The following is a 56,357-nucleotide window of genomic DNA, read 5'->3' on the forward strand; positions in this document are numbered from 1 at the left end:
CCATAGCGTAAGCTAGTAAGATCCCTGAAAGATGATCAGGTTGATAGGTTCGAGGTGGAAGCGTGGTGACACGTGGAGCTGACGAATACTAATAGATCGAGGACTTAACCAATAAAAAAAGCGGAAACGGCTTGTTCAGAGCCGTAGGGCATTGGAACCCCCGACCAAGAAGCGCTTTTTGCTTCGACCGAGGGTGGTGAAATGACCGGAGGATCTAGCCGTTGGAGCTAGATTACGCTAAGAACTACATGAATGTTATCTAGTTTTGAAGGAATATATTTTTAAAATTCCTGTTGACATTCTGGAAAGAATGTGTATAATAATAAAAGTCTGGTAATGATGGCAGAGAGGTCACACCCGTTCCCATACCGAACACGGAAGTTAAGCTCTCTAGCGCCGATGGTAGTTGGGACCTTGTCCCCGTGAGAGTAGGACGTTGCCAGGCAAATGGAGGATTAGCTCAGCTGGGAGAGCACCTGCCTTACAAGCAGGGGGTCGGCGGTTCGATCCCGTCATCCTCCACCATAATATGTCGGAGGGGTAGCGAAGTGGCTAAACGCGGCGGACTGTAAATCCGCTCCTTCGGGTTCGGCAGTTCGAATCTGCCCCCCTCCACCATTCTTAATTATTGGGCTATAGCCAAGCGGTAAGGCAACGGACTTTGACTCCGTCATGCGCTGGTTCGAATCCAGCTAGCCCAGCCATTTAAGAGCCATTAGCTCAGTTGGTAGAGCATCTGACTTTTAATCAGAGGGTCGAAGGTTCGAGTCCTTCATGGCTCACCATTTAAAAGAATATGCGGGTGTGGCGGAATTGGCAGACGCACCAGACTTAGGATCTGGCGCCTTTGGCGTGGGGGTTCGACTCCCTTCACCCGCACTTTTAATAAAATATTTATAACATGTCTTGCGGAAGTAGTTCAGTGGTAGAATACAACCTTGCCAAGGTTGGGGTCGCGGGTTCGAATCCCGTCTTCCGCTCCAAACATGACATGCCGGGGTGGCGGAACAGGCAGACGCACAGGACTTAAAATCCTGCGGTGGGTGACCACCGTGCGGGTTCGACTCCCGCCCTCGGCACCATGTGCGCCCGTAGCTCAATTGGATAGAGCGTTTGACTACGGATCAAGAGGTTAGGGGTTCGACTCCTCTCGGGCGCGTTTTCTTTCGGGAAGTGGCTCAGCTTGGTAGAGCACCTGGTTTGGGACCAGGGGGTCGCAGGTTCAAATCCTGTCTTCCCGATATTTTAAAATATTATGGGGCCTTAGCTCAGCTGGGAGAGCGCCTGCCTTGCACGCAGGAGGTCAGCGGTTCGATCCCGCTAGGCTCCACTTTTCTTATTATTGGAGGTATACCCAAGTCTGGCTGAAGGGATCGGTCTTGAAAACCGACAGGCGGTGAGAGCCGTGCGGGGGTTCGAATCCCTCTACCTCCTCCATTTTATTGTTATTGAAATGGAATCATTAATAGTTTATAAAGATTATTATATAATGTATATTACCTTCATGGAGGTATACCCAAGTCTGGCTGAAGGGATCGGTCTTGAAAACCGACAGGCGGCGAGAGTCGCGCGGGGGTTCGAATCCCTCTACCTCCTTATTTTTAAAATTTATATTGTCGCGGGGTGGAGCAGTCTGGTAGCTCGTCGGGCTCATAACCCGAAGGTCGCAGGTTCAAATCCTGTCCCCGCAACCAAATGGTCCCGTGGTGTAGTGGTTAACATGCCTGCCTGTCACGCAGGAGATCGCCGGTTCGACCCCGGTCGGGACCGCCATTACATAAGGCTCGGTAGCTCAGTCGGTAGAGCAGAGGACTGAAAATCCTCGTGTCGGCGGTTCGATTCCGTCCCGAGCCATTATTTTGAATTAGCGAGCCGGCTTAGCTCAATTGGTAGAGCAACTGACTTGTAATCAGTAGGTTGGGGGTTCAAGTCCTCTAGCCGGCATCGTTTAGGGGCATAGTTTAACGGTAGAACAGAGGTCTCCAAAACCTCCGGTGTGGGTTCGATTCCTACTGCCCCTGTTTAGAAATATGGGCCTATAGCTCAGCTGGTTAGAGCGCACGCCTGATAAGCGTGAGGTCGATGGTTCGAGTCCATTTAGGCCCATCATCATATTCCGCAGTAGCTCAGTGGTAGAGCTATCGGCTGTTAACCGATCGGTCGTAGGTTCGAGTCCTACCTGCGGAGCCATGGCCCGTTGGTCAAGTGGTTAAGACACCGCCCTTTCACGGCGGTAACACGGGTTCGAATCCCGTACGGGTCATAAAAAGAGTCAGCATAATTGCTGACTCTTTTTTCTTATGTTACGTATACTTTCTCCTTTTACATACGATGTTGTAAATCTAAACAAATATGAAGTGAAGTATTTGAAATAAATAAAGGGATTTTGGGAAAACTATGGTATGTATTAAAAGGAGGGAACAAATAATATGCCATTTGTAAGAGATCTGATGAGTACAAATATTGTACAATGTACGCCTTTAGATAATGTGTATGAAGCGGCTGTTAAAATGAAAGAAGAAGAAATTGGTATGATTCCGGTCGTCGATAACAATCAAGTTGTTGGTCTTGTTACAGATCGCGATTTAGTTGTTCGTGGAATTGCCGAGAAGCATCCAGGGTCTAATAAAATTACAAATGTGATGACCACAAATATTGTTTCAGTAGCACCTAACGACCCGGTTGAGAAGGCAACAGAGTTAATGGCAAGATATCAAGTGAGAAGATTGCCAGTAGTAGAGAACGGGGTACTTGTTGGAATGTTAGCGTTAGGAGATTTAGCAACAGTAGAAGCAGCTGATGATCAAGCTGGTTTTGCCTTAGGTGAAATATCAGAGCATACAAAAGGATCACACGAACTTTAAGACGATTATGGATGAAAAATGAGAATCAGATACATTATTCTTGCAATTAGAATGAAAAGGAATTGTGAGTGTAATGTATCTGAAATAAAATTCAAAGATCATTGCTATATTTGAAAAGTTTTTTAAAATTTTTATTCTTAATTTTTATCACGATAAAAAATGATATACTAATAGATATAAGGGTTATGAGCGATTTTGAATATAGCAATATTTGTTGAGTTTTTATTATTAACAAACTTTAGCGTGTTTATATAGAAAGGAAAATTGGAAGGGGAGTTATATGAAAGCTGTGCAGGGCAATCCGAATTGGAATTTGGTGATTGATACATATGTGGAACCAAAAGATTTTGCTGATTTATTTTCTTTACTTGTACCTTGTCGTCCGAAAGGTGAGGAGAAAGAGAGAACACTTCTAGTATGGAAAGAAAAAGAGTTTTACAAAGAAGAAAATTTAATTCCATTCATTTTATATGGAATGAACAAAGTAAAAGAATTACCTCAATTTCATAAAGATGAGATTCCTACATTGGTGCGTATCGTTCGTTTATGCCAAGAGATTGGTTGGTATCAAGAAGCATATACATTTATGGTAAATCAAAGGTTAGATGAATTTGTACATACTTCAATGGAGTATGAAACGTGGGATTCCATAACACAAATTGTTGCTTTAAACTATTTAATTATTAAGTACCGTGTTGGAGAATTAAAAAATGAAGATGCAGTGATTTGGAAAAGAGTAAAATTTAATGAAAAATGTATAGAAGAATATCGAGAATTAGTATCTCATAAAGAAGTTTTAGAGTTCACATTCTTTTACCTATGTAAACAAGCAAAATCTCTTTCTAAAAAAGAACTAAATGATGATATGATGAATCTAGCAATATATTGCAATGCATATTTAGGTGATTTATATACATTTGATTTATTAAGAAAATATCGTAAATGCACAGATTTTCTTTCGTACTATGGTCCTAATCATGCTGTTATTGCATGTCAAAGAGCTGTCATTTCACAAATATCAGATCGGCTTGACCCATTAAAAACAACACATGTCGATGATTATTTATATGTTATGAAAGAAATGATGGAACATATGACAATAGAGATTATGAACCGCTATGGACACTTTATTGGTAAGCTATTATCTTACATACCATTCTTTGAAATGATTCAAGTTCCTCAGCATGCATATTATTATGAAGAACTCTTGCATGTATGTAAAGGGATTGAATATAAGGAAGAAATCTTACGGAATTATATTTTTATACAGTTACATGATTGTTTACCATCATTCTTTAAGGTGTTTTTAAAGAACAAACGTTATGCAACGATCCATGATATTTTATTTTACTGGTGTGACGATGAACAGAGAATGAGTCTAGAGAAAAAGTATAACTTAAGCTTCATTTATGAGAAATATGCGTGTGGCTAAAATAAATATATAAGCAAAAAGGATCTCCATTTACATGAGATCCTTTTTGCTTAGTAGTATGAACTAGCAGCCTGTATTTTCTTATACATCAAAGAAAGTGAGTTGTCTCCTCTTTCTAGATTCCTTGCTGCTTTTGTTTTTCTTGTTTCTTTTGTTTATCAGGAACATTAATATATTGGGACACAACCAGTAAGACTCCTAAGAAGAACACAGGGAATATGGAAGATAGATAAAAGCCACCACTTACTACGTTTGTTATAAAAGCACTTAAAAGAAAAAGTATAACGTAAATATGAGCAATTTTTTGTTTCAGACGAATTTGAAATGCTTCCATCATAATTTCTAAAATAACAAAAGTAATAATAATAGATAAAAATACAATGCTTGTATTATAAATAATTAAACAACAAATTAAGCCAAAGAAGGCTATAGATTCAATCATGAATGGGATATTGCGTGGCATAGTATTTACCTAACTAAATATGGCAGTGGATCAACTGCATTCGTTTTTTCAAAATTCCATTCTCCATTATGTAATTCAAAATGAAGATGTTGTCCAAAGGAATGTCCTGTATTTCCCATATGACCTAATAGTTGTCCAACTTGTACTGTGTCTCCGATCTTTACAGCGCGATCTTTCATATGAGCATAAACGGTTGTATACAATTTTCCATTGATCCGATGAGCAACGAAAACAACATTACCATAACTCGCTGAATAATAAGACTTCACAACTTTTCCTGAAGCAGCTGCATGAATAGAAACATTCCCTTGTGCAGCAATATCTACTCCATAGTGCATTTGTTCCCAGCGCATATCAAACGTTGAACTAATTTTTCCTTGTGTCGGAAATTTAAAAACAGCTGGGATAGAAGGATTTGTCTTTTTGCTTTGCGCTTGATTTTGGATGATATAATGTTTGGCTACATAGCCATACGCTGTGCCGAAGCGAATTTTATACCAAGTTCCGACTGTTTCTACAACCTGAACTTGTGTACCGTTTTGTAAAGAGCCGATGATCGTACTATTCGTTCCTGCATTACTACGTACGTTCAGTTTTGGAGTAGCAACGGTATAGGTAGGTGTGTTTTGTACGGTAATTCCTTTTACTAAAGGTTTTGAACCGCTAGATACAAAATCTTTTTGTACATATCCAATTTGGCCGTTGTGAAAAATTTTATACCAATTTCCTTCTGTTCCTTGAACTGCAACGAACTTACCATTCGGTAATACGTCAAGAATAGAAGATTCTGTATTCGGTTCAGAACGAACATTTAACGCATTTGCATGTACAATATATTGCTCGTTTCGCTTACTAGATTTTGTAAATGTAATAGCATCTTTTTTTATGTAACCGATCTGATTATGAATATTTACTTTATACCAGTCGTGAACTGTTTCAAGAATGGTAACAGGGGTGTTATAGGGGATGCTACCGATTGAATCATTGTTAACATTTGTAGTTGGATATAAGTCTGCTTTTTCTACTTTCACATAGCCAGTCTTTGCTTTTGATGTTTGCTGTGCAGCAGCTGTCTGCGTATCTACTTCTGTTACAGAAGGAAGTAAGGAAGCAATTGCGACAGTAGTTGCTGTTAAAGCTGTAGCTCTCAAGTTCATATAATCAAGGCCTCCTCTAGATGTAATACTGTACCTTTTATTATAGTATAAAGATAGAATCGAGTGGGGCTTATTCACATAAATGTAATATGAAATCAATAGAAAAATAATGTTAAGTGTATGGAAGTTTGCTTTTTAATGAGAAAATTGTGCGATGCCATGTGAAATCAAAAAAGAGGAGAATAATAACAGGGATGGAGAACCTCAACTGATTTATGTTTCTAGCAACAGTATATGAAGTAGATCATTAAGAAAATTAAAATAGTTGCTGAAGCTTGATGACGGTGTTATACTGACAATGGTAATTTTATATTGTGCTAGGAGAGTTGGTGTTGCCAACTGAGAGTAAGGCCGTAAGTCTTTGATCCTTTTATTACCTGATCTAGGTTATGCTAGCGTAGGGAAGCAATTTGGACGAAAGTATAAGTCCCCGTTTCTTTGCGCATGGAAACGGGGCTTTTTTATTTTATAATTTCATAACAGATACCACTAGGGGTGCTTGATAGGCTGAGAGAGGAATGAACCTTAACCCTTATGGACCTGATCTAGGTAATACTAGCGAAGGGAAGTGGAGCAATGCATATGTATATTTTTATTTGCTGTAGCCACTTCTTATATAGGAGTGGTTTTTTATTTGGATAAAAAGATATAAAGGAAGGGGAAATATATATGAAATTTTGTGACAGATTATTTGAAGCAGTGCAGCCTGTTTGGGAAAAAAGTCATAATCATCCTTTTGTAACGGGGATGGGAGATGGCACGTTAGAAAAGGATAAGTTCCAATATTACATCATACAAGATTATTTATATTTGCTAGATTATGCAAAAATTTATGCAATTGGTGTTGTAAAAGCAACGAATCCACAAGTGATGGCAAAATTTGCGGAACAAATCGATGGCATTTTAAATGGAGAAATGACAATTCATAAACAGTATGCAAAGCGTCTTGGAATTTCTATAGAAGAGATAGAAGCAGCGAAGCCATCAGCTAAAAACTTAGCGTACACAAACTATATGATGTCAGTATCGCAAAATGGTACATTGGCTGAGCTTATTGCAGCGCTGCTTCCGTGTATGTGGAGTTATTGGGAAATTGGAAAACGTTTAAATGATATTCCAGGAGCAAGAGATCATGAGTTCTTTGGGGAATGGATTCAAGGGTATAGCTCAGAAGAGTATGGGAATCTTTGCATTTGGTTAATCGATTTATTAAACGAACTAGCTGAAGGAAAAACAGAACAAGAATTATCCCGCTTAGAAGAGATTTTCCTATATTCCAGCCGCTTTGAATATTTATTCTGGGATATGGCATATCGCAAGGAGATGTGGGGTTTTGAAGACAAAGAGCATACTACAGTTTCATAATGTTTCCTTTCATTATGATGAAAAGCCTATTATAAAGGACTTAGATGCTTCCATAAAGGAAAAAGAATTTGTTAGCATCATCGGGCCGAGTGGCTGTGGCAAAAGTACATTATTTCGCTTAATTACAGGATTAGAAGATGCAGCGGCTGGAACAATTCAACTGATGGAAACAAAGAGTCATCCTGTAGGATATATGCCACAAAAAGATATGCTCTTGCCATGGAGAACGATTATTGAAAATGCAGCCCTTCCTTTAGAATGTCAAGGAATTAAGAAAACAGAAGCTGAAAGAAGAGCGAAAGAACTTTTAGAGCAATTTGGATTACAAGGATACGAGCAAAAGTACCCGAAAGACTTGTCGGGAGGAATGCGGCAACGAGTATCGTTTATTCGAACATTACTAACAGGTGGAGATATTTTATTGTTAGATGAACCGTTTAGTGCGCTGGATGCATTAACAAAGGCAACATTGCAAGAATGGTTGTTTGAACAATGGAAACAGTGGAAAAAAACAATTTTATTTATTACACATGATGTAGAGGAGGCGCTGTTTCTTTCGAATCGAATCCTCATTGTGACAACGCAGCCGATTACAACGTTAACAGAGCGTGTTGTCCCACTTGGGAAAGAACGGACAAGAAAAGACCTACACAGACCAGAGGTACTAGCGTTAAAGGATGAACTACTTAGTATGTTAAAAGGGCAGGTGCTTATATGAAGAAAATGAGAGAGCTACTGCCTGCATGTATATTAAGTGGCATATTGCTTGTAAGCTGGGAAGTGGGAGCTAGAATTGTAGATGAAATGTATATTTTACCAGCACCGACTGCAATTATAGCGAAAATGTGGGCGCTGCGTGACATACTCTTTACGGTTCATTTACCAGCAACGTTGTATGTCGTTTTTATCGGTGTTGCAATTTCTATTGTCCTTGGTGTTGGGCTTGCAATGGCAATGAATGCGAGTAAATGGATGGAAAGAGCTTTTTATCCGTTACTCGTTGCCTCACAAACAATACCGATTACCGCTTTGGCCCCATTATTTGTTTTATGGTTTGGATATTCTATTTGGAGCAAAGTTGTTGTGACGGTTTTAATTACCTTTTTCCCAATTGCGGTCAATATGTACGATGGATTGCGCAGTACGAAAAAGGATTGGGAAGAGCTGTTAGTTACATACGGCGCAACGAAAAAAGATATTTTTTTAAAATTAAAGTTGCCATCTGCACTTCCTTATTTTTTCTCAGCGCTTAAGATTGCTGTTCCGCTTAGCGTTATCGGTGCAGCAATTGGTGAGTGGCTTGGAGCGCAAGCTGGCTTAGGCTACTTTAGTAAGCGAATGATGACGCAGTTAGATGGGGCGGGAGTCTTTGCGCCAATTGTCCTTTTATCATTACTTGCTATTTTGTTTGTCCTACTTGTTTCTATATTCGAAAAGAAATTTATTAGTTGGAGGAAACATTCATGAAATTATTCAAATACATCTTTGTGTTTACTTTATTCATTGCAATGATTGCAGGATGTTCTACTGATTCAGCGTCAGATAAGCAAAAAAAGGAGAAAGAAGTTACGGTGATGCTCGATTGGTATCCAAATGCGGTGCATAGTTTTATCTATGCAGCAATCGATAAGGGGTATTTTAAAGAAGAAGGTGTAAAAGTAAATATAAAATTCCCTTCTAATCCAACTGATCCTTTAACATTACCAGCAACAGGAAAAGTGACAGTGGGCTTATACTATCAACCAGATGTAATTATTGCAAAGGCAAATGAACAAATTCCTGTGAAATCAATTGGGGCGGTTGTTCGCTCACCGTTAAACCATATTGTTTCATTAAAGTCAGCAGGTATTCAATCACCAAAAGATTTAGTGGGAAAAACAGTTGGTTATTCTGGAACACCTTTAAGTGAAGCGTATTTAAAAGCAATGGTAAAAGAAGATGGTGGGAATCTGAGCGATGTAAAAGTAGTCGATGTAGGATTTGATTTAGTACCAGCATTAATTACGAAAAAAGTAGATGCTGTCACAGGGGCATACATTAACCATGAAGTTCCTGTCATGCGTCATCAAGGTCACGAGCCAGCGTACTTTAATCCAGCTGACTACGGCGTGCCAAATTATCATGAACTTGTGTTTGTCACAGGAGAGAAAACGTTGAAAAAGGATAAAGAAGCTCTACAGGCTTTCTTACGCGGTACGAAAAAGGGATATGAATTTATGAAAAAAAATCCAGATGAGGCTCTTAACATTTTATTAGATCATCAAGAAAAAGAAAACTTCCCACTCGTCCCTGAAGTTGAGAAGGAGAGCATGAAAATTTTATTAGAAAAAATGGAAACAAAAGATGAGCCATTTTTATCAGATTCAAAAGAGTCATGGGAAAAACAAAATAAGTGGTTGAAAGAAAAAGGAATGACAAAAGAGCTTGTTCCTGCTAATGAATTATTTGAAAACATTTTAAAGTAGGCGAATGTGTATGGAAAATGAACTTCATGTCATTTCAAATGGTCAAATGACATTTGAAGAGCTAACGAATGTAGCGATGCAAATGGAGAGTGAGATTGATTATTTGCATATTCGTGAACGTGAGAAAAGTACGAAAGAGTTGTATGAAGGTGTGGAAGGTCTCTTAAAAAGAGGCTTTCCCGCATCTAAACTTGTAATCAATGACCGAATTGATATTGCAATTTTATTAAATATTCCGCGCGTACAATTAGGATACCGCAGCGCAGATGTGAAATCTGTGAAAGAGAAATTTTCTTATTTGCATGTTGGTTATTCTGTGCATTCTTTAGAAGAAGCAATCGTAGCGTTCAAACATGGAGCGGATTCGCTTGTTTATGGTCATGTATTCCCAACGAGCTGTAAGAAAGGTGTCCCTGCAAGAGGACTAGAAGAAATTTCAGATATGGCAAGGCGGTTAACAATACCGATTACAGCTATTGGAGGAATAACACTTGAAAATACAACAGAAGTTCTTAAATCTGGTGTGAGTGGTATTGCAGTTATGTCTGGAATTGTAAGCGATCGTAATCCATACGAGAAAGCAAGATTGTATAAGGAAATCATAAGAAAGTGGGCGGGAAATCATGAGTAAGAAGTATGATGTAGCCATTATTGGCGGTGGTGTAATTGGTAGTTCAGTTGCACATTTTCTAGCAGAAAGAGGTTGCGAAGTTGCAATTGTTGAGAAGCAAAGAGTTGCTTCGGAAGCATCAAAAGCAGCGGCGGGACTCCTTGGAGTACAGGCGGAATGGGATGCATACGATCCGCTTTTTGAACTTGCTAGAGAGAGCCGTGCAATATTTCCGCAACTTGCAAAGGCTTTACGAGAAAAAACGGGAATTGATATTGGATATGAAGAGAAAGGGATATATCGGATTGCTCAAAATGAAGAGGAGAAAACGAGAATACGAAATATCATGCACTGGCAACAAGAAACAGGTGAGGAATCTTATTATATAACAGGAGATGAGCTTCGCCAAAAGGAACCGTTTCTTTCTTCTTCTATTATCGGTGCTGTCTATTATCCAAAAGATGGTCATGTTATTGCGCCAGAACTAACGAAAGCGCTCGCACAATCTGCGGCCATTTCTGGTGCTGATATATATGAACAGACAGAAGTATTTGATATTCAAATTGAAAAAAATAGAGTATCCGGAATTGTTACGAGCGAAGGCTTTATTTCATGTGAAAAAGTAGTTATTGCAGGTGGTTCATGGAGTACAAAACTACTTCAATATTTTCATAGAGATTGGGGTACTTATCCTGTAAAAGGGGAAGTAGTCGCAGTAAAAAGCTATAAGCCATTAATAAGGGCTCCGATTTTTCAAGAAAGATTTTACATCGCGCCAAAACGCGGAGGTCGCTATGTAATGGGAGCAACAATGGAACCTCATACATGTAACAAATCTGTACAACCAAAAAGTATCACTTCGATATTAGAACGTGCTTATTCCATTTTACCAGCTTTAAAAGATGCGGAGTGGGAAACCGCATGGGCAGGGCTGCGGCCGCAATCAAATCATGACGTTCCTTATATGGGAGAGCATGAGGAAATAAAAGGGTTATGTGCTTGTGCAGGTCATTACCGAAACGGTATTTTATTGAGTCCTATTTCTGGTCAATATATGGCCGATATCATAGAAGGAAAACAAAATAATCATTTGTTAGATTCATTGCTTTCAAAGTCAGTTTAGAAGGGGGATGGAAGTTTGTATTTGAAAATTAATGGTAGGCAAGTAGAGGTGCCAGAACATATTAAAACGGTAGCGGAATTGCTTACTCACTTAGAGTTGGATACAAAGATTGTTGTGGTGGAACGCAATAAGGATATTTTGCAAAAAGAAGACCATCAAGACACTTCCGTTTTTGATGGTGATCAAATTGAGATTGTAACTTTCGTAGGAGGCGGTTGATTATGTTAAAAATTGGACCATTCACATTCAAATCTAGACTTTTATTAGGAACAGGAAAATTTTCTGATTATGATGTGCAAAGAAAAGCAATCGAAGTATCAGAAGCGGAAATTTTAACATTTGCAGTGCGCCGAATGGATATATTTGATGCACTGCAACCGAACTTATTAGAAAAAATTGATGTAAAAAACTACACATTACTTCCAAATACAGCAGGGGCAAAAACAGCTGAAGAAGCGGTTCGTATTGCAAAACTAGCAAAAGCATCAGGTCTATGTGACATGGTAAAAGTAGAAGTGATTGGTGATGATAAAACGTTATTGCCAGATCCAGTAGAGACGTTAAAAGCATCTGAAATGCTTCTTGAAGAAGGGTTTATTGTTCTTCCTTATACATCAGATGATGTTGTATTAGCTCGCAAACTACAAGAACTTGGTGTGCATGCGATTATGCCTGGTGCGTCACCAATTGGTTCAGGACTTGGTATTGTAAATCCGTTAAATATAAGCTTTATTATTGAACAAGCAACGGTACCAGTTATTGTAGATGCAGGTGTTGGGAGCCCAGCTGACGCAGCATTTGCGATGGAATTAGGGGCAGACGGTGTGTTATTAAATACAGCTGTATCTGGTGCGAAAGATCCTATTAAAATGGCGGAAGCAATGAAACTAGGTATTCATGCAGGACGTTTAGGATTTGAAGCAGGACGTATTGCACGGAAACGCTTTGCAACAGCAAGCAGTCCTTTAGAAGGAATGAGCGTAGTTGAATAATCGATATTCTCGTCAAGAGCTATTTTCTTCAATAGGAGAAAAAGGGCAACAAAAGATAGGAGAAAAGCATGTATTCATTATCGGTGCAGGAGCACTTGGTAGCGCTAATGCAGAAATGCTTGTAAGAGCGGGTGTGGGAAAAGTAACGATTGTAGACCGCGATTATATTGATTGGAGTAATTTGCAAAGGCAGCAACTATATGCTGAAGAAGATGTGAAGAACCATCTTCCGAAAGCTGTCGCGGCAAAACAGCGTTTGAAAGCGATTAATAGTAGTGTAGTAGTAGAGGCTTTTGTGAAAGATATAACCGCAGAAGAGCTAGAAGAACTTATTCCCAATGTCGATGTCATAATTGATGCGACTGATAATTTTGAAACACGTTTTATAGTAAATGATATATCACAAAAATATTCAATTCCATGGATTTACGGAGCTTGTGTAGGGAGTTACGGTCTTTCTTATACTATTTTGCCAGGAAAGACACCGTGTTTATCTTGCTTACTACAATCCATTCCACTTGGCGGAGCAACATGTGATACAGCAGGTATTATTTCACCTGCTGTATCGATCGTTGTTTCGCATCAAGTAACAGAAACGCTTAAACTTTTAGTAGAAGATTATAAAGCGCTTCGGGATGGTCTCGTGTCATTTGATGTATGGAAAAATGAATATTCCTGTATGAATGTACAGAAGTTGAAAAAGGAACATTGTCCATCTTGTGGTGAGAAAGCAATCTATCCATATTTAAATAAAGAGAATACGTCAAAAACGGCTGTTTTATGCGGTAGAAATACAGTTCAAATTCGTCCTCCTCATAAAGAACAGCTTGATTTTCATAGATATAAAGAACTGTTACATGACCGCGTAGCTGATTTAACAGTGAACCCATATTTATTGTCATTTCGTGCTGAAGGAAAGCGGCTTGTTGCTTTTCAAGACGGGCGCGTTCTTGTGCACGGAACGAAAGAGATAGCAGAAGCGAAAACAATATATCATCGTTATTTTGGATAAAAGGAGTGAATGAGATGAAAGTAAATAAAGCATTAACAATTGCTGGATCTGATAGCGGTGGCGGTGCTGGAATTCAAGCTGATTTGAAAACGTTCCAAGAGCTTGGTGTGTACGGAATGACGGCGATTACCACCATTACTGCTCAAAATACACTTGGCGTTCAAGGGGTATATCCTGTTTCGCTTGAAGGAATTGTAGAGCAGTTGAATTCAATTGGTGCTGATTTAACACCAGATGCAGTGAAACTTGGAATGTTATTTAGTGGTGAAATTATTCAAGTTGTTGCAGAACATATTAAAAAATTCGGCTGGAATAATATTGTTCTAGATCCTGTTATGATTGCAAAAGGCGGGGCGTCACTATTGCAGCAAGAAGCTGTTCATGCATTGAAAGAACATTTACTACCGATCGCCACTGTTATAACGCCAAATGTACCAGAAGCAGAAGTATTAACAGGTATTCAGATTCATAATATAGAAGATAGCAAAGAAGCTGCAAAAGCATTGCATACATTAGGTGCTCAGTATGTTCTGATGAAAGGTGGACATGCAGAGTATCAAGGAAGTGAAGTGATTGATTTCTTGTTCGATGGCGAGCAATTCATTGAATTTAAAAGCGAAAGAATTGCTTCAAAACAAACGCATGGTAGCGGTTGCACATTTGCCTCTGCTGTAACGGCGGGACTTGCCAAAGGATACGATATGAAAGATGCCGTTCAAGAAGCGAAACAATTTATTAGTAGTGCAATTGCAGAGCCATTAAATATTGGCAACGGCCATGGACCAACGAACCATTTTGCATATAAACGTAAAGAAGTACGTATGTAAATATTTCAGATGAGAGTGCTAGAAAACAGGAGCTAACTGGTTCCTGTTTTTTTATGATGATGAATAACTTTCGTTGAATAATATATTAAAAAATTGTTTTTTTCGAGGATATTCAGAAAATCGTTCATTATTTTTAATTGTTTACAATTTCCATATTTAGGAGTATGATATCAGCCAAAATCTGTTTTTTGTAACGCTGAGTCCAATGATTTGGAGCGGAGGAACCAAATTGTGCCTGGTCACTAGGGGTGAATCTTTCATGATGAAAGTAGGGCTACTCTCAAAGTCCGAATCCGACAGCTAACTTCGTAAGCGTTTTGGGAGAGGGTGGTGCAATGATGGATGTATCTCTTCAGCGATCTGGTTAGTATAGGAGAATATCAACTGATTCTTTTATGCTAGGGAGGATGAAATACATGGGTGAGAAACAAGGACTAACACTCATTTGTGTAGGAGAAAAGGATAAGTTAAACAGTTTAAGAGAATTAGTATCTTTTCAAAGTGAATTGATTATTTTGGCTGCTAATGAACAAATAGCAGCAGAAGTAAGAAAGTTTGGTTTTCAAACAACTTATTGCTTTAATAAGGAACTGAATATAACAAGTATTTGTACAGGCATAAAAAAGGTTATCTTGCTCGGTGATGACTTGCCAACCGTTAGTTTTTTTACGGAGTGGATTCGGTTTTCGTTTCAAGTACCTATTACAGTTGTGACAAGAAATAAAAAATATCCAGTCAGGCTTTATCAAACAATTGGAGCTACATTTGTCGTGTTTACAAACTGTGATAACATTTCTTTTTTATTTCTTGAATAGAGCGGAGGAAGCGGAAATGAAAGTATTATTACTTGCCGATATAGCAAATCGCTGGGCGGTATCATTAGAGAGAATTCAAGAATTAGCTGCGCTAGATCCTCTTTTTCCAAGGCCGTATATGATATTGCTATCAAAAGATAATTTGTATTTAGAGAAGGATATTATCGAATATGAGCAGTTACATGCAGAATTGTCACAAGTTTATATTCGAGGGAGAAGTTTACGGGCATTTTTATGGAGTAAATAAAGGGTTGAGCGACTATAAAGTGTAGTAAGAGAGACACTTCATAGTCGCTCTTTTCTTTTTTATGTAACAAGCCATTTTCACGAAAAAGAAAGAAAAGATAAGAAAATAGATGATAAAATAATTATATTCAGTAATGTAAGCGGTTATATGGCAAGAAATCTTATTATTTTCAGTAATTTTATTCTTTACAAGTCAAAAATAGAGGAGTATATTTACTCTCATAAATTATTTATAAAAATTTCCAAAAACAACCTTATATCGCTGAGTCCAATGATTTGGAGCGGGGGAACCAATTTTGTGCATTGTCACTTGGGGTGAATCTTTCTTTATGAAAGTAGGGCTACTCTTTAGGCCCGAATCCGACAGCTAACTTCGTAAGCGTTTGGAGAGGAGGTTTACTTTTGTGTTGTTCATTTTTGAACACTGAGTAGAGCCTCAGTGTTCTTTTTTGATGATTTAATGGTAAAAAAATACATTTTGTGAGGGATAAACATGTTAGATATTCTGATAATTGGATTTTGTATTCTACTCGTATTCTCCATGATTGGTCTAGCAAAATGGTCGGATAAAGTTGTGAAAGAAGGGAAATCGAAATGACGATTATACTTTCGGCCGTAGTACTTTTTATTACAGGTTACTTAGTTTATGCGTTATTAAATCCAGAAAAGTTCTAAGCTAGGAGGAAGAAGTAATGGTAACATGGGTTGCAGCTATCGTAACGATAGTATTGTTTATACTACTTGCAAAGCCAATGGGAACATATGTAGAAAAGGCGTTTCAAGGGAATAGAACGTTAGAGAAAGTGTTTGGTCCGATAGAGGGTATCATCTTTAAAGTAGGTGGCATTCAGAAAAAGAATCAAACTTGGATCCAATACGTATTTGCGATGTTATTTACGAATGCTTGTATGATTTTGTTTGTATATCTTGTTTTTAGGTTGCAAGGCATTCTTCCATTAAACCCAAGTAAAGTAGAGGGAATGGAACCGACACTTGCATTTCATACAGCGATTAGCTTTATGACGAATACGAATTTACAGCATTATAGCGGTGAAAGTGGATTATCATACTTAGCGCAGATGATTGGGATTACGTTCATGATGTTTACAGCGCCAGCGACAACATTGGCATTTGCAATTGCATTTATTCGAGGGTTAGCTGGAAAAGAAGTAGGAAACTTCTTTGTTGATTTTGTTCGAGCGATTATAAGGGTGTTAATGCCACTTGCATTTATTATGGCACTTATATTCGTCGCGCAAGGAATGCCGCAAACATTGAGCGGCAGCGCAGTTGCTCAAACGATTGAAGGAGCAAAGCAAGTGATTCCGAGAGGACCAATTGCTTCATTAGAATCTATAAAAATGCTAGGAAATAATGGTGGTGGATTTTTTGGAGTAAACTCTGCACATCCTTTTGAAAATCCAACAGCAATTACGAATGTGTTACAGATGATGCTTATGATGCTTATTACAACATCACTGCCATTCACATATGGAAGAATGATTGGTAGTAAGAAGCAAGGAAGAATTTTATTTGTATCAATGCTCATGATGTTTGTCATTGGATTTGGTATGGTTGTTACAACTGAATTACAAGGAAACCCCGTTTTAAATCAAGTTGGCATGAATCATGAACAAGGCAATATGGAAGGAAAAGAAGTTCGATTCGGTACAATCATGACAGCACTCTTTGCAACGGTTACGACAGCATCGGAAACAGGTGGTGTGAACGCGATGCATGATACGTTTACCCCGCTTGGAGGGATGCTTACACTTGTGAACATGCTTTTAAATACGGTGTTTGGCGGCGTTGGAGCAGGATTTATTAACGTGATGATGTATGCGATGATTGCTGTCTTTATTTCAGGGTTGATGGTTGGACGTACGCCAGAGTTTCTTGGGAAAAAGCTAGAGGGAAAAGAGATGAAACTTATTGCTGTTACATTATTATTTCAACCGTTATTAATTCTTGGGGCATCGGCAGTTGCGTTTTCTACCCATTTTGGTACAGAAGCGATTACAAATTCAGGATTTCATGGTATTACACAAGTAATCTATGAATTTACTTCATCAGCAGCAAATAATGGTTCTGGTTTTGAAGGGTTGGCAGATAATACACCATTTTGGAATATTTCAACTGGACTTGTGATGTATGGAGCACGTTTCTTCAGCTTAATAACAATGCTCGCTGTTTCGGTATCTTTAAAAGAAAAAACAGTTGTACCAGAAACAGTCGGAACATTCAGAACGGATAATGGGTTATTTGGAGGGATTTTTGTTGGCACAATCTTTATCGTCGGTGCGTTAACGTTCTTTCCAATATTCGTTTTAGGACCAATTGCAGAGTTTCTGACTCTATAAGAACGAAGCGAGGGGAATCAATATGAGGCCAGTGATAGCAAAAGGGAAGCATGTACAGGTTATGCCATCTTCAAAAAGAGAAGATGGTGAAGTAAGGAGTGCGAAAACAATGGATCGTGATATTGTATTAAATGCTTTCAAACAAGCAGTTTTGAAATTAAATCCAAAGCAAATGATAAAGAATCCAATTATGTTTGTTGTCGAAATCGGATTTTTTATTACACTTCTTTTATCGGTTGTACCGAGTTTATCAACAAATGTTCCGTTATGGTTCAATATAACAGTTACATTTGTCCTTTTATTCACAGTTCTTTTTGCAAATTTTGCAGAAGCATTGGCAGAAGGACGCGGGAAAGCGCAAGCGGATTCATTAAAGCAATCGAAAAAGGATGTTTATGCGAATGTCGTAAAGGAAAATGGGGAAATTACTCGGGTTTCAGCATCTCGTTTAAAAAAAGGTGATATCGTTCTTGTAAAACAAGGAGAAATGATTCCAGGTGATGGGGAAGTTATTCGTGGTTTAGCATCTGTAGATGAATCGGCAATTACAGGTGAATCAGCACCAGTAATGAAGGAAGCGGGCGGTGATTTTTGCTCTGTGACAGGCGGTACGATGGTTGTGAGTGATGAAATTACGATTCAAATTACAAGTAATCCTGGCGAATCTTTCTTAGATAAAATGATTTCATTAGTAGAAGGGGCAACGCGTCAAAAAGCGCCGAATGAAATAGCATTAAATACAGTATTAATAAGTTTAACATTCATCTTTCTCATTGTAGTTGTAACGCTTCCATTATTTACAAATTATTTAGGATTTCAAATTGATACTTCCATTCTTGTTGCGTTACTCGTTTGTTTAATTCCAACAACAATAGGCGGACTATTATCCGCAATTGGGATTGCTGGCATGGATCGTGTAACAAAGTTTAATGTACTCGCAATGAGCGGAAAAGCAGTGGAAGCAGCAGGGGATATTAATACAATCATTTTAGATAAGACAGGTACGATTACATTTGGGAACCGGATGGCACATGCTTTACTGCCTGTCGGAAATGAGACAATGGAACAATTAGCGAAATGGGCGGCACTTAGCTCGGTGTTAGATGAAACACCGGAAGGACGTTCCGTTATGGATTACGTACAATCAAAAGGAATTTCTTACAATGCATCTGAGGCAGAGACAGGAGAATTTGTTCCTTTTAAAGCTGAAACGAGGATGAGCGGCATGGATCTAAATAGCGGGGAAAAAGTAAGAAAAGGGGCAGTTGGGGCCGTTATTGAGTGGGTGCAGTCTCAAGGAGGAAAGGTTCCAAACGATTTACATCAAAAAGCAGATGTAATCGCCAAAGAGGGTGGTACACCACTTGTAGTTGCAGTGGGAAATCGAATTTTCGGTTTAATCTATTTAAAAGATACTGTGAAACCTGGTATGCGTGAACGTTTTGAACAGCTTCGACAAATGGGGATAAAAACGGTGATGTGTACGGGGGATAATCCGTTAACAGCGGCAACGATTGCAAAAGAAGCAGGGGTAGATGAATTTGTGGCTGAATGTAAACCGGAGGATAAAATAGCTGTTATTAAAGCAGAGCAAAAATTAGGTAAATTAGTTGCGATGACAGGTGATGGGACAAATGATGCACCAGCGCTCGCACAAGCGGATGTTGGTCTTGCAATGAATAGCGGTACCGCAGCAGCAAAAGAAGCGGCAAATATGATTGATTTAGATTCTAATCCAACAAAAATTATTGAAGTGGTTGCGATTGGAAAACAGTTATTAATGACGCGCGGTGCATTAACGACATTTAGTATTGCAAATGATGTAGCAAAATACTTTGCGATTATTCCAGCGATGTTTACAGTTGCGATTCCGCAAATGGAGGCACTTAATATAATGGGACTGCACTCACCGCTTTCTGCCATTCTGTCAGCGCTCATTTTTAACGCAATCATCATTCCGATGTTGATTCCACTCGCAATGAAAGGAATTGCATATAAACCGATGAGCTCCAATACGCTACTTTTTCGTAATTTATTTATGTATGGTTTTGGTGGTGTGCTTGTACCATTTATCGGGATTAAATTGATTGATTTAGTCGTCGGACGATTCATTTCATAGAGAAGGGGGTATACACATGACTGAGAAACAAAATGTATTTGGTCCTGTTGTTCGCTTAACTGGAGTGCTTGTTGTTCTATGTGGTTTGATTTATCCAGCTATGGTAACTGGAATTGCACAAGGGGTAATGAAGGATAACGCAGATGGAAGTTTAATATATGAGAAAGGGGAAATCATTGGCTCTAAACTAATCGGACAGGAGTTTACCTCCGCAAAATATTTTCATGGACGTATATCAAGTATTGCCTATAAAGCGGAAGGGTCTGGGTCAAATAACTATGCGCCTTCTAATCCAGAGTTACGACAACGTACAGAAGAAAGTATTGAGAAATGGAAGAAAGATAATCCTTCTGTCCCAGTAAGAGAAGTACCAATAGATTTCGTAACAAATTCAGGTTCAGGGCTGGATCCGGATATTAGTCCTAAAGCGGCATACGCACAAGTAGACCGCGTTGCAAAAGAAACGAAAATTTCGAAAGAGGAGTTAAAGGCTATCATTGCTTCGCATATAGAAGGTCGTGCATTTGGATTATATGGAGAAGAACGTGTGAATGTTTTACAGTTAAATATGGAAGTCAAAAAACGAATACAATAAAAAATAGACTACCTCAATCCTATTTTGATTGAGGTAGCTTCCTTTTGTAAAGGAGTGAGATTATGTACGCTGAAGAATATGAGCCGAAATTTCAAAGAAGGTCACCGGAGGATTATTTAGAAGAAATACAGAGAATGAATAGAGGAAAACTAAAATTATACGTCGGGGCAGCACCTGGTGTTGGGAAAACGTATAAAATGCTACTTGATGCACATGAAATGAAGAAAGAAGGGCTAGATGTTGTTATTGGGCTGGTTGAAACACATGGGAGAAAAGAAACGGAAGCGGCTATTTTGGATTTAGAAATAATTCCTTTACAAGAAATAGAGTATAAAAGAAAGCGATTTTATGAGCTGAATGTAGAGAAAATTATAAAGCGAGCACCGCAAGTAGTCGTGGTAGATGAACTTGCTCATAGCAATATTCCAGGAGCGAAACATAAAAAAAGGTATATGGATGTAGAAGAACTATTAGAGGCGGGAATATCAGTATTATCTGCATTTAATATTCAACATTTAGAAAGTGTTCATGATATCGTAGAACAGATTACAAATATAAAAGTAAGAGAGCGTATTCCTGATTGTATTTTACAAAAAGCAAATGAGATTCAACTTGTTGATGTTACGCCAGAAGTGTTACGGAAAAGGTTAAGAGATGGAAAGATATATAAGGAAGAAAAGATTAAGCAAAGCTTGGAACACTTTTTTACTATTAATAATTTGGGGGCTTTACGAGAGTTATCGCTGAGAGAAGTTGCTGATGATATGGATGAGAAAATGAGTCAATCACTCATGGAACCGATTGGTGTAAAAGAAAAGATTCTCGTTTGTGTGCAATATAGTTTGGCGGCAGAAAAATTAATTCGGCGTGGATGGCGGATGGCGAATCGATTAAATGCTGAATTATTTGTATTAAATGTAGAAAGAGGCAACGTAGAATCTATTTCAGCAGGAAGAAGACAAATCATTGCTGAATGGAAAGCATTGACGAAACAGTTTGAGGCAACATTTCTATTAGAAGAGGCAAAGGGGAGAAAGCCAGCAGCTGTTATGATTGAAGTTGCAAAACGATTACAAGTTACACAAATTTTGCTTGGACAATCTGCAAGAACGAGGTGGGAAGAAATTTGCAAAGGTTCGATTGTGAATGAAATCATGAGAGAAACGAAGTATATAGATATTCATATTGTTGCTGATCAAAGGAAGTAAAAAAGAGAATGTTCAGAAGTAGTGAGACACTTTATCTGAACATTCCTTTTATATTATATTTCGCTATTTTTCGGTAGCTGTTTCCTTACATATAAGACGATGATGAGAAATAGCATTGCTCCTGTGAAGAAAATCCAAAAGTAATTTTGCGGAAAAAATAAAAACCCACCAATCATGGGACCTGTGCTCATTCCGATATACCGAATGAAATTGTACATCCCAATTGCAGTTGCTCGCTCCTTAATAAATTCTTCTGTTAACAAAGTTGTGTGAGTGGGCAGCGATATTCCCATGCTAAAACCGTATAGGGATATCGCAATAAGAAGAATGAGGATGTTTATATCATATGTGAAGGAGAATAAGAGAACACATAGGATATTGAAAAAGCTAGTAATCAGTAAAGCTTGTTTTGGCGAGAGCCATCTTTGGAAAAACTTATAGTAATAACTTCCTAGCATCATACATAAGGCCAGCGGTACAAACGTCATTCCAATTTCATGCACATTTAGATGGAATACGTTTGTAAGTATGCTAGGTAAAAAAACGAGGAAACAAAAATACATACAAAATTGCATAAAGCCAATGAGGGCAATAGAGAGACCAATTTTATGTTTGAAAAGATTCCAATAAAGACTGTGTTTTTTAGTTGTGGTAAGGATAGATGGCTTTGTTTCAGGAAGTAATATGATATTAACAATGGATAAAAATATTCCAGTTATAGATAAAAATAGAAAAACAGTTACATGCCCATTTATGTCCCCAAGATAGCCACCAATTAGTGGACCGATAGTAGGAGCGAGGGCAAGTATCGTTTGATAAATGCTCATTGCTTTTCCACGTTCTGTCCCTTCAAATAAGTCCCCAATAATGGTGGCCGCTACAATCGGAATGGCAGCAATTCCGGACGCTTGAATCGTTCTAAATATAAGGAATACATAAATATTTGTTGCAAAAGAACAGCCGATTGCGCCAATGGTTCCGATGCATAGACTAGGAATTAGGATATATTTTCTGCCTTTCATATCAATGAGTGGACCATAAACGAGCTGCATCACTGCGAGAATAAAAGTGAAAAGTGAAACGGTTAAATGAACAAGGGAGAGCGAAGTGTGAAAAGTAGTTTGAATCATTGGTAAAATAGGTGTATAAATATTTTGAGCCAAAGATCCTAATAGAGCACTCAAACAAACAGTGTATAAAATAGATTGTAATTGTATTGAAGATAATGCCTGTTTCATAGTAGAACCTCCTTTTGTTTCCTGGGAAACTAAATATATTGTATCATGATTTTATTCCTTGTAAAGATGAAAAAATAAATTTAAAATGATATAGAGTTAAATTGTTTCTATGGAAACATATATAATATAACGGAGGCGAATCGATTGGATCGTGCAGAGAAGCAAAGAGAAATACTTTCGGACATTCGGACACTTTTTCATAAAAAAGAAGAATATATGAAGGATAATCATGCCCGTTTTCTTCAGGAGGCAGGTGTGGGGGAGATGTCGTTATCAGAACTACATGTCATTGAATGTATTGGAAACAAAGGTTTAATAAATGTAACAGCGATTACGGAAGAAATGGGAATGACAAAAGGAGCTATTTCTAAAATTTGTACGAAGCTGTTTAACAAAAAGTATGTTGAAAAGATGAAAATGTTGGATAATCAAAAAGAAATATTCTTTTGTTTGACAGAGAGTGGAAATGAAATCTATAGAGCTCATGAGAAGTTGCATCAACAAGTTGAGGAGAAATGGCTTTTTCTTTTGAATCAGTATACAGAGGAAGAATTGTTGTTCATCCAAAGATTTGTAAGAGATGTAGGAGCACATTTAGAGACGAGTACAAAATAAAGAATGCTGCTATTTGAACTGTCATGTGAAGAGTAAAAGAGGCTAAGTCTTTTGAATATGTTTTTTTACACCTACTCATATATAATAGAAAGAGATACTTAACAATATGAATAATTAAATAGTCTAGGTATATAAAGAGGAGAGGAAGAAATGCTTGAAAATACGGGGTTAGTATTAGAAGGCGGCGGTATGCGCGGCGTATATACTGGTGGGATACTTGAATACTTTATGGAACAAGATTTATATTTTCCGTATGTCATTGGTGTTTCCGCTGGTGCTTGTCATGCAGCGTCGTATCTTTCTAGACAAAGAAATCGAAATAAGGTAGTAAATATTGATTACGCACAACATCCAAGATATTTATCATATAAGAACTTTTTAAAAAAGCGTCAACTATTTGATATGGATTTCATTTTTCATGAAATTCCGGAGAAGCACGTTCCTTTTGATTTTGAAACATATTTTAATAGTCCAGAACGTTTCGTTGTTGGAACGACCGATTGTGAAACAGGACAGCCTGTTTATTTTGAAAAAGAAGGAACGAACGAAGATGCATTAAACTTATTGCAAGCGTCTAGTTCTTTGCCATTTATTGCACGGATTGTAAACTATCGTGGCAAGCAATTATTAGATGGAGGAATCTCTGATCCAATTCCAGTTCGTAAGGCGCAGACAGATGGATATAAAAAGTCAGTTGTGATTTTAACAAGAAATCATGGATATACAAAGAAAAAAACAAAGTTTGGATGGGTTGTAGCTAGGGCCTATAAAAAATATCCGCATCTTGTTCGTGCTATGCTTACTCGTTATGAATTATATAACGAAACACTTCATTATATTGAAAAAGAAGAGGCAGCAGGTAATTTATTTGTCATTCGCCCTGAAAGGCCATTGCAAGTAGATCGTATGGAAAAAGATGTGACAAAACTACAAGGCTTATATGAGCAAGGATATGAAGACGCAAAAAGAAAATTTGCAGATTTACAAGCATTCTTGCAAAACTAAATGTAGTTGTAATGATTGTTTCGCACCGGTGAGATGACGAAATTTGTTGGCTGATGGCTAAGTCATTAAACTTGATAAGGAAATGAAGAATAATAAAAAATAATAAAAAATAATAAAAACCCTTAGCTCACAATTTTGTGTGCTAAGGGTTTTTATTAATGTGGTAAGAAAATTAATTGATAAGCAAATAAAATTCCAAATATATATACAAGCGGGTGAACAGCATTGAATTTACCTTTTGCCATTTTCATAAGTGGGTATGAAATAAATCCAAGGGCAATCCCTGTTGAGATACTGGATGTAAGTGGCATGCTTAAAATCACTAAAAATGCTGGGAATGCTTCATCAAATACATCCCAATCAATGTTACGTACAGCACCCATCATTAAGCTACCAACGATAATTAATGATGGTGATGTGATTGCTGAAACGCCAGATACAGCACTTACTAAAGGACCGAAGAATGCTGCAGCTACAAACAATACAGCAACTGTAATTGTTGTTAAACCAGTGCGACCACCAGCTGCCACGCCCGCAGAGGATTCAATGTAAGCTGTTGATGGTGTTGTTCCAAACATAGAACCAATTGTTGCTGAGAAAGAATCTGATAGAAGAGCTCGTCCTGATTTTGGAAGTTTGCCATCTTTCATAAATCCACCTTGCTGAGCTACTCCAAGTAATGTACCCGTTGTATCGAACAATGTAACAAGGAAGAATGAAAAGACAACGCCGTACAATCCGTATTGGATAACATCAGAAACAGCAGTAATTGGATTAGAAACAATAATTCCTTCAGGTAATCCAGGCATGGATGTAATGCCGTTTGAGAATGTTAATTGTCCCGTGAAGTAAGCAATGATTCCCGTTAATAACATTCCGATAAAAATAGCACCATTTATATTTAAGGACATAAGAATAAGCGTAATTCCAAGACCTGCGAACGCTAGTAACACAGGAGCAGAGTGAAGGTCACCAAGTCCTACTAAGTTAGAGTCATGTTTTGTTACGATTCCTGTCATGCGTAAGCCGATAAAAGCAATAAATAAGCCAATGCCAGCAGTGATTGCATGTTTTAAGTTATTCGGAATGACTTCCATTAATTTTGTACGGAAAGATGTGAATGATAATAAAATTAAAATCATACCTGCCACAAATACAGCAGAGAATGCAATTGTAAATGTCATGCCTTCGTGTGCTTTTACTACCGAGTATGAGAAGTAAGCATTCAGTCCCATACCTGGAGCAATTGCAATTGGTAAGTTTGTAAAGATGGCCATAAATAATGTTCCGACAATAGCAGCAATAATTGTTGCTGTAAATGCTTGCTCAAAAGGAACACCCGCATCTCCAAGGATAACAGGGTTTACGACAATAATATATGCCATTGTTAAAAAGGTGATTATACCTGCCATAATTTCAGTTTTAATAGAAGTTTTATGTTTTGAAAGGTTAAACATATAAACATCCTTTCTGTTTACGAATGATTCTAGCAACAGTTATATATAATATTCGTTTTTTGTTTTTTTTGCAAGAGTTTTGTACAAAAAAAGTTTATACCATTTTGTATTTTATGTTTTGATGTCGAATATTAGTCATAAAACGATGTATACAATTCGTGTTTTTTCCGCTATTGATGGATAGTAAGACTCCTCTTTAAAATGCAGTGAAAGTACTTGATACATAATTACTTTTAGTAGATATGTACATGATAAGAAGAAAAGAGTAAGAAGGAGTTGAAAGAACGGATGACACAGCAGAAAACATTTTTAACATTGCCACCGCAACATCAAAATAAACAACCGGGAGTAGAGTCTCTTATGAATCCACTTCCTCAATATGATAATCCGTACTATAAAGGAAGCGGGAAATTAAAAGGAAAATATATGCTTATTACAGGGGGAGATAGTGGCATTGGAAGAGCGGTATCAGTTGCTTTTGCAAAAGAAGGGGCAAATATCGCAATTGCTTATTTAGACGAACATGAAGATGCAAATGAAACAAAAAAGTTAGTAGAGAAACATGGTGCAAAGTGTATATTGCTTCCAGGAGATGTAAGTGATGAACAACATTGTGAGCAAATTGTGCAAGAAACTGTTTCTCAATTAGGTGATCTCAATATTCTTGTCAACAATGTCGCGCAGCAATATCCGCAGCAAAGTTTAGAATATATTACTGCGCAGCAGCTTGAAAAAACATTTCGTATTAATATCTTTTCTTATTTTCATGTTACAAAAGCGGCGTTAGTACATTTAAAACAGGGCGATGCTATTATTAATACAGCATCTATTGTTGCATATGAAGGAAACGAGCAACTTATTGATTATTCGGCGACAAAGGGAGCGATTGTTGCTTTTACAAGGTCGCTTGCAAAGTCATTAATGCAAAAAGGAATTCGGGTAAATGGTGTCGCACCAGGTCCTATTTGGACACCGCTTATTCCATCAAGTTTTGATAAAAAGAAAGTAGCTGAATTTGGAAGCGATGTCCCCATGAAAAGACCTGGACAGCCGTATGAATTGGCACCAGCTTACGTATATTTAGCTTCAGAAGATTCAACTTATGTTTCAGGACAAATGATTCATGTCAATGGTGGAGCGATTGTAAGTGGATAAAGTGAAACTATTGCTCTAACATAGCGGATAAAGAAAGATGAAAGAAGAGTATGCATGTTTTATTCATAAGAATCGGCAGTATAGCAAAAGCTAATGGTACCATTGTATATGGTGGTACTGGGGGGATATAGATGAAAAAATTATGGCTAGCAGTCATCCTCTTTTTCGGCCTGCCGATTCATACGTTTGCTGAGACAGATTATCTCATATTGATTAATTTGACGACCAATCAATTATCTTTTTTTGAAAATGGGAATTACGTAAGAACATTTCCGGTAACAACAGGAAGTCCTCGTACACCAACTCCTGAAGGAAGCTTTTGCATCATTAATAAATATAAAAATAAAGAGTATCATCGAAAAAAAATTCCAGGCGGTGCCCCTAATAATCCACTTGGAACAAGATGGCTCGGTTTAAATGAAAAGGAATATGCGATTCATGGAACAAATCGTGAAGGCACGATTGGAAGGCGAGAATCCAATGGATGCATTCGCATGCATGACCGCGATATACAATGGTTATATGATCGCGTATCTGTACAGACAAAGGTCATTATCTCAAGCTTTCATGCATCTCCAGAACATGTAGCTCATACGCATGGGTACCGCGTTGTAAGTTGGAATGGTCGCAAAGTAGAAGAAGATCAAATTGGAATGTTGACGCTTGTAGATCGCATGAATCTATATTGGCAAGAACCAAATGGGCAATTGACAAAAGTGAAGATGGTGTTGCCGAATGAGCGATATCCGGTCTATTCTCAACGAAAAAAAGGGTACTATTATATAGGGAATAATTTTTATATGATAGATGAATCAGGAGAGAAGGCTCGCTATGAACAATTACCTCATTCCGTTTTAAGCAATATATATAAACGAAAATATAATGTTCCATAATAGCTACCGTAAATTTTCGGTAGCTTATTTAGAATGTTTTCCCAATCTGTCATATGTTGAATATAATACAGTACAGATTGGGGGGAGCGGATGTATGAAAAAAGGAAATAGTGAATTTGCTTTTAAAATTTTTTTAATTACAACTGGTTTATTTGTTGTGTATTTATATGTATTGTTGTTCTTTTTCCTGTATGTACCATATATTGATTTCATTTTAATGATAGGTTTTATTTGGGTTTTTATTGAAGCACGAGATGGCGAGGAAGGAAAATATCGAGAAATTACTTTGTGGGGAACAGTTGTGATTGTAATCTTATACATGGTACTCATGCATGATGCTTGGAAATATGGGATAATTATGATATGAAATCGTGCAGAAGAAAACCCCTCATCTTTCATACGATGAAGGGTTTTGATTTAATATTTTGGTTTAAAGGTTTGGCAACATGTTTCCACACTTGCCATTACTTCACTTTCAAATGTTTCACCTGTTAAAGCTGCATTTGTATAGGAATGATCTCCTGGTTGATTTGCATTTTGGTCATCAGGCTGAACAAAGATTGCAGTTGCTTGACAAAAGTTGCCTTGTCCCCAAAAGGAACAATTGGAAACAGAGCAGCGTACTTCTGGCATAAAACCCCCTCCTTATATAGTAGTGTGGGATTTTATATCCATTTCATGTATAGCGTAAGTTTCCTTTTCTTGTTACTTTTTCGTTTCTTTCAACCATTTATGAAAAGTTTCTTTGTCTTTTTCGCCACTGATGCGACTTACTTCTTTACCTTCTTTATAATGAATGATTGTTGGAGTTCCTTTAATGTTGAACTCGTCCCAAACAGCATCAGGTTCTTTTTCAATATCGATTACTTTCATATCAACATTCAAATCTTTCGCAAGGGGGACAACGACAGGAGACACCTTTTGACAATGTACACAGTTTGTTTGATAAAAGTAAATGGTCTGGTCTTTTTTGTCTGTAATATTTTTACGAAGATCTTCAAGCGTAATCTTATTTGCATAGTAATCTTTTTTACTATTATCTTCCATAAATCTTACACCTAAAAGGGCCGCAAATAAAACGATAATAATACCGCCAAATATAAGCAGTTTTTTCATGATTTCATCTCCTTATTTATTTTTTATGATGATAAAGCTACAAATAATAATTGTCATAAATCCAATTAAAGCTAGAAATGGAATCGTGATGAAACCAAACCAGTTTATATATTCTCCCGTACAAGGAACACGCCCGCAAACTGCTCCAGCTTCGGAAAGAGCTGAGATTTTTTGGATTCCATAGTGATATAAAGAAATGCAAGCACCAATACTTGCGATTGGCAAGGAATAGGAAGCGATGCGATAGTCTTTTTTCGCTATAGCTATACCAAGCCATAAAACAAATGGATACATAAAAATACGTTGATACCAGCAAAGCACACAAGGTTCGAACTTCATAATTTCAGAAAAATATAAGCTTCCAAGTGTAGCGATAAAAGAAGCTCCCCAAGCAGTCAATAAAGCGTATTCTTGTTTTTTTTCACGGTCCATGTTTTTACCTCTCTTATAATAGTTACATACTAAATTATAGTATGAAGAGGGCATGAAAATAAAGAAAAAATATTTTTATCAAGAAAATTTATAGGAGTAAAATCAAAAAACAAGGTATATAACCTTGTTTTTATGAGTTATTGACAGCTTTTGTGACGTTGAAAAAACGTTGAAGAGCTTCTTTATTTTTTTCGGGATGAATTTGTAATATGGAGCCTGCATGCTCAATAAAAGCATGATTATACTCATTCTCAAGAGGAATGCGCATTGTTTCTATTTTGGGTGCTGATAATAGACTATTGCGGAGTGCAAATAGCGTTTGTACATCTAAATTTGTTTGGATGTCTGGTGCGATTTTTTGTGTCATTACTGGTACATCAAGCATTCCATCTAGAGAATGCATCTTATGAGTCAATGTTTGTTTAACTGCTTGCAGTACTTCTTGTTGTCGTCTTACACGGCCAAAATCACTCTCTTTATCGTGACGAAAACGAGCATATTTTAATAATTCTTTTCCATGAAGGGGCTGCATCCCTGACTTTACAGGTAATTTCATGTCATCAATCATGGATTGTGTGACATGTACTTCAATTCCCTCTGGTGCGATTGTATCTACAATGTTAACAAACGCTTGAAAATCGATTGTTACGTAATGGGAAGTATCAATTCCGAAATTGTGATGAATTGTTTTACGTAACAATTCTGGACCACCATAGTAGTAGGAAGCGTTAATTTTATTATATTTTTTTTCATGGGTAGGAATTTCTACATAGCTATCGCGCATAATAGAAGCGAGTTTGGCCGTATGCTCTTTTTTATTATATTGAGCAATCATAATTGTATCCGCACGCGCATGTTGCTCGCCGCGTGAATCACTGCCGATAATGAGAATATTGTATGTATCTTTATCTTGTTTCCTTCCATGAAATGAATCCATGTCTTTCTTTGTTTGGCAACCGGTTAAGACTGTAATGATACAAAGGAATATGTATAATAGTTTCCGCAAAGTTATCACGTCCAATTCACAATCATATATGTATTATGAACATAAATGTGGAAAAATATTCAAAAAGGTGGTGGTTTCGACATGAGATAGCAACTAGCCGACAAATCTCGCTACTTCACTGTTAGTAAAATCAATACTTGTAAAAAGAGCCCATCCAAAAATAATCCTTTTTGGACAGGCACTTTCGTTACATTTGTAACTGCTCAATTTCTTCTATATAGGACTTTTGTGAGGCGTGGTCAATATATTGGAATAACAGTTGTAGTTGTTTATCTACTTCAGATAATTGTTTTCCATATTGATACGCATGTAAAAAGCGTTCAATTCGTTTTGAAAATAATTGATCTTTTGTTTGTACCATTAAAACAAGCAACTTATCCCAATTACAACAATATGTGTAATAGAGCGCTTTGTCGTAGTCGTTGTAGGTGTTCATTGTGTACCTCCTTACCGAGGAGTTACATATAGTGTGTGAAAGATAAGTGGAAATACACGTGAAAGAATTTGCTAATAAAAAACGAGGAGATTCCTCGTTTTTAAGCTTTTGGCATTGGTGTAGGCGTCGGTTTTGCATAGCCTTCTTTATATGTATTGTCGATGTAATTTCTAATTTCAAGTGGCGACTTTCCGTTTTGTTGCATAGATGCAGATTTGACTGCAATTTCTAAACAGTTTACACATGTTGTTGCGTGAGAATCCCAAACAACTTCTCCATTTTGTTTTATTTCTTTAATAAAACAGTTTTTATTGCTTTTATGTCCCACATTTTCGCCACATCCACAGTAACAAGGAATCCAGCTTAATAATTCGGCATTGTTTCCTGCGACTGTATAGATATCTTTTAGTTGTGGATCTAGCTTGTCTAGAAAGGTTGGGAGTGTTTCTATTCCTTTTGTTTTTTCTTGCACGTCACCTTGTGCCGTGTGAGAAGCATGATCTTCTTTTGATCCTGAAACGTTTTTGTTATTTGCACTACTACATCCAGCGAGGAGTAGACTTATGATGACAAGTAGAGAGAAAATATATTTTTTTATATGCTTATCCCCCTTTAGCTACGTATTAATTGAATTGTATCAAACTCTTCACTATTATGGAGAAGTTTTTTTCTTTTGCCATCGCCAGCGAATGGAGTGCCATATAGAAAGTAACGGAATATATGTATATACGATATACATACCAGTTTCAGATAGAATATTGTTTAATGTGTTGATACTTTCCCGGTTTGTAAAAAATAAAGAGGCGATGAATATAATTATAATAAAAAAAGGGAGTGTAATATTAAATGAGATATGGAAAGAACGCTTTACAGAACGACAAGCTGACCAAATCGTTAAGCATAGGTTTGGTAAAATAATCAGTAACCAAATAAAAATAATAATGTATTCAAATCGTTGAATAAAGGGAACTTTAATAATTTTTAACATTGTTAATGTTGGCCAAATCGTATGGTTTAGTAAGCCTTCACTAAAATACATAATAGAAACGACTGCTAACACTACATATACAATGGTCGTAAATAAAATACCACCATGAGCCCATTTTTTTAATGATTTTCCTTTTTCAATAAATGGATAAAAAATAAGTACGGCTTCAAATCCTAAAAATTCTAATGAAGAATCTTTAACTGATTTTAGAATCTCAATAGGTGAGTGTATGAAAATGGGTAATATGTTACGAACATGAGCATATTGTAGTGGGAAAACTAAAAAAAGAACAACGAAAATGGGTAATATGATTCCCCAAAAGCATATTCCGGTTACAGAACGGAATCCTCCTTTTAATGCATAGTAAGTAACAAGTAAAAAAAGTAAAGTCAACGTCCATCCTTTTATAGTAGGGAAGACCCAAACTTGAATCACTTCAATATATGTCCGCAGAACAGTAAGACAAAATAATAGAAAATAAAAAGTGAAACATAAAGTTAAGAAAGATCCAATCCATTTTCCAAAGCATGTTGTATGGATTTGAACTAAATCACCATCTTTCTCTAACATTTTTAACATACAAAATAATACAATATGAGTTGCAACGCCAGCTATAATGATAGCAATCCATGCGTCATGACCAGAGTGCTTTATAATAATTCGTTGATAGCCGAGAATACCTACTCCAATTTGTAAGGAATGTAGTAAAAAAAATATGAAATAAGGAGAAACGGTCTTTGTTTTTTCTGTGTTTTTCGTATTCATCTTATCACCTCACTACTCTCCAATGCCAGATTGTACAATATTCACATTTACATCAACAGGAATATCTATGGAAGGGTATATCTCTCTAATTTCTTTTATGCTCCATTTCCTTGTCCGACTTCTCATTTCATCACATATACCTAATGGATCTATGTTTTTTTGTTGGAATTCTTGAATGAGTTGTTCTATATGTTTTTTTAGTGTATTTTCTACCTGTTTTCGAATGTATGAAATATTCTCTTCATGTGTTAAGTTCAGCCAATTAGGAGAGCTTTTAATTAATCCATTTAACTTTAAACGAATGCGTGCTTTCGCTGTATGATCAATATCGTTAACTTGGTAGGTGCTTTTGCCGGATAAATTTTGAATCACGACGAGCCCTTTATGTTTTCCTTTTCGAATAGGTACTTCATAGCGTCCATTTTTTGTTGGATTAATAAGAAGTTTGACTAAAAAGGACCCTTGGTTATCCGTATACATAACGACTTTATCTTGTTTTAAAAAGGCAAGTCCTTTCACAGAAACTGCTTGATCTTTATCGATTGAAATATACGGTAAAAAGGGGTCGCGTACTTTTGAGTAATAGTCATATAAAAATAAATTTAAAGCTGTACGAGGAATCGTTTCATTTCGTACATTTTGTTCCAGTAATTCAGCAAGATATAAGGAACTGTGTGTTTTTACGTACTGCAAAAGCTTTTTAGATGAACCATCAACAAGAGCGAGTTGTACATCGCGACTAACGTTCGGATCGCGCTGTAAATTATTCACCATTTCGCCAATTCCATATGTGCCAAAAGACTTTCCAAATAAGACGACACGCATTTGTCCAACTACAATATTATGCGGAGACTTTGCGTTCAAACGAGATGCAATCGTTTCAAGTGAATTTGCTGTCGTTGTTTGCGTTTTCGGTTTCGTATTTACACCATGGGTATATTCGGGATATAAAATAGTTCCTTGAAACTTCTGTTTTTTTGGCATATCAAATCCAACTGCATGAATCATTCTTTGTGTGTCTACTGTATACATTTGTGCACATCCGAATTGGGAACATAGCAAAATAATGACTAAAAAAGATAAAATATTTCTCATGTTTTTTCACCATCATGTTTTTGTTTTGCTTTTTTAGCGTCATAACGCCACTGCGATCTTGGACGTAAAAAAGAAGGTCGATTGGCCGTTTGACTAAATGGAAAGCGAAGAAATCCTTCCGCTGTGCTTAAACCACGAAATGGATATAATGGCAATAAATAAGGCGACCCAAGTGATTTTAAATGAAGTAAATGAGTTAAAATGAATACAAATCCGATAATGAGACCGAGCCCTCCTAGTGCACCAGCTAAAAGAATAAGTGGGAATCGGAGCAATCGAATTGTAGATGACATTTTGACAGTTGGCGTTGTGAAAGAGGCAAGAGCTGACAAAGCGACTGCAATTAATAAGATGGTACTTGTTAAAGCTGCTTCAACAGAAGCTTGCCCAATGACAATCCCGCCAACAATTCCAATGGTTTGTCCGACTTTTGTTGGTAAACGCGCACCTGCTTCACGTAATAACTCAATTGTAATTTCTAAAAAAAGTGCTTCTAAAATTGGTGGGAAAGGTACATTTGCTCGAGAAAAAATAATCGGACCTAATAAATCTGTCGGAATCATTTGATAATGATACGTTAATACTGCTGTATAAATCGCAGAAGAAAATAAAGAGAAAATCGCGCCAAAAAAACGTATCATCCGAAAAAAAGAGCCGATAAGCCACGGTAAATAATAGTCTTCCGGTGAAATAAAGAAGTCTAATAAAGTTGTTGGACCAGCTAATGCATAAGGCGATCCATTTGTTAAAATAAGCACTTGTCCATTGATTAAAGCAAATACAGATCGATCAAGTCGCTCTGTCGGTAGTAGAACGGGAAATGGCGAATTACTATTATCACTAATAAATTGCTCAATCATTGTTGCGTCGAAAGGAACATCAAAATCAATGTCCTCTAAGCGCTGAATAGCAGTATGAATATGTTGTTTATTTGTAATGCCTTCTATATAAGCGACGGCAACTTTTGTTTTAGACAGAGATCCGACAGTAATTTCTTTGAAAATTAATTGTTCTGTTACAATGTTTTGGCGTAGTAAGTGAATATTGATATCAATATTTTCAACAAGTCCGATTTTAGGTCCAATGACGCTGTACTCATTTTCTGTATCGTTATATGTACGGGCCCCTATCGATGTATTCTCTACGCGTATAAGGGCATATTGCTTTGAATGATTTTGCATTTGAATAAGAACATATCCGGCTAATAATTTTTCACGAATATCATCAATAGAAGGAGAGACGACAATGTCTTCAAGTGAGATGCTATTTGCTACATCCGTTATATTTTCCAGCTTATTTAACTGCTTTTTGAGCGGTGTTAAAATAAACTGCTCAATGAGGAGTGCATCAACTACTGTTTTGTAATAAAAGAGACAGAGTGTTCCGTCCTGTATAATAGGGTAGGAAACAAAATCAAGAGATTCTTTCATCGTATGAATAAATTCAGGAATAGAACAAGGCGTCTTTTTCTTTGCCGATTCTTGCTTTTTTGATGAAAATTTGAACATCATATCCACCTCTTTTCCTTTATAAGTTGCTTTCGTTAGTTTTTGGGGATAGCGAAATATTATACGGTAGAACAGAGAGAATTTTTATTCATAATAACTCTCGCTATTTTAGGGTAGGGTTTTGACAGTTTTCCAACATAAAACATTGATTAATGATAGAAAACTAAGTTATAATCGAAATTGAAAATCACTATCAATAATAAACTTATACATATAGAGTAAAATGAGGGAGAGAACGATATGACTACATATACTTCCATTGCAAATGTTATGAAAGAAAGGCGATCGATTCGTACATTTACAGATAAAACTGTCGAGAAAGAGCTATTAATTGAATTATTAAATGATGCAACATGGGCACCAAACCATAAATATCGTGAGCCATGGAATTGTAAATTATTTATCGGAGAAGGGCGCAAAAAGCTAGTAGAGGCCGTATTAAATTCTTTCACAGAAGAAGAAAGAGCAAAGCGCGGTAAAATTTTATCCGATCGTTTCTTAAGCACACCAGCTCAAATCGTTGTTTATATGGATGAAGATCCACGTCAAATTCAGCGCGACGAAGATTACGCAGCAACATGTGCATTTATACAAAACTTTCAATTGCTTGCGTGGGAACGCGGTTTAGGCTCTGTTTGGAAAACAGGTGGATTAATTTATAATCCATTATTTATAGAAGGAATTGGACTAACAAAGGGGCAACGCATCGTTGGTATTCTTCATGTCGGTTATTTCGATAAAACGCCAGAAGGAAAAGCACGCACACCAATTACGGAGAAACTTGATATTATTGAAGAGTAATAAGGATAGAAAAAGCGACACTTCACATTGATAGTGTCGCTTTTTCTATCTTATTTTGAAATCGAATTGTTTTGTAATTTGGGGCACTTTTTTTGCAATTGGGCAATAAAGGCTTCTTCATTTTGCGGTGAAAGTTTCACACTGCAAAAAAACTTCCTTTTAGAATCATAGTGAATCTCAATTCCTTCTAGCGCTGCAGCTAACCGAAAACCGATCATCATGTCATTTGTTTTATTGGCCTTTGTAATATGGGTATACGGAATGTTGCATCGGAATGGCCCACAGCGTGCGTAAAGAGTTTCTTCTCTAAATTCATATTGAATATCAAACATAATCCAGAGCAAAAAGAAATTAACTAGTAAAATTAATGAGAACAAAATAATAAAGTCAACGGAAGTTAGTGTAGAATCTAGGAATAGTGGAAGTACTAGCAATAAATTAGGTAGTAGTAGTCCAAGTCCCAAAGCAATATAGAAAAAGCTTCGTTCTCGGCGCACAGCCCACTTCATATCATCAACTCCTTTATGCATACAGATGGAATGGGATTCTGTATATTTTAATATTCTATATTCTAGTGGGAATTCCCTCTTAAAGTTAGGAAACGAAATGATTCCGATTCGCATGAGAATTTTGTTTAGTTTTCATGAAAGCTTGTTTTCCTTCATACACTTTCTTAAGGGAGAGTGTAAGGAGGGAAAAGAATGAGAGCGAGTGATGATAAAGCACTGCAATATGCGATTGCTGAAATTACAGAGATTGCGACTGGGTTTGGACTAGATTTTTATCCGATGCGTTATGAAGTATGCCCAGCGGAAATTATTTATACATTTGGTGCGTATGGCATGCCAACACGTTTTTCACATTGGAGCTTTGGAAAACAGTTCTTCAAAATGAAGCTGCATTATGATTTGGGGCTTAGTAAAATATATGAACTTGTGATTAACTCGAATCCATGTTATGCATTTTTATTAGATACGAATTCTTTAATTCAAAATAAATTAATTGTAGCGCACGTATTAGCGCATTGTGATTTCTTTAAAAATAACATTCGCTTTTCGAATACGAAGCGCGATATGGTGGAAAGTATGGCTGCGACTGCTGATCGTGTGAAAGCGTATGAGCATAAATATGGAAAAGAAGAGGTCGAAAAATTTTTAGATGCTGTACTTGCAATTCAAGAGCATATTGATCCATCGCTCATGCGTCCAAAATTAGCATGGAGCATCGAGGATGTGGAAGAAGCAGAAAAGAAACGAGTTTCAGAATACGATGATTTATGGAGATTAGATGAACAAAATGAAAAGAAAGAACCAGCGCGAATAAGAAAAAAGAAAAAAATTCCACCAAGACCTGAAAAAGATTTGCTTTTATTTATCGAAGAGTATAGCCGAGAACTAGAGGAATGGCAGCGCGATATTTTAACGATGATGAGGGAAGAAATGCTTTATTTTTGGCCACAGCTTGAAACGAAAATCATGAATGAAGGTTGGGCTTCGTTTTGGCATCAACGCATACTCCGTGAAATGGATTTAACATCCGATGAATCGATTGAATTTGCGAAATTAAATGCAGGCGTTGTGCAACCTTCTAAAACGAACATTAATCCGTATTACCTCGGTATTAAAGTGTTTGAAGATATTGAAGAACGCTATAATAACCCGACCGAAGAGATGAAGCGCCGCGGGGTGAAGCCTGGGTCAGGTCGTGAAAAAATCTTTGAAGTACGGGAAATTGAATGGGATGTATCATTTTTAAGAAACTATTTAAATAAGGACTTAGTGATGAGAGAAGATATGTACTTATTCCAACGCCAAGGGAAAGAGTATAAAGTAGTGGATAAAGAGTGGGAACATGTTCGCGATCAGCTTGTAAATATGCGGACAAATGGCGGATTCCCATATCTAGTTGTAGAAAATGGAGATTATTTAAAGAATGGCGAGCTATATATTAAGCATTGTTATGAAGGAATTGAGCTCGATTTAAAATATTTAGAGAAAGTACTGCCATATATTTATCAACTATGGGGAAGAACGGTGCATTTAGAGTCGATTGTAGAGAGTAAAGGCGTTGTCTTTTCATATGATGGGAAGATGGTGCATCGGAAGTATGTGTGAAGAATAGTTATGTAATGAAAAGGATGGATAAACAATTGTATTTACATTTTTTGTCCATTCTTTTTCATTTATATGGATCATAAGCAATATTAGTGATTTGACATGAAATATGAACGAGCTGGTCCATCTTGCTGTTTTAAAAAGAGAAATAGAGACTGTCCACAGGTTATAGTTTTGGACGGCCCCTACATAAGTTTGTTTAGTTCCAAATTACTTTCATAATCTTTTCATACTCATCATTCGCTAATTGATATAGCATTCTCGCATGTTCGAAGACAAGCGCTGGGTTAAAATGTGGCTCTGAAAAGGCAAGGGAAGTGGAGATATCGATAATATTTCTATTGTTCAGTGTAAACTTTGCAAATCTATATGATGTGTTCAGCTCGTTTAACATATATAAAATGTCACTTTTGGATGTTGAATCAGCTAATTGTGCAACATTGAAGCAATATATATCTACAGTTGGATGGTCATTATGGAAGGCTGCGATTAGGTGTATTTTTGCGCCACTTTCTGTAGTTAAATTTACTGTGAAATGTACGGAACCATCATTTTCATCAACGATTTCTTCCATATATATATCATTGGACTTTAAATAGTCTTTAAAGTCGGAAATATTATGTTTTACGGCTGCTTTCATTTGTATGTGCCTCCTGTTAATTAAAATATTCTGCTATCTTTTATTATAATTTAAAGATATAAAAATTGATAGTTTAAAAAGTTTTAATTTTAGGAATTCTTAAGTTGATAGATACATAAAGCCCCAGCTTTATTTCTATAGAGCTGGGGCTTTGATTAATTGTTATGAGACTCTGTTTCTGTATCTTCTTCATTTTCATTATGATTTGAATCCTGATTTTCTTCTGCTTCAGGGTTAGATTGCTTTTTCTTATCTGACTCTTTCTTTGTATATGCAGGTAATCCAAGATGTTCACGAAGTTCATTTGTTAAGCTTTTTAAATTCTTTTCATCTGGTTTATAGTAATATATTCTACCACCACCAGCAGATTTGCTGCATGTGTCATCACCTTTAGCCATGTAGCAGTCTGTTCCTTCAATTTGCAATTTTTCAAGTGTAGAATCAGAACCGTATTTATAAAATGATAACATATCATCAAATGTTAAGTTTGTAACGAATTGTCCGTTAATATCATCAATAATATTTCCTACTTTTGTAACTGAACCAACGCTTGTTAGTTTCTTTAAAATTGCTTCAATCACAAGTTGTTGACGTTGTCCGCGCATTGCGTCGCTATCGATATGACGCGTTCTAGCAAGTGCAAGTGCTTCCTCACTATTTAATTTTTGAACCCCTTTTTTCAAGTGAATTGCATCTGGATTATCGTTACTATCTTGTTCTGTGAATTCAACAGGAACATCCACTTTAATGCCACCTAAATCATCAACAATTTTCATAAAGGATTTGAAATTGAATTTGACAAAGTAATCGACAGGAACATGTAGTAATTTTTCTACGGCATCGATACTTGCTTGTGGTCCGCCATTTTTCCCGTTTTTCGCTGAACCGTATGCATGTGCATGTGTAATTTTATCTTTTTTCTTTTCTACGGGAATATATGTGTATGTGTCGCGCGGGATGCTCAATAGCTTGACCGTTTTACTATCTTTATTAAAAGTTGCTAGTAATAGGGCATCAGTACGGATTGCGTTACCGTATTCTTTTCCGCGGACATCGCTTTCATCAACACCCATTATTAATACAGATACATTATTTGTAATAGGTTTTACAGCTTTATCACGCAAATCTGATTTATTACCGCGCGCTAAATCGTGAGCGGCATTTCGAACAGCAGAAGATGCTTTATTGACTAAAAACCAAGTATAACCTCCTCCTATTATTAAAAATAATAAAAGGGCGCTTATAATAATTTTTGTTTTTTTCTTTCCTTTTTTCTTTGTATTACTACGTGTATTCTCTTGTAAAGATGGGTTTTGATCCATTTCATGTACTCCTTCATTTGGATTGAAATACGAAACTCATATCAACTAATTATAATGAAATTTAGTGCAAAAGAACATTACAAATTATTTACATTTCGCAAAAATTCAATTTATTTTATGGGAAGTCAGATTTATATAGCATGTCATTATTATGTTTTATGAATATATGACAAGTATAATAGGTTTTATGTGAAATGAAAATATGTAATGTGAGAAAAGCATAGGAATGTCAAATTTGTTGGAATATGTCCAAGAAGAGAAGGAACGGGGCTATTTTATATAATTCAGCAGAAAAGCGACTTTGGTAAAAACAAAAAAGACGCCTGATTCAAGCGTCTCTTTTGTCTTTATAATGTTTGTCTTAATGAGAATTTTCCTTGTTCCCCTAACACACCATCTGCAATGTTGACAGCATGGTCACCGATACGTTCTAAATTACTTACCATATCGACAAAGATAATGCTCGCATCACCGGAGCAACTGCGCTCATTTAGGCGCATCACATGGCGTTTACGCAATACGCGTTCCATTTGATCAATTTTACGTTCTTTCGTAATGACTGTTTGAGCAAGTTCGGTGTCAAAGTTTGTTAAAGCATGGATCGCATCTTGTAATGTAGAAACTGTTAACTCTAGCATTTCATTTAGTTCTTCCATGGCTTCAGTAGATAGTGTAATTCGATTGGAAATTTGAGAGTCTACAAGCTCGATTAAATTTTCAACGTGATCTCCAATGCGTTCGATATCTCCGACAACAGATGATAATGCGGAATGTTTTTCAGAATCTATTGGCGAAAGAGGCTTTTCAGACAGCAATACTAAATAGTCGGTAATTTTTCGATCTAAATTATTAATCGCCCCTTCTAGTTGAGCTGCCATATCCGCGTGCTTCTTTTCTTTCGTATTTAAAAAGCAGCGCGCTTCTTTTAGTCCGTGTAATGCAAACTCTGCCATGCGAATCGTTTCTTTTTGTGCTTCTGTTAAAGCGATAGCAGGAGATTGTTCAATGAAAATAGGATTTAAGTGCTGCGGCTTACAGTCGATAGCAGCATCATCTCCACGAATGATTTTTGTTACAATCCAAGCTAAGACAGCGATGAATGGAAACTGAATTATTGTATTTGTCACGTTAAATGTTCCGTGTGCAAAGGCAATTGTCATTTCAGGATTTAAGTTTAATGATGTTTGGAAATATTGAATTAAACTTGTAAAAGGTATTAATAAGATTGTAAAGATAATGGTTCCAACGATATTAAAGATAACATGTACGAATGCCGCACGTCTCGCCGCGATAGAAGTACCAATTGCTGCTAAAACAGCGGTAATCGTCGTTCCGATATTATCACCAAATAATACAGGAAGTGCAGCTTTTAAATCAATTGCTCCTTGCCCGAATAACTCTTGCAAGATTCCAATTGTTGCACTTGAACTTTGTACAATTAAAGTAAATACAGTACCAACAATCACACCTAAAATAGGATTATTACTCATACTTACTGTTAGCTCCTGGAATGATTCTAAAGAACGGAGTGGTTTCATACCTGTACTCATTAATTCTAAACCGAAGAATAACATCCCAAATCCGAATACGACTTGTCCAAGAGATTGTACTTTTTTATTTTTAAAGAAGAATAGGAAGATTGCTCCGATTGCCATAATAGGAAGAGCATATTCTCCAATTTTAATTCCAATAATAAATGCTGTAACAGTTGTTCCAATATTTGCCCCCATAATGACGCCGATGGCTTGTCGTAACGTCATAAAGCCAGCACTTACAAGTCCAACTGTTAAAGCGGTTGTACCAGAACTAGATTGAATAAGCACAGTAACTAACATACCAGCTAGTACACCCATCAGTGGATTTGTTGTGAAGCGATCGAGAATATCACGGAGACGATCTCCAGCTGCTTGTTGCAGTCCATCTCCCATGTATTTAATTCCGAATAAGAAAATACCTAACCCCCCAATAAATTGGAAGAGCATATCTTGAATATTAAATTCCACGAATTCCACTCCTTATATTTCATGTACGGTGTAATTATTAACTAAACCTTGATTGACTGTAAACGGATTATCGTTAAAATTTACACTAAATTTACAAAGGAATAAAAAGTTTACATTTACTTAAAGAATCTTCTGGATTTAATTGGTTTTAAAAGTAAGTTTGTAAAAAACAATGATGAAGAAGCGTTATACATATTGTGAGGTCAATATACGAAAAATATGCAGATTATGAAGAGGATATGAATTAATAAGTAATATATAAATATATTGTTACAAAATGGTATAATATGAAAAGATAAGAGGGTAATAAACTTTTTGTCATCCTATTAAAAACGAGTTAAATGGGGGAAAGTGTATGAAGCATGTAAGTCAGCTCTTCATGCTAGTATTTATGTTGTGTGGAGTGCTTTTGGCAGGGTGTGCAGACAAAGATCAGCCAGTTGATACAAAAGTAAAAAAGGAAGAGAATAAGACAACGGAAGAAAAGTTTGAGGAAGTTCCAGTACAAGCATCGATTACTGCTGATGATCCAATGGAAATTGATTTAAAGAAAAACATTGATCCAGGGACAGTGACGCCTGAATCTGTTTATGTCATGGACGAGGAGAATGCTAAAGTAGATACAAAATTGAAAATTGATGGGACGAAACTGGTTGTTGAATCGAAAGATAAAGAAAAGAAACAAGGGACATATACTGTATTTGTAACGAAAAAAGTAAAAGCAACAGATGGATCAGATATAGGAAAGTCGCTGAAAGTTGTCTTCAAATTAAAAGAAAAACAACAGGAAAGTGTAGCCGAGAAGCCTAAAGAACAATCTGAGCCAAAGAAACCTGAGCCAGTACAAGTAAAGGACTTCACATCTTATAGTGGAACATGGACAGACTCAGATGATTATTGTGGGAATGGAATTTTTGCAACTCTTCAATTTAGCGAGAAAAATGTAGCGAGAATTCAATTAGGTGCACAAATGCATGGGCAAAAATCGAGAGATTGTGAAAATGCAAAGCCTGATGGATCTCAAGATGAGACAATGATAACGTTTGATAATAACGGGATTGGGACATTTTCATTTAAAAATATTAGAAGTAATGTACTGCAAAAGGGCACAATTCAATTGGCTGGAGATAAAGTAATATTAACAACGAAGGTTGTTGCGACAGGTGCGTATGGAATAGAGACCTATTTCGGCGATAACGTAACAACAAAATTAAAATATCGTCGTAATTAATAAGAAAAGCTGCTGGAATCGTCATCCAGCAGCTTTTTCGTGTCTTTTCCCTAATCGTTTTTCTTTTCTTACATTTGTTATGTAAATAAAAAGGAATACGATAAGCAAGACGGATGAGTAACGATATACAGTTGCATAATCTGTAAAATGGGCAATAAATCCGAACAGAATTGCCCCAGCGCCGATGCCAAGGTCAAAGGCAGAGAAGAATGTTGCAGTAGCGACACCTCGTCTGTGCGGAGAAACCCGGTCAATCATCCATGCCTGCAAGGCCGGTTGAATGGCCCCAAATCCACTACCATAACAACTAGCAGCAATAATTAAACTTGGTATCGTTGTTGTATATGATAGAAGAATAATCCCTGCAAGCGTTAGTAGAACACCAGGAATAATTACAAATATATGCCCTTTCGCATCATATAACTTTCCAGAAAATGGACGAGTTACAGCGATTGCGAGTGCGTTAAATAAGAAGAAAAGGCTAATATCAGTAATTCCGACTTGTGCAGCAAATAATGTAATAAAGCTACCAATTCCTCCATACATAAGGGTAATACATAAAATTAACAATGAAGGAAGTAAAGCTTTTTTCTCAATAAAACCATCTAAAAATGTCTCAGGTTTTTGGAGAGGTGGCTTTGCCATTGCTTTCATTTTTAATAGTTTTGTTAAAATTAAAGAAACGACAGTGCAAGATAGTGCACATAAAAAAAGAATAGTAAAGTTATAGTTTTGCATAACCCATAATCCAATGAGAGGACCAAGTGCCATTGCCATCGTTCCAGACAGACCAAAATATCCCATTCCTTCACCGCGGCGAGCAGGTGGAATTAAGTCAGAGACAATCGTCCCATATGTAGTGGTTGTCATACCGAAACCAGTGCCGTGTAAAATACGGACAGCTAGCAGAAGAAATACTGTTGAAGCAAACAAATAACTGCCCATAGCTAGCAAACAAATGGCAGTTCCAGTCATTAAAATAATTTTTTTATCAAACTTCTGCAATGCATTCCCTGTTAAGGGGCGAATAAAAAGTGCTGCAACAGTAAATATGCCGACAACAAAACCAATATTAGAACTTGAGCCACCAATTTCTTTTACGTAAACAGGAAGCGTTGGAATTAACATTTGAAAACCTAAGAACATACATAAATTAGCGAAAATTAGCGCGATAAATTCTTTTGTCCATAAGGGTTCTCGCTCTATAAGTACAGCTTCTCCCATACATTCATCTCCTATATTATAATTTTTCTCTGTTCCTTCGAGTATATGTATTGGCCAATGTAACAGTCAAGAAAGTTGAACTGAAGTGGGGGGAATAATTTTTTAGATGAAAAAGATTTACAAATTTGTGTAAAGACTACACAATTCTTTAAAAAAGAGTTAAAGTATAGATGTATAGTCTGCTAGTTGTTATGATTGATAGAAGTTTTTCAAAAAGAAAGCGGATTCAAAAATGTAGGAAATGGTTAGGGGATATAGGTTATTCATCTACATTTATTTGTAAAGGTTTACAATTATGATGAAGAAAGAGGCGTATACTTTATGAGACAATTAGGTATTTCTATTTATCCAGAACATTCTACAGTAGAGAAAGATAAGGAATATTTAACATTAGCACATCAGTATGGATTTACACGAGTGTTTACATGTTTATTATCCGTTGATGGAGACAAAGAAACAATTATTAAAGAATTCAAGGAAACGATTTCTCATGCAAATGAATTAGGTTTTCAAGTGCTCGTTGATATAAATCCAGCCGTGTTTGAGCAGCTTGGTATTTCTTATAATGATTTGTCGTTTTTCCATAAATTAGGTGCGTATGGTATTCGTCTAGATGTTGGTTTTTCAGGATTAGAAGAATCTATTATGACATATAATCCATATGGGCTAAAAATCGAGATTAATATGAGCAATGGTACAAAATATGTTGATAATATTATGAGTCATCGTCCGAACAAAGAAAATTTAATTGGTTGTCATAATTTCTATCCACATCGCTATTCGGGTCTTTCTTATGAGCACTTTATGAAATGCTCGAAACAATTTAAAGAGTATGGAATGAGAACGGCAGCGTTTGTGACATCTTTTGATGCAACATATGGTCCGTGGCCGGTAACGGAAGGGTTATGTACAATCGAACAACATCGTGAATTACCAATTATAACACAAGCGAAGCATTTATTTGCAACAGGGGTCATTGATGATGTCATTATTGCAAATGCATACGCATCAGAAGCTGAGCTAAAAGCACTTGGGGCAATCAATAAAGAAAAGCAAATATTTGATGTGGAAATTTATGATACAACAACAGAGTTAGAGAGAAAGATTATATTGGAAGAACCGCATTTCTATCGTGGGGACGTATCAGAATATATGATTCGCTCAACACAAAGTCGCGTGAAATATAAAAAAGAAGAATTTAAACCGCATCATACAAGAGCGATTAAACGAGGGGATATTTTAATCGATAATGAAGAGTACGGTCAGTATAAAGGTGAATTACAAATTGCTTTAAAAGATATGGTGAATACAGGAAAGACAAACGTAGTGGGTCATATCGTGGAAGAAGAAATCTTCTTACTAGATTACTTACAAGCATGGGATAAATTTGGATTTACATGGAAGAAATGATCATGCAAAAAAACGGTAGAGAACATCTTCTCTACCGTTTTTTATTCATAACGTAAACACTCGATTGGATCAAGCTTTGCCGCTTTATTAGCTGGTAGTAAACCAAATAGAATCCCAATGAGCATAGAAAGTGCGACAGAAATAATTCCTAATTTTACGGAAACGACAAGTGGCCATCCAGCAAACATAGCAACAATCCAAGCGAAGAAAATACCGAGTAGAAATCCAATGAATCCGCCTAATGCTGTTAGAATGCAAGATTCGATAAGGAATTGCAGTAATATTTTTCCACGCGTCGCCCCAATTGCTTTTCGGATTCCAATTTCACGCGTTCGCTCTGTTACAGATACGAGCATAATATTCATAACACCGATACCGCCAACAAGTAATGAAATGGCTGCAATACCACCGAATACACTTTTTAATATACCTGTAAAGGTATCAATTTCTTTTAAAGCTTCTTGTGGATCTTGTACTTTAAATTTCCCTGTATACTCAGGCTTTTTGGCATCATTTAATGATTTTACAACCGCATCTTGCACAGTTTGTTTATCTTGAGATGGATCAATTTTTACTGTAATGCCATCATAATTATTTTTTCCAAATAGGACAGGCCAATTTTCAACAGAAATGATACCTTCTTTGAATTTTATGCCGCCCATCATGGATTCTTTAGAAAATACACCAACTACTTTGTAAGGTGTACCTTTTATGTCTATATATAAGTTTGGTTTCCATGAGGAAAATAATTTATGAAATGCTTCTTTATTTAACACAATGGAATGTTCTGGTCGATCTAAATCAGCAGCTGTTAAAAACCTTCCGTGCTCGAGATGGAATTTAGAGGAATCTTCAAAATAGTCACCTTTTGCCCCGATGATATCAAGATTTAATTCTTCTTTTCCTGCATATACTTTTTCTTTTCCACTTACATCAGGGTATACATCTTGAACGCCGCTAATTTTTAATACATTGTCATACATGCTTGCTGATATTTTTCCATCCATATCCGAGTAATCTTCCGTTATATAGTTTACGGAGAATTGGTCTTTCTTTTCTTTTCCAATTTGCTCACGGAACTTTTCATTTGTTCCGTCCCCGATTGAGATGATTGTAATGATGGCACTAACCCCAATAATAATCCCAAGCATCGTTAAAATGGATCGCATTTTATGAGCGAAGATAGAGGAAAGGGCCATACGTATATTTTCATTTGTGTTCAACGTTAACCTCTCCAATCTTGAACGATATTTCCGTCACGAATTACAATTTGGCGCGCAGCTGCTTCTCCAATCTCTCTATCATGAGTAATCATAATGATGGTTGAACCTTGTTTGTTTAATTCGTAAAAGAGATCCATAATTTGTTTGCTCGTTTTTGTATCAAGCGCACCGGTTGGTTCATCGGCTAGAATGAACTTCGGATTATTTACAATAGCACGGGCAACGGCTACACGTTGTTTTTGCCCACCAGATAATTCATTTGGTAAATGTGTGGCACGTTCTGCTAAACCAACTTTTGTGAGAGCTGCCAATGCACGTTCTCGGCGTTCTTTTTTATCTACTCCCGCGTAAATGAGAGGCAGTTCTACATTTTGTAGAGCACTGAGACGTGGGAGTAACATGAAGTTTTGAAATACAAATCCAATCTCTTTATTGCGAACGTGGGCAAGCTCTGTTTCAGACATATTTGAGATGTTGTGACCGGCTAATAAATACGTACCTGTTGTTGGTTTATCTAAGCAGCCGATTACATTCATTAACGTTGACTTACCAGAACCGGACGGTCCCATAATAGAAGTAAACTCACCTTGGTTAAGCGTGATATCAATACCGTGCAAAACTTGAACGGATTCTGCGCCGTTTTGAAAAGATTTCGTGATGTCTTTTAATTCAATCATTGGGCATTGACCTCCATGCCATCTTTTAAGTCTTTATCAGGTTTAGAAACGATTTGTTCTCCTTTTTTTACACCAGAAACTTTTGCTTCGCTATCTGTTTCGAATTCAACAGTGATTGGTTGTTCTTTTACCTTTCCATCTTTCATAACAAAGACAACGTTTTTGTCCCCTTTCTTCACAATGCTACTTTTTGGGATAACAGTGCCAGTTGCTGCACCGGATGTATTTGTTACATATACATGGAATCCATTTTGTAAGTCTTCGCTATTATTTAATGTAACAATAAATTGGTAATTAGAAACAGTTTTGTTTTCATCCATGCTTTTGATCGGTGTTGAAGTGATTTCTGTTACTTTTCCAGTCCATTTTTTTCCTGGTACTGTTTTGGAAGTAATAGTCACTTCTTGCCCGACTTTTACATGAGCTAATTCGAACTCTGACAGTTGTCCTTTTACTTTTAATGGACCAGTGTGACGAATTGTAATCCCATTTAGACCTGTTTTTTCATCCGTATTTTTCGTAATTTCATCAATGAAACCATCTACAGGGCTTGTTACCGAAAGGGTAGTTAATTTTTCTTTGTTTGTTTTTATCATTTGTTCCGCTTTTTCCACTTCAAATTTTTTCATTTCCAGTTGTGACTCAAGCTGTTGTACTTCTGTTTCTGACGCTTTTAGCATTTCTTGAGGTGCTCCAGCATTTTTGTTTTTTTGTAATGTTTGTTTTGCTGTATCAATTTGTTTCTTTAATAATGTTACTTCTTTTTCTGCTAATTTCTTTTGCATTTCTGCCTCTGTAACACCTAATTTCATAGTAGGGTCATTGTACGTGAAAAGAAGTTGCCCTTTTTTCACTTCATCGCCTTTTTGGACAGCTAGTTCGTAAGTTCCTTTTGATGGATCGAATGCAATTGTCTCCATCCCATTTGGAATGACTTCACCGCCGAATTTTTGTGTGTTTTCAATTTGCTTTTCTGTTACTTTGTAACCGCTATAGGCGATTGCTACATCAGAAGAGCCTCCACCAAAAGCAAAATAGGAGCCTGCTACAATTCCAATTACTACTACACTCGTAATGAACACCTTATTTTTCTTTTTCATTTATTTATCACCTTTTTGTTCGTTTTTGTATCTGTTTTCAGTATAGGAGAAAGGGAAAATATGACAAATCGTTTTAGCTTACAATATCATTACAATTTTGTAAGGTTTATGGATGGCTGTGAATTGGGCTGAGAAATAAGACTAAAGAAGGGGGAAGACAAATTGATTGACGGTGTTTTTCTTTCTTACAATAATATTAGGTGGAAGAGAATATCATAAGTAGCGGTCGGCGTCTTTTTTGCTTTCATAAATTAGAGTGTATATGTCTAGGGAAGAATCGATATATATGAATGAAAGGAAGGAGAGGGATATGGAAACTTATTTTCGAGGAGCGCCACTCGCTCCGTTTGTTCCTTATTCAAAACAACATGTAGTTGTCCTTGTTTTGATCTGTGTGGGGATCTATTTTCTCTATCAATATCAAGATTTACTTCGTCAAAAGAAATGGAATAGGATTGTTCGATATACGATTGCTTTTTTATTGATTGGGAGTGAAATTGGATTAGATATATGGCAAGTAAAGGCGGGGATCTTTAATTTGCGCACGTCTTTACCTTTTGAGTTATGTACGATCAGTTTACTACTAGCAACGGTTATGGTCATTACAAAAAGTTATAAGTTATATGAAATTCTCTTTTTCACAGGGATTATCGGAGCATCACAAGCCATTTTAACTCCAAATTTGCAGTATGCTTTTCCGCATTTTCGCTTTATTGAATATTTTCTAGCGCACGTTTTACTCATCTGGGCACCGCTCTTTATGACCTGGGTGGAAGGGTATAGACCAACATTTCGCTCTATTAAACGCACAATGGTCTTTTTAAATGCATGCATTCCAATCATTTCATTTGTGAATTATAAAACAGGTGGAAATTATATGTTTTTAGCACATAAACCAGAAACAGCTTCCTTACTTGATATGTTAGGACCGCATCCATATTATATTCTTTCATTAGAAGTTGTAGCGTTTATTGGGTGTTTCATTTTGTATATGCCATTTGTGAAACAAGACGATAGAATACGAAAAGAATCACTAGGTTCATAATCTAGTGATTTTTTTCGTAGCGGCAAGATGAAGAAATGGGTCTAATTTACTCATTTCTTGTATGTTTGTACTTATGTTGCGCGAGGTAAAAATAAAAACCTGTCACCAAATGATCGATTTTTATGACCGTTTGGTACAGGTTTTTTATTTCGTAGAAACTTCACCTTCCGTTTGCGTTTGCGGAATGAAATAACCAACAATTCCACCGAGGATTGCTGGGATGATCCAACCAACTCCTAATTTATAAAAAGGAATTGTGCTGACAATCGATGTAATAGCCGTTGGGATCATTCCAATATTATCAAGGGCGTTCATACAGCTAATGAGAAATGCTGCAATCATTGCTCCGATATAAACAGATGGCTTTCGTTTTGTATATTTATCAATAAATGATACGAAAATTAAAATGATTGTAATTGGATATAAAATAATTAATACAGGTAATGTAATTTTAATAAGTAAACTTAAGCCTAGATTTGAAACAACAAAGCTAAAGATGCAAACAGATAGAACGAGTTTTTTGTAAGAAACGTTCGTTAATACGTTTGTAAAATAGTTAGCAAATGCACTTACGACACCGATTGCTGTTGTTAAACAAGCGAATATAATAGCGATGCTTAGTAAAATATTACCGCTTGTCCCAAATAAGTGATACATCACAGTAGCTAACAATTGACCGCCATTTTCAAACTGGCCAAGATTCCCGTGTGATGCTCCGATATAGCCAAGTAAGAAATAAACAATTGTTAAAAAGAATGCTGCAATGCTTCCGCAAATAATAGTGTACTTCGCAATCGATGTTTTTTCGTTAACGCCATTTTGGCGAATGGCATTTACAACAATTGTTGATAAAACAAGAGCTCCGATTGCATCGAGTGTTAAAAATCCTTCCAGAAATCCTTTGAAAAATGGCATTTCCTTATAGTCGCCGATAGGTGCCACGAAAGAGCCGGGTGTAAGAATGGCTTTTATTGCCATAACCGCAATGATTCCAAGTAAAACAGGCGTTAATATTTTTCCGATATGATCAACTAGCTTGGATGGATTTAATGATAAAAAGTAGACGATCGTAAAGAAAATAAAACTAAAAACAAGCATAGAATACCAATGATCTTGAAAAATTGGTGCGATCCCAATTTCATAAGAAACAGAACTTGTTCGTGGAATCACAAATAGTGGGCCGATTGAAAGATAAATAATAATAGCTAATATTGCTGCGAATTTTGGATGAACACGGCTCGCTAAATTTTTAAAACTGCCGCCTGCAAGAGCAACAGCGACAATTGCTAATAATGATAAACCTACATCTGTAATGATAAACCCTGAAATAGACACCCACATATTTTTTCCAGAAGAAAGACCGAGCAGAGGTGGGAAAATCATATTGCCAGCGCCAAAGAAAACTGCAAATAGCAATAAGCTAATGGAGAGAATTTGCGATGGCTTTAACGTATTACGCATATATAGAAAATCCTCCTAAGATTTTTTGTCGAAAATTCAAATAATTTGTCGAGCAACTGTTATTATTTTAAAGGTCTGATGACTAGAAAGCAATAGGAAATTTTTAAAAAATAAAAATTAATACGTTAAACTGAATAATTATACTGTTTCTTTTCAGTAAATAAAAAATACACATACCAGTAGAGTATGTGTATGGAGTAAGTTAAAAATAAATTTTTCGATCACGTTCTTCTTTTAGAATTTCTACAGCTTCACGGAAGCGTTGTGAATGGACGATTTCACGTTCTCGTAAAAAGCGTAAGCTATCATTTATATCCGGGTCATCTGATAAGTTAATGAGCCATTGATATGTCGCTCTTGCTTTTTCTTCGGCTGCAATGTCTTCATATAAATCTGCAATTGGATCGCCTTTTGCTTGAATATAAGTTGCTGTAAAAGGCACACCAGCTGCATTATGATAATGTAAAGCACTATCATGATCTGCATAATGTGGATCAAGGCCAGCAGCTTTCATTTGTTCAGGCGATGCGTCTTTTGTGAGTTTATAAACCATTGTAGCAATCATCTCGAGATGAGCAAATTCTTCTGTACCGATGTCTGTCAATAGCCCAATTACTTTATCGGGAATCGTATAGCGCTGATTCAAATAGCGAAGAGCAGCAGCTAGTTCACCATCAGCACCACCATATTGCTCAATTAATAGCTTGGCAAGTGCAGGATTACAAGTACTTACTTTTACAGGATATTGTAATTTTTTCTCATAAATCCACATAGTCTCTCTCCTTTATATTTGCCATGGCCAAGGACCTTTGCTCCATTCCCACGGAGCATTTGAGTAACTATTCCCAAATTGCTGAAGAGGGCCATATTTCTTTTCTATTTTTTGTTGTTGCAAGCGTCTTTTGTAAGACAAATCATTAAATTGTTCAATCGCTGCAACATCATCTGGATGTGTATCTAAATACAATGTTAGTTCAACGAGAGCAAAATCCAGTGCTTGCAGTTCTTCAAGCCACTCATAATATTCTTTTGGTAATGATTCAGCCACGATTATGCTCACCGCCCTTTTTTATATGGATTTTCGTAATAATCATAAAAAACAGGCCATAAAGTCCCTTTTTTTAAAGCTTCTTGCGGAGAAAACTGTGGTAAATTGGGCGGCTGAAATCCTAAATATAGATTAGGAGGAGTAGAGTAATATTTCTTTCCAATAGGAGGGCAAGGATCTTGAGGGCTATGATATGGAACATAAGATTTCATATATTTGTTCATGATAGAACCTCCTTTTATAAAACTAAAAAACTCATCATTACATAATGTATTCGGACATAATCCCCTTTTATGACACATATAGAAAAAAGGAAGGAGTACAGGAGGGAGAGAGTGGTGGAGCAAATGATGAATTCTGTTTTATTAGAAGTAAGAAATTTAAAAGATACATTATATTTTTATGAAGGAATTTTAGGGTTAAAGCCTAGTTCAGACAGACCACAATTAGATATTACGGGTGTATGGTATGATGTTGGCCCAACGAGAATTTGTATTATGACGAGTAAAAATCGAACGCATAGAACAAATGAAGAACGGATTACGTCTGAAGAGATACGGATTGCCATTTCTGATATAGAAAAGGTGAAGAAAAAGCTAGCTTTTTATCAAATATCGTTTTCTGAAAAACATAATCCGAATGGAATGGTCATTATCGTTCATGATCCTGATCAACATGAACTATACATTGAATCAAAAATAAGTTAGCTTTCATGTGAACATTTTTTCGCTAATGGTGTGTGAAATATAGTGTGGGAGGGGAATGAAATATGGATCGAACTTATGAAGAAAGCGCATTATTTGAACATAAATTTTGGCTAAGAGTGCTTGGAGATCATGCTCAATTTCTTTTAGATGCGCTAGCTCCAAAAGAAAAAGGTGACATTGATAAGGCGAAGTATTTTGTTTCGAAGTTTGAAAAGTATTTGAGTGAAATTCATACTGTAAATTTAGTTGCATTTGCAAAAGAGGCGAAGCAAGCAGCTGAGGAAATGAGAACATTTAAGTTAAGTATTATACAGAAGCAGTTGGAAGGAAAAATCACAATTCATTTTACTCCTACTTTTATTAATCATATGGTAAATGAAGTCGAAGAATATATAACGGTATTAGAATATTTAATAAAAGGTGAGGTGCCGCCTATTTTTCATGAATTGCATTATCACCTTGTTTGGTTAACAGATGCGGCTGGTCATGCGGGATCAATTGCAGGGGAACTTGATTTGGTGGAGAAACGTTTGAAAGAAAAGAGCGAGGAATATGCGAAGCATTTTGAACAATTTTATTTAAAAGCTGTTGAAATGACGGGGTATTTACGTACAGAACTGCATCATTTTCCAGCTTTGAAAAAATTTACGAAAGATGTTTCGTTAGAGCTCAATCTTTTCTCGCATTTTCTTCATGAGCTAGAAGAATTAGAATTATCCGAGCAAATACTCAGCTCACTATCCGCAAGAATGGCAGATCATATGGCAAGAGAAGAATGTTATTATTTATTGAAATTAGCCCAATCATCTGGTTTAGAGATGCCAAAATGTAATCCGCTTTAAGAATACTTAGAAAAGCCACTTCATCGCGTGGCTTTTATTTATGTTTTTATCATTTAAGGGAATGCTAAGCAGGCATAAAAGGAGAGGTTGTATTAAATATTTGAAGATATTTTTATAACATTTTCTATATAAAGGGGAGGAACTCTCGTCTTATTATTTTTTAGACCTTTGTCGTATTTGATAAAGGTTTTTTTATACAAAAAAGGAGGTCGTATCGATGAAAAAAATGATGAACAGATTTCGATTTATCTTTCATTTTCGCCGTTTTGGTCCATTTCTATATGAATTTTTCACTTCAAAAGACGTTGCTCTTTCCAAGAAAGTATTAACCGTCGGTCTTCTAATTGGATATACAGTCTTTCCATTTGATATCATCCCGGATTTTTTACTTGTATTTGGTATATTGGATGACATTGCTGTTGTGGCTTTTATTTTACAGTTTATTGTAAAAATGGCACCGCCACATTTACAAGATAAATACAATATGAAGAAAGGGTAGAAGGTGGTTTGGATTGTTTGTTACTCAAACCTACATATGATGGACGTTTTCTTATGTTTTGAAAATAGATGAATCATACAGGCAAATGGATGAAGAGGGCATACATATATAGAGAATATAGTAAGAGAGAGGAGATAGAGAAACTATGGCTTGTGATTGCTCTGTAACTGCTTTAACTTGTTGTCCAGATGAAAGTAGCAATTTTGTACAAGATAAAGTCTGTAATCCTTGGTCTAGTGCGGAAGCTAGCACGTTTACGGTCTATGGAAATAATATTAACCAAAATATCGTAGGGACTGGTTATTTAACATATGACGTTGGACCTGGAGTGAGTCCTGCAAATGCGATTACGGTGAACGTATTGGATTCAGGTGGAGGAATTATTCAAACGTTTACAGTGACAGAAGGAATGAGCATTGCTTTTACGTTCCGTCGCTTTGATGTGATTCAAATTGTAACACCAGCTACGCCAGTAGGCACGTATCAAGGAGAGTTTTGTATTACAACGCGCTATGTCATGTCATAGAGGGGGGATTTAAAATGGAAAATTATAGTGCAAATCTTTCGTGTTGTGCAAATTCGCAAAAAAATATTGTACAAGATAAAGTGTGTATAAATTGGACTGCATCCGCGGCAGCTGCGATTATTTATGCTGATAATATTGCGCAAGATATTTATGCATCAGGGTATTTGAAAGTAGATACAGGAACAGGTCCTGTTACGCTCGTTTTCTATAGTGGTGGTATAGGCGGAACGGCTGTAGAAACGATTACGGTGGCTACTGGAAGCGGTGCATCCTTTACGGTTAGACGTTTTGATACTGTGACAATTTTGGGAACAGCAGCAGCGGAAACCGGCGAATTTTGTATGACAATCCGATATACTTTCGTTTAGTGAAATATAGAAAACGTCGTGTGAACAAAGAAGATGTTCGCACGATTTTTTTGTAAAATATGGACGCACTTACATGCAATCATTTTTGAATTTACAGTATGTAATTTGGCAACAATAGCGGCCTTCTATATAGACAGAAGGATCATTTCTTATATCGATAATGGAAACAGATTGTAATCCTGAACCGGTATATGAAACCGTATTACCTGGCAAGGCGGTTAACGTATTTGTCGTATCACCTACAATTTGTACAGTAATCGCGGTTGTACTATTTCGATTATTGTATACAGAAATACTCCCTGATAATGACGACAATCCATCTCCTTTCCAGAGTTCGAAAGTGGGATCCGATTGTTTCAATTGATTTGTTTCAGGAAGAAACGTGTCATTTGTAATGAGGAAATTCCCCGCAAATTCATTTGTAATAAATTCAGCGTTTGATATAGGAGGGGCGGGAGGACATGGGACTTCACATATAATAGATAAAGGAGCAAAACAGCCTATTTTTTTATGTTTTTGCATCGATATTCCCTCCTTATATGATTTGTTCTTACTACTATTAAATGTTGGACTATAGTTGTCTTATTAATAAAGATTCATCAATTCCTCGTCTTCTTTTTCAAAAAGAAGACGAGGAATTGTAACTTCACATAGAAATGACACTCTATTTACAGTATTGTAATATCCTTCACAAACAGTTCGATTTAGATTAATATGCTTTCGTTACAATAATCCTTGTATTGTATAAAGCAAA

General features: G+C 36.5%; 61 protein-coding genes, 20 tRNA genes, 2 rRNA genes and 4 riboswitches. Of the genes, 57 read left to right on the forward strand and 26 right to left on the reverse strand.

Translation table 11 applies throughout. The features are described from left to right. The 24 genes from MR058_RS00005 to MR058_RS00120 all read left to right on the forward strand — a co-directional run. A 23S ribosomal RNA gene (locus MR058_RS00005) occupies positions 1-112 on the forward strand; the annotation flags it as partial. A 217-nt stretch (positions 113-329) separates the two neighbouring features. Next, positions 330-445: ribosomal RNA gene (gene rrf, locus MR058_RS00010) — 5S ribosomal RNA — on the forward strand. Positions 446-449: 4 nt separating this feature from the next. Further along, positions 450-525: transfer RNA gene (locus MR058_RS00015), tRNA-Val, on the forward strand. Between the two features lie 9 nt (positions 526-534). After that, positions 535-618: transfer RNA gene (locus MR058_RS00020), tRNA-Tyr, on the forward strand. A gap of 11 nt (positions 619-629) precedes the next feature. Then, a tRNA-Gln gene (locus tag MR058_RS00025) sits at positions 630-704 on the forward strand. Positions 705-709: 5 nt separating this feature from the next. Continuing rightward, a tRNA-Lys gene (locus MR058_RS00030) sits at positions 710-785 on the forward strand. A 13-nt stretch (positions 786-798) separates the two neighbouring features. After that, positions 799-879 (forward strand) — tRNA-Leu (locus tag MR058_RS00035). A 29-nt stretch (positions 880-908) separates the two neighbouring features. After that, a tRNA-Gly gene (locus MR058_RS00040) sits at positions 909-983 on the forward strand. A gap of 10 nt (positions 984-993) precedes the next feature. Beyond that, positions 994-1,082: transfer RNA gene (locus MR058_RS00045), tRNA-Leu, on the forward strand. A 3-nt stretch (positions 1,083-1,085) separates the two neighbouring features. After that, positions 1,086-1,159, forward strand: a tRNA-Arg gene (locus tag MR058_RS00050). A gap of 8 nt (positions 1,160-1,167) precedes the next feature. Beyond that, a tRNA-Pro gene (locus MR058_RS00055) sits at positions 1,168-1,241 on the forward strand. A 16-nt stretch (positions 1,242-1,257) separates the two neighbouring features. Then, positions 1,258-1,330, forward strand: a tRNA-Ala gene (locus MR058_RS00060). Positions 1,331-1,344: 14 nt separating this feature from the next. Beyond that, positions 1,345-1,437 (forward strand) — tRNA-Ser (locus tag MR058_RS00065). Between the two features lie 69 nt (positions 1,438-1,506). Continuing rightward, a tRNA-Ser gene (locus MR058_RS00070) sits at positions 1,507-1,596 on the forward strand. 21 nt (positions 1,597-1,617) lie between these two features. Continuing rightward, a tRNA-Met gene (locus MR058_RS00075) sits at positions 1,618-1,694 on the forward strand. Between the two features lie 3 nt (positions 1,695-1,697). After that, positions 1,698-1,773 (forward strand) — tRNA-Asp (locus MR058_RS00080). An 8-nt stretch (positions 1,774-1,781) separates the two neighbouring features. Next, positions 1,782-1,854 (forward strand) — tRNA-Phe (locus MR058_RS00085). A gap of 17 nt (positions 1,855-1,871) precedes the next feature. After that, positions 1,872-1,944: transfer RNA gene (locus MR058_RS00090), tRNA-Thr, on the forward strand. 6 nt (positions 1,945-1,950) lie between these two features. Then, positions 1,951-2,021 (forward strand) — tRNA-Trp (locus tag MR058_RS00095). An 11-nt stretch (positions 2,022-2,032) separates the two neighbouring features. Next, positions 2,033-2,106 (forward strand) — tRNA-Ile (locus tag MR058_RS00100). 9 nt (positions 2,107-2,115) lie between these two features. Continuing rightward, positions 2,116-2,190 (forward strand) — tRNA-Asn (locus tag MR058_RS00105). Position 2,191: 1 nt separating this feature from the next. Continuing rightward, positions 2,192-2,263, forward strand: a tRNA-Glu gene (locus tag MR058_RS00110). Between the two features lie 166 nt (positions 2,264-2,429). Then, complete coding sequence (locus MR058_RS00115) at positions 2,430-2,864, forward strand: CBS domain-containing protein (RefSeq protein ID WP_242141798.1); 435 nt, start codon at positions 2,430-2,432, stop codon at positions 2,862-2,864. Positions 2,865-3,144: 280 nt separating this feature from the next. Continuing rightward, positions 3,145-4,296, forward strand: a complete 1,152-nt coding sequence (locus tag MR058_RS00120) for a DUF3965 domain-containing protein (protein ID WP_242141799.1) — start codon at positions 3,145-3,147, stop codon at positions 4,294-4,296. Between the two features lie 115 nt (positions 4,297-4,411). Here the strand turns inward: MR058_RS00120 and MR058_RS00125 are convergent, their stop codons facing one another. Then, positions 4,412-4,759: a hypothetical protein gene (locus MR058_RS00125; protein WP_242141800.1), complete on the reverse strand. Its 348-nt coding sequence runs from the start codon at positions 4,757-4,759 to the stop codon at positions 4,412-4,414. Positions 4,760-4,764: 5 nt separating this feature from the next. Continuing rightward, complete coding sequence (locus MR058_RS00130; protein ID WP_242141801.1) at positions 4,765-5,916, reverse strand: SH3 domain-containing protein; 1,152 nt, start codon at positions 5,914-5,916, stop codon at positions 4,765-4,767. A gap of 309 nt (positions 5,917-6,225) precedes the next feature. After that, a riboswitch (TPP riboswitch) is annotated at positions 6,226-6,337 on the forward strand. A 60-nt stretch (positions 6,338-6,397) separates the two neighbouring features. Continuing rightward, positions 6,398-6,500: riboswitch (TPP riboswitch) on the forward strand. A gap of 85 nt (positions 6,501-6,585) precedes the next feature. On the opposite strand from MR058_RS00130, the gene tenA reads away from it, so the two are divergent. The 18 genes from tenA (at position 6,586) to kdpDN (ending at position 21,653) form a co-directional block, all read left to right on the forward strand. Continuing rightward, a complete protein-coding gene (tenA, locus tag MR058_RS00135; protein WP_242141802.1) occupies positions 6,586-7,281 on the forward strand; it encodes a thiaminase II in 696 nt (231 codons plus the stop codon). Further along, positions 7,250-7,999, forward strand: coding sequence for an ABC transporter ATP-binding protein (locus MR058_RS00140; RefSeq protein WP_242141803.1), 750 nt, complete (start codon positions 7,250-7,252; stop codon positions 7,997-7,999). Before tenA ends, MR058_RS00140 begins: the two co-directional genes overlap by 32 nt. Then, the gene (locus MR058_RS00145; RefSeq protein ID WP_242141804.1) at positions 7,996-8,748 is read left to right on the forward strand and encodes an ABC transporter permease; all 753 of its coding nucleotides are present in this window, start codon (positions 7,996-7,998) and stop codon (positions 8,746-8,748) included. The genes MR058_RS00140 and MR058_RS00145 overlap by 4 nt, the downstream gene beginning before the upstream one ends. Further along, positions 8,745-9,746: an ABC transporter substrate-binding protein gene (locus MR058_RS00150; RefSeq protein ID WP_242141805.1), complete on the forward strand. Its 1,002-nt coding sequence runs from the start codon at positions 8,745-8,747 to the stop codon at positions 9,744-9,746. Before MR058_RS00145 ends, MR058_RS00150 begins: the two co-directional genes overlap by 4 nt. A gap of 10 nt (positions 9,747-9,756) precedes the next feature. Then, positions 9,757-10,377: a thiazole tautomerase TenI gene (tenI, locus tag MR058_RS00155; RefSeq protein ID WP_242141806.1), complete on the forward strand. Its 621-nt coding sequence runs from the start codon at positions 9,757-9,759 to the stop codon at positions 10,375-10,377. Then, positions 10,370-11,479 carry a glycine oxidase ThiO gene (gene thiO / locus MR058_RS00160; RefSeq protein WP_242141807.1) on the forward strand — a complete coding sequence of 370 codons (1,110 nt, stop codon included), beginning with the start codon at positions 10,370-10,372 and terminating at the stop codon, positions 11,477-11,479. The genes tenI and thiO overlap by 8 nt, the downstream gene beginning before the upstream one ends. A 15-nt stretch (positions 11,480-11,494) precedes the next feature. Next, positions 11,495-11,698 (forward strand): sulfur carrier protein ThiS, encoded by a 204-nt coding sequence (gene thiS / locus MR058_RS00165; protein ID WP_242141808.1) that lies wholly within the window; start codon positions 11,495-11,497, stop codon positions 11,696-11,698. Between the two features lie 2 nt (positions 11,699-11,700). Continuing rightward, positions 11,701-12,471 (forward strand): thiazole synthase, encoded by a 771-nt coding sequence (locus tag MR058_RS00170; RefSeq protein ID WP_242141809.1) that lies wholly within the window; start codon positions 11,701-11,703, stop codon positions 12,469-12,471. Next, positions 12,464-13,483, forward strand: a complete 1,020-nt coding sequence (locus MR058_RS00175; RefSeq protein WP_242141810.1) for a thiazole biosynthesis adenylyltransferase ThiF — start codon at positions 12,464-12,466, stop codon at positions 13,481-13,483. Before MR058_RS00170 ends, MR058_RS00175 begins: the two co-directional genes overlap by 8 nt. A 14-nt stretch (positions 13,484-13,497) precedes the next feature. After that, positions 13,498-14,310, forward strand: coding sequence for a bifunctional hydroxymethylpyrimidine kinase/phosphomethylpyrimidine kinase (gene thiD, locus MR058_RS00180; protein ID WP_242141811.1), 813 nt, complete (start codon positions 13,498-13,500; stop codon positions 14,308-14,310). Between the two features lie 184 nt (positions 14,311-14,494). After that, positions 14,495-14,641, forward strand: a riboswitch (cyclic di-AMP (ydaO/yuaA leader). 85 nt (positions 14,642-14,726) lie between these two features. Next, complete coding sequence (locus MR058_RS00185; RefSeq protein WP_242141812.1) at positions 14,727-15,125, forward strand: hypothetical protein; 399 nt, start codon at positions 14,727-14,729, stop codon at positions 15,123-15,125. Between the two features lie 16 nt (positions 15,126-15,141). Next, a complete protein-coding gene (locus tag MR058_RS00190; protein ID WP_242141814.1) occupies positions 15,142-15,372 on the forward strand; it encodes a hypothetical protein in 231 nt (76 codons plus the stop codon). 249 nt (positions 15,373-15,621) lie between these two features. Beyond that, positions 15,622-15,767: riboswitch (cyclic di-AMP (ydaO/yuaA leader) on the forward strand. Between the two features lie 97 nt (positions 15,768-15,864). Further along, the gene (locus tag MR058_RS00195; RefSeq protein ID WP_048721397.1) at positions 15,865-15,969 is read left to right on the forward strand and encodes a hypothetical protein; all 105 of its coding nucleotides are present in this window, start codon (positions 15,865-15,867) and stop codon (positions 15,967-15,969) included. Further along, entirely contained in the window at positions 15,966-16,046 is an 81-nt protein-coding gene (gene kdpF / locus MR058_RS23545; protein WP_048721399.1) for a K(+)-transporting ATPase subunit F, read from the forward strand. The genes MR058_RS00195 and kdpF overlap by 4 nt, the downstream gene beginning before the upstream one ends. Positions 16,047-16,063: 17 nt before the next feature. After that, positions 16,064-17,731 (forward strand): potassium-transporting ATPase subunit KdpA, encoded by a 1,668-nt coding sequence (gene kdpA, locus MR058_RS00200; protein ID WP_048721402.1) that lies wholly within the window; start codon positions 16,064-16,066, stop codon positions 17,729-17,731. 22 nt (positions 17,732-17,753) lie between these two features. Beyond that, positions 17,754-19,850: a potassium-transporting ATPase subunit KdpB gene (gene kdpB, locus MR058_RS00205; RefSeq protein WP_242141816.1), complete on the forward strand. Its 2,097-nt coding sequence runs from the start codon at positions 17,754-17,756 to the stop codon at positions 19,848-19,850. Between the two features lie 16 nt (positions 19,851-19,866). Further along, positions 19,867-20,445: a K(+)-transporting ATPase subunit C gene (kdpC, locus tag MR058_RS00210; RefSeq protein ID WP_242141818.1), complete on the forward strand. Its 579-nt coding sequence runs from the start codon at positions 19,867-19,869 to the stop codon at positions 20,443-20,445. Between the two features lie 62 nt (positions 20,446-20,507). Continuing rightward, positions 20,508-21,653, forward strand: coding sequence for a KdpD-like non-kinase potassium sensor (gene kdpDN / locus MR058_RS00215; RefSeq protein WP_048721411.1), 1,146 nt, complete (start codon positions 20,508-20,510; stop codon positions 21,651-21,653). A 53-nt stretch (positions 21,654-21,706) separates the two neighbouring features. Here kdpDN and MR058_RS00220 read toward each other — a convergent pair whose 3' ends face one another. Further along, complete coding sequence (locus tag MR058_RS00220; protein ID WP_242141820.1) at positions 21,707-22,891, reverse strand: MFS transporter; 1,185 nt, start codon at positions 22,889-22,891, stop codon at positions 21,707-21,709. Positions 22,892-23,035: 144 nt separating this feature from the next. Between MR058_RS00220 and MR058_RS00225 the strand changes: the two genes are divergently transcribed. Then, a complete protein-coding gene (locus tag MR058_RS00225) occupies positions 23,036-23,506 on the forward strand; it encodes a MarR family transcriptional regulator (RefSeq protein WP_048721418.1) in 471 nt (156 codons plus the stop codon). Positions 23,507-23,656: 150 nt separating this feature from the next. Further along, complete coding sequence (locus MR058_RS00230; RefSeq protein ID WP_048721420.1) at positions 23,657-24,511, forward strand: patatin-like phospholipase family protein; 855 nt, start codon at positions 23,657-23,659, stop codon at positions 24,509-24,511. 155 nt (positions 24,512-24,666) lie between these two features. Here the strand turns inward: MR058_RS00230 and MR058_RS00235 are convergent, their stop codons facing one another. Next, entirely contained in the window at positions 24,667-25,968 is a 1,302-nt protein-coding gene (locus MR058_RS00235) for an NCS2 family permease (protein ID WP_011983734.1), read from the reverse strand. A 288-nt stretch (positions 25,969-26,256) separates the two neighbouring features. Between MR058_RS00235 and MR058_RS00240 the strand changes: the two genes are divergently transcribed. The 3 genes from MR058_RS00240 to MR058_RS00250 all read left to right on the forward strand — a co-directional run bounded on the left by MR058_RS00240 (position 26,257) and on the right by MR058_RS00250 (position 28,383). Next, a complete protein-coding gene (locus MR058_RS00240; RefSeq protein ID WP_048721425.1) occupies positions 26,257-27,123 on the forward strand; it encodes an SDR family oxidoreductase in 867 nt (288 codons plus the stop codon). Between the two features lie 131 nt (positions 27,124-27,254). Next, positions 27,255-28,016: a L,D-transpeptidase gene (locus tag MR058_RS00245; protein WP_048721428.1), complete on the forward strand. Its 762-nt coding sequence runs from the start codon at positions 27,255-27,257 to the stop codon at positions 28,014-28,016. A gap of 94 nt (positions 28,017-28,110) precedes the next feature. Then, positions 28,111-28,383, forward strand: a complete 273-nt coding sequence (locus tag MR058_RS00250; RefSeq protein WP_048721432.1) for a hypothetical protein — start codon at positions 28,111-28,113, stop codon at positions 28,381-28,383. Positions 28,384-28,433: 50 nt separating this feature from the next. On the opposite strand, the gene MR058_RS00255 is transcribed toward MR058_RS00250, so the two are convergent. The 9 genes from MR058_RS00255 to MR058_RS00295 form a co-directional block, all read right to left on the reverse strand. Beyond that, on the reverse strand, positions 28,434-28,649 hold the full coding sequence (locus MR058_RS00255; protein WP_048721435.1) for a DUF1540 domain-containing protein: 216 nt from the start codon (positions 28,647-28,649) through the stop codon (positions 28,434-28,436). A gap of 72 nt (positions 28,650-28,721) precedes the next feature. Then, complete coding sequence (locus MR058_RS00260) at positions 28,722-29,132, reverse strand: thioredoxin family protein (RefSeq protein ID WP_048721438.1); 411 nt, start codon at positions 29,130-29,132, stop codon at positions 28,722-28,724. Positions 29,133-29,144: 12 nt separating this feature from the next. After that, positions 29,145-29,564: a disulfide formation protein C gene (locus MR058_RS00265; protein WP_048721441.1), complete on the reverse strand. Its 420-nt coding sequence runs from the start codon at positions 29,562-29,564 to the stop codon at positions 29,145-29,147. Positions 29,565-29,694: 130 nt separating this feature from the next. Further along, a complete protein-coding gene (locus MR058_RS00270) occupies positions 29,695-30,579 on the reverse strand; it encodes an LCP family protein (RefSeq protein ID WP_235436333.1) in 885 nt (294 codons plus the stop codon). Positions 30,580-30,757: 178 nt separating this feature from the next. Continuing rightward, positions 30,758-31,006, reverse strand: coding sequence for a YhdB family protein (locus tag MR058_RS00275; RefSeq protein WP_048721448.1), 249 nt, complete (start codon positions 31,004-31,006; stop codon positions 30,758-30,760). Between the two features lie 100 nt (positions 31,007-31,106). Then, a complete protein-coding gene (locus MR058_RS00280; protein ID WP_048721452.1) occupies positions 31,107-31,604 on the reverse strand; it encodes a PCYCGC motif-containing (lipo)protein in 498 nt (165 codons plus the stop codon). Between the two features lie 54 nt (positions 31,605-31,658). Continuing rightward, positions 31,659-32,759: a GerAB/ArcD/ProY family transporter gene (locus MR058_RS00285; protein ID WP_048721455.1), complete on the reverse strand. Its 1,101-nt coding sequence runs from the start codon at positions 32,757-32,759 to the stop codon at positions 31,659-31,661. A 12-nt stretch (positions 32,760-32,771) separates the two neighbouring features. Further along, positions 32,772-33,854: a Ger(x)C family spore germination protein gene (locus MR058_RS00290; protein ID WP_048721457.1), complete on the reverse strand. Its 1,083-nt coding sequence runs from the start codon at positions 33,852-33,854 to the stop codon at positions 32,772-32,774. Then, the gene (locus MR058_RS00295; protein ID WP_048721459.1) at positions 33,851-35,362 is read right to left on the reverse strand and encodes a spore germination protein; all 1,512 of its coding nucleotides are present in this window, start codon (positions 35,360-35,362) and stop codon (positions 33,851-33,853) included. The genes MR058_RS00290 and MR058_RS00295 overlap by 4 nt, the downstream gene beginning before the upstream one ends. Positions 35,363-35,602: 240 nt before the next feature. Here MR058_RS00295 and MR058_RS00300 point away from each other — a divergent pair, with 240 nt between their 5' ends. Continuing rightward, positions 35,603-36,163: a nitroreductase family protein gene (locus MR058_RS00300; RefSeq protein ID WP_048721462.1), complete on the forward strand. Its 561-nt coding sequence runs from the start codon at positions 35,603-35,605 to the stop codon at positions 36,161-36,163. Positions 36,164-36,213: 50 nt separating this feature from the next. Here the strand turns inward: MR058_RS00300 and MR058_RS00305 are convergent, their stop codons facing one another. After that, positions 36,214-36,672, reverse strand: coding sequence for a PH domain-containing protein (locus MR058_RS00305; RefSeq protein WP_048721464.1), 459 nt, complete (start codon positions 36,670-36,672; stop codon positions 36,214-36,216). A gap of 192 nt (positions 36,673-36,864) precedes the next feature. On the opposite strand from MR058_RS00305, the gene MR058_RS00310 reads away from it, so the two are divergent. After that, positions 36,865-38,277 carry a SpoVR family protein gene (locus tag MR058_RS00310; RefSeq protein WP_048721466.1) on the forward strand — a complete coding sequence of 471 codons (1,413 nt, stop codon included), beginning with the start codon at positions 36,865-36,867 and terminating at the stop codon, positions 38,275-38,277. A gap of 199 nt (positions 38,278-38,476) precedes the next feature. Here the strand turns inward: MR058_RS00310 and MR058_RS00315 are convergent, their stop codons facing one another. From MR058_RS00315 to MR058_RS00325, 3 genes are all read right to left on the reverse strand, one after another. Then, on the reverse strand, positions 38,477-38,917 hold the full coding sequence (locus MR058_RS00315) for a hypothetical protein (protein ID WP_011983750.1): 441 nt from the start codon (positions 38,915-38,917) through the stop codon (positions 38,477-38,479). Positions 38,918-39,072: 155 nt separating this feature from the next. After that, the gene (locus MR058_RS00320) at positions 39,073-40,239 is read right to left on the reverse strand and encodes an LCP family protein (protein ID WP_011983751.1); all 1,167 of its coding nucleotides are present in this window, start codon (positions 40,237-40,239) and stop codon (positions 39,073-39,075) included. Positions 40,240-40,586: 347 nt separating this feature from the next. Then, positions 40,587-42,242, reverse strand: coding sequence for a Na/Pi cotransporter family protein (locus tag MR058_RS00325; protein WP_011983752.1), 1,656 nt, complete (start codon positions 42,240-42,242; stop codon positions 40,587-40,589). A gap of 355 nt (positions 42,243-42,597) precedes the next feature. Between MR058_RS00325 and MR058_RS00330 the strand changes: the two genes are divergently transcribed. After that, on the forward strand, positions 42,598-43,473 hold the full coding sequence (locus tag MR058_RS00330; RefSeq protein ID WP_242141822.1) for an Ig-like domain-containing protein: 876 nt from the start codon (positions 42,598-42,600) through the stop codon (positions 43,471-43,473). A 21-nt stretch (positions 43,474-43,494) separates the two neighbouring features. On the opposite strand, the gene MR058_RS00335 is transcribed toward MR058_RS00330, so the two are convergent. Next, on the reverse strand, positions 43,495-44,697 hold the full coding sequence (locus MR058_RS00335) for an MFS transporter (protein WP_242141824.1): 1,203 nt from the start codon (positions 44,695-44,697) through the stop codon (positions 43,495-43,497). 321 nt (positions 44,698-45,018) lie between these two features. Between MR058_RS00335 and MR058_RS00340 the strand changes: the two genes are divergently transcribed. Next, entirely contained in the window at positions 45,019-46,107 is a 1,089-nt protein-coding gene (locus MR058_RS00340) for a DUF871 domain-containing protein (protein WP_242141825.1), read from the forward strand. Between the two features lie 41 nt (positions 46,108-46,148). On the opposite strand, the gene MR058_RS00345 is transcribed toward MR058_RS00340, so the two are convergent. The 3 genes from MR058_RS00345 to MR058_RS00355 are packed head-to-tail and all read right to left on the reverse strand — an operon-like array spanning position 46,149 to position 49,107. Continuing rightward, entirely contained in the window at positions 46,149-47,306 is a 1,158-nt protein-coding gene (locus tag MR058_RS00345) for an ABC transporter permease (protein ID WP_472927014.1), read from the reverse strand. Positions 47,307-47,332: 26 nt separating this feature from the next. Continuing rightward, positions 47,333-48,007 (reverse strand): ABC transporter ATP-binding protein, encoded by a 675-nt coding sequence (locus MR058_RS00350; protein WP_210370667.1) that lies wholly within the window; start codon positions 48,005-48,007, stop codon positions 47,333-47,335. Further along, complete coding sequence (locus MR058_RS00355) at positions 48,004-49,107, reverse strand: efflux RND transporter periplasmic adaptor subunit (RefSeq protein ID WP_242141829.1); 1,104 nt, start codon at positions 49,105-49,107, stop codon at positions 48,004-48,006. The genes MR058_RS00350 and MR058_RS00355 overlap by 4 nt, the downstream gene beginning before the upstream one ends. Positions 49,108-49,417: 310 nt before the next feature. Between MR058_RS00355 and MR058_RS00360 the strand changes: the two genes are divergently transcribed. Beyond that, positions 49,418-50,152 (forward strand): YwaF family protein, encoded by a 735-nt coding sequence (locus MR058_RS00360; RefSeq protein WP_242141831.1) that lies wholly within the window; start codon positions 49,418-49,420, stop codon positions 50,150-50,152. A 144-nt stretch (positions 50,153-50,296) separates the two neighbouring features. Here the strand turns inward: MR058_RS00360 and brnQ2 are convergent, their stop codons facing one another. The 4 genes from brnQ2 to MR058_RS00380 all read right to left on the reverse strand — a co-directional run bounded on the left by brnQ2 (position 50,297) and on the right by MR058_RS00380 (position 52,885). Next, the gene (gene brnQ2, locus MR058_RS00365) at positions 50,297-51,613 is read right to left on the reverse strand and encodes a branched-chain amino acid transport system II carrier protein BrnQ2 (protein ID WP_242141833.1); all 1,317 of its coding nucleotides are present in this window, start codon (positions 51,611-51,613) and stop codon (positions 50,297-50,299) included. A gap of 202 nt (positions 51,614-51,815) precedes the next feature. Continuing rightward, complete coding sequence (gene cotJC / locus MR058_RS00370; RefSeq protein WP_011983759.1) at positions 51,816-52,385, reverse strand: spore coat protein CotJC; 570 nt, start codon at positions 52,383-52,385, stop codon at positions 51,816-51,818. A 12-nt stretch (positions 52,386-52,397) separates the two neighbouring features. Beyond that, positions 52,398-52,661 carry a spore coat protein CotJB gene (locus MR058_RS00375; RefSeq protein WP_140388392.1) on the reverse strand — a complete coding sequence of 88 codons (264 nt, stop codon included), beginning with the start codon at positions 52,659-52,661 and terminating at the stop codon, positions 52,398-52,400. Positions 52,662-52,669: 8 nt separating this feature from the next. Continuing rightward, the gene (locus tag MR058_RS00380; protein WP_242141834.1) at positions 52,670-52,885 is read right to left on the reverse strand and encodes a spore coat associated protein CotJA; all 216 of its coding nucleotides are present in this window, start codon (positions 52,883-52,885) and stop codon (positions 52,670-52,672) included. A 123-nt stretch (positions 52,886-53,008) separates the two neighbouring features. Here MR058_RS00380 and MR058_RS00385 point away from each other — a divergent pair, with 123 nt between their 5' ends. The 5 genes from MR058_RS00385 to MR058_RS00405 all read left to right on the forward strand — a co-directional run bounded on the left by MR058_RS00385 (position 53,009) and on the right by MR058_RS00405 (position 55,603). Continuing rightward, positions 53,009-53,368, forward strand: a complete 360-nt coding sequence (locus MR058_RS00385) for a VOC family protein (protein WP_242142804.1) — start codon at positions 53,009-53,011, stop codon at positions 53,366-53,368. Positions 53,369-53,430: 62 nt separating this feature from the next. After that, a complete protein-coding gene (locus tag MR058_RS00390) occupies positions 53,431-54,210 on the forward strand; it encodes a DUF2935 domain-containing protein (RefSeq protein WP_242141836.1) in 780 nt (259 codons plus the stop codon). Between the two features lie 217 nt (positions 54,211-54,427). Continuing rightward, a complete protein-coding gene (locus MR058_RS00395; protein ID WP_242141838.1) occupies positions 54,428-54,709 on the forward strand; it encodes a YkvA family protein in 282 nt (93 codons plus the stop codon). Positions 54,710-54,854: 145 nt separating this feature from the next. After that, complete coding sequence (locus tag MR058_RS00400) at positions 54,855-55,235, forward strand: DUF3992 domain-containing protein (RefSeq protein WP_242141840.1); 381 nt, start codon at positions 54,855-54,857, stop codon at positions 55,233-55,235. A gap of 14 nt (positions 55,236-55,249) precedes the next feature. Next, positions 55,250-55,603, forward strand: coding sequence for a DUF3992 domain-containing protein (locus tag MR058_RS00405; protein WP_242141842.1), 354 nt, complete (start codon positions 55,250-55,252; stop codon positions 55,601-55,603). A 69-nt stretch (positions 55,604-55,672) separates the two neighbouring features. On the opposite strand, the gene MR058_RS00410 is transcribed toward MR058_RS00405, so the two are convergent. Beyond that, positions 55,673-56,125: an S-Ena type endospore appendage gene (locus tag MR058_RS00410; RefSeq protein WP_242141844.1), complete on the reverse strand. Its 453-nt coding sequence runs from the start codon at positions 56,123-56,125 to the stop codon at positions 55,673-55,675. Positions 56,126-56,357 lie beyond the last annotated feature (232 nt).

Source organism: Bacillus cereus group sp. BfR-BA-01430 (assembly GCF_022663115.1).
Taxonomy (GTDB): domain Bacteria; phylum Bacillota; class Bacilli; order Bacillales; family Bacillaceae_G; genus Bacillus_A; species Bacillus_A cereus_BD.

Coding starts and splice junctions, on each gene's coding strand:
- MR058_RS00330 (WP_242141822.1), top strand. CDS start 42,598: ATGAAGCATGTAAGTCAGCTCTTCATGCTAGTATTTATGTTGTGTGGA.
- MR058_RS00130 (WP_242141801.1), bottom strand. CDS start 5,916: ATGAACTTGAGAGCTACAGCTTTAACAGCAACTACTGTCGCAATTGCT.
- MR058_RS00150 (WP_242141805.1), top strand. CDS start 8,745: ATGAAATTATTCAAATACATCTTTGTGTTTACTTTATTCATTGCAATG.
- MR058_RS00405 (WP_242141842.1), top strand. CDS start 55,250: ATGGAAAATTATAGTGCAAATCTTTCGTGTTGTGCAAATTCGCAAAAA.
- MR058_RS00195 (WP_048721397.1), top strand. CDS start 15,865: ATGTTAGATATTCTGATAATTGGATTTTGTATTCTACTCGTATTCTCC.
- MR058_RS00295 (WP_048721459.1), bottom strand. CDS start 35,362: ATGTTCAAATTTTCATCAAAAAAGCAAGAATCGGCAAAGAAAAAGACG.
- MR058_RS00275 (WP_048721448.1), bottom strand. CDS start 31,006: ATGAACACCTACAACGACTACGACAAAGCGCTCTATTACACATATTGT.
- MR058_RS00300 (WP_048721462.1), top strand. CDS start 35,603: ATGACTACATATACTTCCATTGCAAATGTTATGAAAGAAAGGCGATCG.
- kdpF (WP_048721399.1), top strand. CDS start 15,966: ATGACGATTATACTTTCGGCCGTAGTACTTTTTATTACAGGTTACTTA.
- thiD (WP_242141811.1), top strand. CDS start 13,498: ATGAAAGTAAATAAAGCATTAACAATTGCTGGATCTGATAGCGGTGGC.
- MR058_RS00305 (WP_048721464.1), bottom strand. CDS start 36,672: ATGAAGTGGGCTGTGCGCCGAGAACGAAGCTTTTTCTATATTGCTTTG.
- MR058_RS00355 (WP_242141829.1), bottom strand. CDS start 49,107: ATGAAAAAGAAAAATAAGGTGTTCATTACGAGTGTAGTAGTAATTGGA.
- MR058_RS00260 (WP_048721438.1), bottom strand. CDS start 29,132: ATGAAAAAACTGCTTATATTTGGCGGTATTATTATCGTTTTATTTGCG.
- kdpC (WP_242141818.1), top strand. CDS start 19,867: ATGACTGAGAAACAAAATGTATTTGGTCCTGTTGTTCGCTTAACTGGA.
- MR058_RS00360 (WP_242141831.1), top strand. CDS start 49,418: ATGGAAACTTATTTTCGAGGAGCGCCACTCGCTCCGTTTGTTCCTTAT.
- tenA (WP_242141802.1), top strand. CDS start 6,586: ATGAAATTTTGTGACAGATTATTTGAAGCAGTGCAGCCTGTTTGGGAA.
- MR058_RS00400 (WP_242141840.1), top strand. CDS start 54,855: ATGGCTTGTGATTGCTCTGTAACTGCTTTAACTTGTTGTCCAGATGAA.
- cotJC (WP_011983759.1), bottom strand. CDS start 52,385: ATGTGGATTTATGAGAAAAAATTACAATATCCTGTAAAAGTAAGTACT.
- MR058_RS00395 (WP_242141838.1), top strand. CDS start 54,428: ATGAAAAAAATGATGAACAGATTTCGATTTATCTTTCATTTTCGCCGT.
- MR058_RS00290 (WP_048721457.1), bottom strand. CDS start 33,854: ATGAGAAATATTTTATCTTTTTTAGTCATTATTTTGCTATGTTCCCAA.
- tenI (WP_242141806.1), top strand. CDS start 9,757: ATGGAAAATGAACTTCATGTCATTTCAAATGGTCAAATGACATTTGAA.
- MR058_RS00315 (WP_011983750.1), bottom strand. CDS start 38,917: ATGAAAGCAGCCGTAAAACATAATATTTCCGACTTTAAAGACTATTTA.
- brnQ2 (WP_242141833.1), bottom strand. CDS start 51,613: ATGCGTAATACGTTAAAGCCATCGCAAATTCTCTCCATTAGCTTATTG.
- MR058_RS00255 (WP_048721435.1), bottom strand. CDS start 28,649: ATGCCAGAAGTACGCTGCTCTGTTTCCAATTGTTCCTTTTGGGGACAA.
- MR058_RS00190 (WP_242141814.1), top strand. CDS start 15,142: ATGAAAGTATTATTACTTGCCGATATAGCAAATCGCTGGGCGGTATCA.
- MR058_RS00115 (WP_242141798.1), top strand. CDS start 2,430: ATGCCATTTGTAAGAGATCTGATGAGTACAAATATTGTACAATGTACG.
- thiO (WP_242141807.1), top strand. CDS start 10,370: ATGAGTAAGAAGTATGATGTAGCCATTATTGGCGGTGGTGTAATTGGT.
- kdpDN (WP_048721411.1), top strand. CDS start 20,508: ATGTACGCTGAAGAATATGAGCCGAAATTTCAAAGAAGGTCACCGGAG.
- MR058_RS00320 (WP_011983751.1), bottom strand. CDS start 40,239: ATGGATCAAAACCCATCTTTACAAGAGAATACACGTAGTAATACAAAG.
- MR058_RS00170 (WP_242141809.1), top strand. CDS start 11,701: ATGTTAAAAATTGGACCATTCACATTCAAATCTAGACTTTTATTAGGA.
- MR058_RS00250 (WP_048721432.1), top strand. CDS start 28,111: ATGAAAAAAGGAAATAGTGAATTTGCTTTTAAAATTTTTTTAATTACA.
- MR058_RS00245 (WP_048721428.1), top strand. CDS start 27,255: ATGAAAAAATTATGGCTAGCAGTCATCCTCTTTTTCGGCCTGCCGATT.
- MR058_RS00220 (WP_242141820.1), bottom strand. CDS start 22,891: ATGAAACAGGCATTATCTTCAATACAATTACAATCTATTTTATACACT.
- MR058_RS00125 (WP_242141800.1), bottom strand. CDS start 4,759: ATGCCACGCAATATCCCATTCATGATTGAATCTATAGCCTTCTTTGGC.
- MR058_RS00265 (WP_048721441.1), bottom strand. CDS start 29,564: ATGGACCGTGAAAAAAAACAAGAATACGCTTTATTGACTGCTTGGGGA.
- MR058_RS00385 (WP_242142804.1), top strand. CDS start 53,009: ATGATGAATTCTGTTTTATTAGAAGTAAGAAATTTAAAAGATACATTA.
- MR058_RS00240 (WP_048721425.1), top strand. CDS start 26,257: ATGACACAGCAGAAAACATTTTTAACATTGCCACCGCAACATCAAAAT.
- MR058_RS00410 (WP_242141844.1), bottom strand. CDS start 56,125: ATGCAAAAACATAAAAAAATAGGCTGTTTTGCTCCTTTATCTATTATA.
- MR058_RS00335 (WP_242141824.1), bottom strand. CDS start 44,697: ATGGGAGAAGCTGTACTTATAGAGCGAGAACCCTTATGGACAAAAGAA.
- MR058_RS00145 (WP_242141804.1), top strand. CDS start 7,996: ATGAAGAAAATGAGAGAGCTACTGCCTGCATGTATATTAAGTGGCATA.
- MR058_RS00350 (WP_210370667.1), bottom strand. CDS start 48,007: ATGATTGAATTAAAAGACATCACGAAATCTTTTCAAAACGGCGCAGAA.
- MR058_RS00230 (WP_048721420.1), top strand. CDS start 23,657: ATGCTTGAAAATACGGGGTTAGTATTAGAAGGCGGCGGTATGCGCGGC.
- MR058_RS00285 (WP_048721455.1), bottom strand. CDS start 32,759: ATGAATACGAAAAACACAGAAAAAACAAAGACCGTTTCTCCTTATTTC.
- MR058_RS00235 (WP_011983734.1), bottom strand. CDS start 25,968: ATGTTTAACCTTTCAAAACATAAAACTTCTATTAAAACTGAAATTATG.
- MR058_RS00340 (WP_242141825.1), top strand. CDS start 45,019: ATGAGACAATTAGGTATTTCTATTTATCCAGAACATTCTACAGTAGAG.
- MR058_RS00310 (WP_048721466.1), top strand. CDS start 36,865: ATGAGAGCGAGTGATGATAAAGCACTGCAATATGCGATTGCTGAAATT.
- MR058_RS00120 (WP_242141799.1), top strand. CDS start 3,145: ATGAAAGCTGTGCAGGGCAATCCGAATTGGAATTTGGTGATTGATACA.
- MR058_RS00390 (WP_242141836.1), top strand. CDS start 53,431: ATGGATCGAACTTATGAAGAAAGCGCATTATTTGAACATAAATTTTGG.
- kdpB (WP_242141816.1), top strand. CDS start 17,754: ATGAGGCCAGTGATAGCAAAAGGGAAGCATGTACAGGTTATGCCATCT.
- kdpA (WP_048721402.1), top strand. CDS start 16,064: ATGGTAACATGGGTTGCAGCTATCGTAACGATAGTATTGTTTATACTA.
- MR058_RS00185 (WP_242141812.1), top strand. CDS start 14,727: ATGGGTGAGAAACAAGGACTAACACTCATTTGTGTAGGAGAAAAGGAT.
- MR058_RS00345 (WP_472927014.1), bottom strand. CDS start 47,306: ATGGCCCTTTCCTCTATCTTCGCTCATAAAATGCGATCCATTTTAACG.
- MR058_RS00380 (WP_242141834.1), bottom strand. CDS start 52,885: ATGAACAAATATATGAAATCTTATGTTCCATATCATAGCCCTCAAGAT.